The organism is Variovorax sp. V15 (assembly GCF_041154425.1).
GTDB classification, from domain to species: domain Bacteria; phylum Pseudomonadota; class Gammaproteobacteria; order Burkholderiales; family Burkholderiaceae_C; genus Variovorax; species Variovorax guangxiensis.
This window is the reverse complement of the sequence record NZ_AP028659.1, coordinates 2580785-2636427: the sequence shown is the minus strand read 5'-3', so window position 1 is coordinate 2636427 and position 55643 is coordinate 2580785. Positions and strand designations below refer to the sequence as shown.

Annotated in this window: 53 protein-coding genes (2 of these 53 running past the window's edge); 32 read left to right on the top strand and 21 right to left on the bottom strand. The window is 69.2% G+C overall.

The features are described from left to right. The 3 genes in view from ACAM57_RS12410 to ACAM57_RS12400 are tightly spaced (each overlapping or abutting the next) and all read left to right on the top strand, a layout consistent with a single transcriptional unit that may run on beyond the window. On the top strand, nt 1-621 hold the 3' portion of the coding sequence (locus ACAM57_RS12410) for an AMP-binding protein (protein WP_369661854.1). It extends 2430 nt beyond the left edge of the window; the window shows 621 of its 3051 coding nt (coding positions 2431-3051); its start codon lies beyond the left edge, outside the window; the stop codon is at nt 619-621. Further along, entirely contained in the window at nt 614-1543 is a 930-nt protein-coding gene (locus tag ACAM57_RS12405; protein WP_369661853.1) for a DMT family transporter, read from the top strand. The genes ACAM57_RS12410 and ACAM57_RS12405 overlap by 8 nt, the downstream gene beginning before the upstream one ends. Further along, nucleotides 1533-3383, top strand: a complete 1851-nt coding sequence (locus ACAM57_RS12400) for an FAD/NAD(P)-binding protein (RefSeq protein ID WP_369661852.1) — start codon at nt 1533-1535, stop codon at nt 3381-3383. Before ACAM57_RS12405 ends, ACAM57_RS12400 begins: the two co-directional genes overlap by 11 nt. A gap of 20 nt (nt 3384-3403) precedes the next feature. Here ACAM57_RS12400 and ACAM57_RS12395 read toward each other — a convergent pair whose 3' ends face one another. After that, nucleotides 3404-4813 carry a PLP-dependent aminotransferase family protein gene (locus ACAM57_RS12395; RefSeq protein WP_126022041.1) on the bottom strand — a complete coding sequence of 470 codons (1410 nt, stop codon included), beginning with the start codon at nt 4811-4813 and terminating at the stop codon, nt 3404-3406. A 355-nt stretch (nt 4814-5168) separates the two neighbouring features. Here ACAM57_RS12395 and ACAM57_RS12390 point away from each other — a divergent pair, with 355 nt between their 5' ends. The 8 genes from ACAM57_RS12390 (at nt 5169) to ACAM57_RS12355 (ending at nt 11784) form a co-directional block, all read left to right on the top strand. After that, on the top strand, nt 5169-5651 hold the full coding sequence (locus tag ACAM57_RS12390; protein WP_126022040.1) for an MSMEG_0572/Sll0783 family nitrogen starvation response protein: 483 nt from the start codon (nt 5169-5171) through the stop codon (nt 5649-5651). Between the two features lie 143 nt (nt 5652-5794). Continuing rightward, nucleotides 5795-6847: a Nit6803 family nitrilase gene (locus ACAM57_RS12385; RefSeq protein WP_369661851.1), complete on the top strand. Its 1053-nt coding sequence runs from the start codon at nt 5795-5797 to the stop codon at nt 6845-6847. Continuing rightward, nucleotides 6810-7892 (top strand): MSMEG_0568 family radical SAM protein, encoded by a 1083-nt coding sequence (locus tag ACAM57_RS12380; protein ID WP_369662429.1) that lies wholly within the window; start codon nt 6810-6812, stop codon nt 7890-7892. Before ACAM57_RS12385 ends, ACAM57_RS12380 begins: the two co-directional genes overlap by 38 nt. Before the next feature lie 2 nt (nt 7893-7894). Then, nucleotides 7895-8455: an MSMEG_0567/Sll0786 family nitrogen starvation N-acetyltransferase gene (locus ACAM57_RS12375; RefSeq protein ID WP_369661850.1), complete on the top strand. Its 561-nt coding sequence runs from the start codon at nt 7895-7897 to the stop codon at nt 8453-8455. Further along, a complete protein-coding gene (locus ACAM57_RS12370) occupies nt 8452-9465 on the top strand; it encodes a sll0787 family AIR synthase-like protein (protein ID WP_369661849.1) in 1014 nt (337 codons plus the stop codon). Before ACAM57_RS12375 ends, ACAM57_RS12370 begins: the two co-directional genes overlap by 4 nt. Then, nucleotides 9456-9743: an MSMEG_0570 family nitrogen starvation response protein gene (locus ACAM57_RS12365; protein WP_369661848.1), complete on the top strand. Its 288-nt coding sequence runs from the start codon at nt 9456-9458 to the stop codon at nt 9741-9743. Before ACAM57_RS12370 ends, ACAM57_RS12365 begins: the two co-directional genes overlap by 10 nt. A 41-nt stretch (nt 9744-9784) precedes the next feature. Continuing rightward, on the top strand, nt 9785-11104 hold the full coding sequence (locus ACAM57_RS12360) for an MSMEG_0569 family flavin-dependent oxidoreductase (RefSeq protein ID WP_369661847.1): 1320 nt from the start codon (nt 9785-9787) through the stop codon (nt 11102-11104). Nucleotides 11105-11178: 74 nt separating this feature from the next. After that, nucleotides 11179-11784, top strand: a complete 606-nt coding sequence (locus ACAM57_RS12355) for a hypothetical protein (RefSeq protein ID WP_369661846.1) — start codon at nt 11179-11181, stop codon at nt 11782-11784. Here ACAM57_RS12355 and ACAM57_RS12350 read toward each other — a convergent pair. After that, nucleotides 11770-12480 carry a Crp/Fnr family transcriptional regulator gene (locus ACAM57_RS12350; protein WP_260319294.1) on the bottom strand — a complete coding sequence of 237 codons (711 nt, stop codon included), beginning with the start codon at nt 12478-12480 and terminating at the stop codon, nt 11770-11772. The genes ACAM57_RS12355 and ACAM57_RS12350 overlap by 15 nt on opposite strands. 154 nt (nt 12481-12634) lie before the next feature. Between ACAM57_RS12350 and ACAM57_RS12345 the strand changes: the two genes are divergently transcribed. After that, nucleotides 12635-14884 (top strand): DUF6351 family protein, encoded by a 2250-nt coding sequence (locus tag ACAM57_RS12345; RefSeq protein WP_369661845.1) that lies wholly within the window; start codon nt 12635-12637, stop codon nt 14882-14884. A 7-nt stretch (nt 14885-14891) separates the two neighbouring features. Here the strand turns inward: ACAM57_RS12345 and ACAM57_RS12340 are convergent, their stop codons facing one another. After that, nucleotides 14892-15788: a LysR substrate-binding domain-containing protein gene (locus ACAM57_RS12340; protein ID WP_369661844.1), complete on the bottom strand. Its 897-nt coding sequence runs from the start codon at nt 15786-15788 to the stop codon at nt 14892-14894. Between the two features lie 108 nt (nt 15789-15896). On the opposite strand from ACAM57_RS12340, the gene ACAM57_RS12335 reads away from it, so the two are divergent. The 4 genes from ACAM57_RS12335 to ACAM57_RS12320 all read left to right on the top strand — a co-directional run bounded on the left by ACAM57_RS12335 (nt 15897) and on the right by ACAM57_RS12320 (nt 19079). Further along, complete coding sequence (locus ACAM57_RS12335; RefSeq protein WP_369661843.1) at nt 15897-17177, top strand: SGNH/GDSL hydrolase family protein; 1281 nt, start codon at nt 15897-15899, stop codon at nt 17175-17177. A 103-nt stretch (nt 17178-17280) separates the two neighbouring features. Continuing rightward, the gene (locus tag ACAM57_RS12330; protein WP_369661842.1) at nt 17281-17484 is read left to right on the top strand and encodes a hypothetical protein; all 204 of its coding nucleotides are present in this window, start codon (nt 17281-17283) and stop codon (nt 17482-17484) included. Nucleotides 17485-17505: 21 nt separating this feature from the next. Then, complete coding sequence (locus ACAM57_RS12325) at nt 17506-18027, top strand: 2'-5' RNA ligase family protein (RefSeq protein WP_126022025.1); 522 nt, start codon at nt 17506-17508, stop codon at nt 18025-18027. A 32-nt stretch (nt 18028-18059) separates the two neighbouring features. Beyond that, entirely contained in the window at nt 18060-19079 is a 1020-nt protein-coding gene (locus ACAM57_RS12320) for a phosphotransferase enzyme family protein (protein WP_369661841.1), read from the top strand. Between the two features lie 10 nt (nt 19080-19089). Here ACAM57_RS12320 and ACAM57_RS12315 read toward each other — a convergent pair whose 3' ends face one another. From ACAM57_RS12315 to imuA, 4 genes are all read right to left on the bottom strand, one after another. Beyond that, the gene (locus ACAM57_RS12315; protein ID WP_126022023.1) at nt 19090-20016 is read right to left on the bottom strand and encodes a hypothetical protein; all 927 of its coding nucleotides are present in this window, start codon (nt 20014-20016) and stop codon (nt 19090-19092) included. An 89-nt stretch (nt 20017-20105) separates the two neighbouring features. After that, complete coding sequence (locus tag ACAM57_RS12310; protein WP_369661840.1) at nt 20106-23462, bottom strand: error-prone DNA polymerase; 3357 nt, start codon at nt 23460-23462, stop codon at nt 20106-20108. Then, nucleotides 23455-24816: a DNA polymerase Y family protein gene (locus ACAM57_RS12305; RefSeq protein ID WP_369661839.1), complete on the bottom strand. Its 1362-nt coding sequence runs from the start codon at nt 24814-24816 to the stop codon at nt 23455-23457. Before ACAM57_RS12305 ends, ACAM57_RS12310 begins: the two co-directional genes overlap by 8 nt. Next, a complete protein-coding gene (gene imuA, locus ACAM57_RS12300; RefSeq protein WP_369661838.1) occupies nt 24785-25585 on the bottom strand; it encodes a translesion DNA synthesis-associated protein ImuA in 801 nt (266 codons plus the stop codon). The genes ACAM57_RS12305 and imuA overlap by 32 nt, the downstream gene beginning before the upstream one ends. Before the next feature lie 188 nt (nt 25586-25773). Between imuA and ACAM57_RS12295 the strand changes: the two genes are divergently transcribed. Further along, nucleotides 25774-26664, top strand: coding sequence for an aldo/keto reductase (locus ACAM57_RS12295; protein ID WP_369662428.1), 891 nt, complete (start codon nt 25774-25776; stop codon nt 26662-26664). On the opposite strand, the gene ACAM57_RS12290 is transcribed toward ACAM57_RS12295, so the two are convergent. The 9 genes from ACAM57_RS12290 to ACAM57_RS12250 form a co-directional block, all read right to left on the bottom strand. Further along, nucleotides 26651-27616, bottom strand: a complete 966-nt coding sequence (locus ACAM57_RS12290) for a Bug family tripartite tricarboxylate transporter substrate binding protein (protein ID WP_369661837.1) — start codon at nt 27614-27616, stop codon at nt 26651-26653. The two genes, ACAM57_RS12295 and ACAM57_RS12290, sit on opposite strands and share 14 nt — an antisense overlap. Before the next feature lie 17 nt (nt 27617-27633). Next, complete coding sequence (locus tag ACAM57_RS12285) at nt 27634-27795, bottom strand: hypothetical protein (RefSeq protein ID WP_369662427.1); 162 nt, start codon at nt 27793-27795, stop codon at nt 27634-27636. Next, the gene (locus ACAM57_RS12280; protein ID WP_369661836.1) at nt 27735-28289 is read right to left on the bottom strand and encodes a porin; all 555 of its coding nucleotides are present in this window, start codon (nt 28287-28289) and stop codon (nt 27735-27737) included. Before ACAM57_RS12280 ends, ACAM57_RS12285 begins: the two co-directional genes overlap by 61 nt. Next, on the bottom strand, nt 28241-28768 hold the full coding sequence (locus tag ACAM57_RS12275; protein ID WP_369661835.1) for a porin: 528 nt from the start codon (nt 28766-28768) through the stop codon (nt 28241-28243). The genes ACAM57_RS12280 and ACAM57_RS12275 overlap by 49 nt, the downstream gene beginning before the upstream one ends. Before the next feature lie 120 nt (nt 28769-28888). Then, a complete protein-coding gene (locus ACAM57_RS12270) occupies nt 28889-30589 on the bottom strand; it encodes a dihydroxy-acid dehydratase (protein ID WP_369661834.1) in 1701 nt (566 codons plus the stop codon). After that, a complete protein-coding gene (locus ACAM57_RS12265) occupies nt 30586-31044 on the bottom strand; it encodes a DUF126 domain-containing protein (RefSeq protein ID WP_369661833.1) in 459 nt (152 codons plus the stop codon). The genes ACAM57_RS12270 and ACAM57_RS12265 overlap by 4 nt, the downstream gene beginning before the upstream one ends. Then, nucleotides 31041-32336 (bottom strand): aconitase X, encoded by a 1296-nt coding sequence (locus tag ACAM57_RS12260; protein WP_369661832.1) that lies wholly within the window; start codon nt 32334-32336, stop codon nt 31041-31043. The genes ACAM57_RS12265 and ACAM57_RS12260 overlap by 4 nt, the downstream gene beginning before the upstream one ends. A 55-nt stretch (nt 32337-32391) precedes the next feature. Further along, nucleotides 32392-33249 carry an IclR family transcriptional regulator gene (locus ACAM57_RS12255; RefSeq protein ID WP_369661831.1) on the bottom strand — a complete coding sequence of 286 codons (858 nt, stop codon included), beginning with the start codon at nt 33247-33249 and terminating at the stop codon, nt 32392-32394. 105 nt (nt 33250-33354) lie between these two features. Beyond that, the gene (locus ACAM57_RS12250) at nt 33355-34809 is read right to left on the bottom strand and encodes an FAD-dependent oxidoreductase (protein ID WP_369661830.1); all 1455 of its coding nucleotides are present in this window, start codon (nt 34807-34809) and stop codon (nt 33355-33357) included. A gap of 156 nt (nt 34810-34965) precedes the next feature. Between ACAM57_RS12250 and ACAM57_RS12245 the strand changes: the two genes are divergently transcribed. Further along, the gene (locus ACAM57_RS12245; protein ID WP_369661829.1) at nt 34966-35961 is read left to right on the top strand and encodes a Bug family tripartite tricarboxylate transporter substrate binding protein; all 996 of its coding nucleotides are present in this window, start codon (nt 34966-34968) and stop codon (nt 35959-35961) included. Then, nucleotides 35958-36959: a Bug family tripartite tricarboxylate transporter substrate binding protein gene (locus ACAM57_RS12240; RefSeq protein WP_369661828.1), complete on the top strand. Its 1002-nt coding sequence runs from the start codon at nt 35958-35960 to the stop codon at nt 36957-36959. Before ACAM57_RS12245 ends, ACAM57_RS12240 begins: the two co-directional genes overlap by 4 nt. Before the next feature lie 15 nt (nt 36960-36974). On the opposite strand, the gene ACAM57_RS12235 is transcribed toward ACAM57_RS12240, so the two are convergent. After that, nucleotides 36975-37814: an alpha/beta fold hydrolase gene (locus ACAM57_RS12235; RefSeq protein WP_369661827.1), complete on the bottom strand. Its 840-nt coding sequence runs from the start codon at nt 37812-37814 to the stop codon at nt 36975-36977. Next, nucleotides 37811-38371 (bottom strand): cytochrome b, encoded by a 561-nt coding sequence (locus tag ACAM57_RS12230; RefSeq protein WP_369661826.1) that lies wholly within the window; start codon nt 38369-38371, stop codon nt 37811-37813. Before ACAM57_RS12230 ends, ACAM57_RS12235 begins: the two co-directional genes overlap by 4 nt. A gap of 147 nt (nt 38372-38518) precedes the next feature. Here ACAM57_RS12230 and ACAM57_RS12225 point away from each other — a divergent pair, with 147 nt between their 5' ends. Beyond that, the gene (locus tag ACAM57_RS12225; RefSeq protein WP_369661825.1) at nt 38519-39976 is read left to right on the top strand and encodes a glycosyltransferase family 2 protein; all 1458 of its coding nucleotides are present in this window, start codon (nt 38519-38521) and stop codon (nt 39974-39976) included. A 4-nt stretch (nt 39977-39980) separates the two neighbouring features. On the opposite strand, the gene ACAM57_RS12220 is transcribed toward ACAM57_RS12225, so the two are convergent. Continuing rightward, the gene (locus ACAM57_RS12220) at nt 39981-40808 is read right to left on the bottom strand and encodes a class III extradiol ring-cleavage dioxygenase (protein WP_369661824.1); all 828 of its coding nucleotides are present in this window, start codon (nt 40806-40808) and stop codon (nt 39981-39983) included. A 117-nt stretch (nt 40809-40925) separates the two neighbouring features. On the opposite strand from ACAM57_RS12220, the gene ACAM57_RS12215 reads away from it, so the two are divergent. After that, a complete protein-coding gene (locus ACAM57_RS12215) occupies nt 40926-41885 on the top strand; it encodes a LysR substrate-binding domain-containing protein (RefSeq protein WP_369661823.1) in 960 nt (319 codons plus the stop codon). Between the two features lie 21 nt (nt 41886-41906). Continuing rightward, the gene (locus ACAM57_RS12210) at nt 41907-43763 is read left to right on the top strand and encodes an ABC transporter ATP-binding protein (protein WP_369661822.1); all 1857 of its coding nucleotides are present in this window, start codon (nt 41907-41909) and stop codon (nt 43761-43763) included. 6 nt (nt 43764-43769) lie between these two features. Here the strand turns inward: ACAM57_RS12210 and ACAM57_RS12205 are convergent, their stop codons facing one another. Then, a complete protein-coding gene (locus ACAM57_RS12205) occupies nt 43770-44198 on the bottom strand; it encodes a VOC family protein (protein WP_369661821.1) in 429 nt (142 codons plus the stop codon). A gap of 70 nt (nt 44199-44268) precedes the next feature. Between ACAM57_RS12205 and ACAM57_RS12200 the strand changes: the two genes are divergently transcribed. The 3 genes from ACAM57_RS12200 (at nt 44269) to ACAM57_RS12190 (ending at nt 48039) form a co-directional block, all read left to right on the top strand. After that, nucleotides 44269-44874 (top strand): TetR/AcrR family transcriptional regulator, encoded by a 606-nt coding sequence (locus tag ACAM57_RS12200; protein WP_126022003.1) that lies wholly within the window; start codon nt 44269-44271, stop codon nt 44872-44874. Nucleotides 44875-45220: 346 nt separating this feature from the next. Continuing rightward, nucleotides 45221-46624 (top strand): DUF2868 domain-containing protein, encoded by a 1404-nt coding sequence (locus tag ACAM57_RS12195; RefSeq protein WP_369661820.1) that lies wholly within the window; start codon nt 45221-45223, stop codon nt 46622-46624. Continuing rightward, nucleotides 46621-48039, top strand: coding sequence for a GTPase/DUF3482 domain-containing protein (locus ACAM57_RS12190; protein WP_369661819.1), 1419 nt, complete (start codon nt 46621-46623; stop codon nt 48037-48039). The genes ACAM57_RS12195 and ACAM57_RS12190 overlap by 4 nt, the downstream gene beginning before the upstream one ends. A gap of 4 nt (nt 48040-48043) precedes the next feature. Here ACAM57_RS12190 and ACAM57_RS12185 read toward each other — a convergent pair whose 3' ends face one another. Then, nucleotides 48044-49030, bottom strand: a complete 987-nt coding sequence (locus ACAM57_RS12185) for a sialic acid TRAP transporter substrate-binding protein SiaP (protein WP_369661818.1) — start codon at nt 49028-49030, stop codon at nt 48044-48046. Between the two features lie 166 nt (nt 49031-49196). Between ACAM57_RS12185 and ACAM57_RS12180 the strand changes: the two genes are divergently transcribed. From ACAM57_RS12180 to ACAM57_RS12150, 7 genes are all read left to right on the top strand, one after another. Further along, the gene (locus tag ACAM57_RS12180; protein WP_369661817.1) at nt 49197-49712 is read left to right on the top strand and encodes an O-acetyl-ADP-ribose deacetylase; all 516 of its coding nucleotides are present in this window, start codon (nt 49197-49199) and stop codon (nt 49710-49712) included. A gap of 40 nt (nt 49713-49752) precedes the next feature. Then, nucleotides 49753-51507: an IlvD/Edd family dehydratase gene (locus tag ACAM57_RS12175; protein ID WP_369661816.1), complete on the top strand. Its 1755-nt coding sequence runs from the start codon at nt 49753-49755 to the stop codon at nt 51505-51507. 26 nt (nt 51508-51533) lie between these two features. Continuing rightward, nucleotides 51534-52304 (top strand): class I SAM-dependent methyltransferase, encoded by a 771-nt coding sequence (locus ACAM57_RS12170; RefSeq protein WP_369661815.1) that lies wholly within the window; start codon nt 51534-51536, stop codon nt 52302-52304. Between the two features lie 150 nt (nt 52305-52454). Beyond that, nucleotides 52455-53906, top strand: a complete 1452-nt coding sequence (locus tag ACAM57_RS12165) for a glycerophosphodiester phosphodiesterase family protein (RefSeq protein WP_369661814.1) — start codon at nt 52455-52457, stop codon at nt 53904-53906. Nucleotides 53907-53940: 34 nt separating this feature from the next. Continuing rightward, nucleotides 53941-54564, top strand: coding sequence for a hemolysin III family protein (locus ACAM57_RS12160; protein ID WP_369661813.1), 624 nt, complete (start codon nt 53941-53943; stop codon nt 54562-54564). A 35-nt stretch (nt 54565-54599) separates the two neighbouring features. After that, complete coding sequence (locus ACAM57_RS12155; protein WP_369661812.1) at nt 54600-55517, top strand: bestrophin family protein; 918 nt, start codon at nt 54600-54602, stop codon at nt 55515-55517. Nucleotides 55518-55604: 87 nt separating this feature from the next. Continuing rightward, a protein-coding gene (locus tag ACAM57_RS12150) for a hypothetical protein (protein WP_369661811.1) crosses the window boundary here: on the top strand, nt 55605-55643 show its start. 357 nt of this gene lie beyond the right edge of the window; 39 of the gene's 396 nt are visible here — the first part of the coding sequence; it begins with the start codon at nt 55605-55607; its stop codon lies beyond the right edge, outside the window.

Here is a 55643-nt window from a genome sequence, read left to right as displayed (position 1 = left end):
CCGCAACGCTGCCATGCCATCGAGGCCGCCGTGCGCGGCACGCTGCGCGATGCGGTCGTGGCGGCGGCGCGGCGCCTGAAGTGCACGCCCTATGTGCTGTACGTGGGCGCGTATTTCCGCTGGCTCGCGGCGCTGACCGAATGCGACGACCTCGTGGTCGTGACGCCGCTGGCCGGCCGTGCCCACCCGCAGGTCGCGCAGGCCATCGGCGATTTCATCAACCTGGTGCCGCTGCGCGTCACGGGGCTGGGTGCGCTGTCGCCCGGGCAGCTCGTCGAGCGCGTGCGCGACGGCATCGCGCTGGCCGCGCGCCACCAGGACTTCCAGTTCGACCAGGTGCTCGACGAACTCGGCCTGCCGCCCGGCGCGGACCGCAACCCGCTGACCGGCTTCTCGCTCAACTTCATGCCCCAGGCCGATGGCGACGCGCCCGGACTTGCGACGCCGCGGCACGCCGATCGCGGCTACCGGCTGAAGTACGACCTGCTCATGCTGATCCGCGGATGGCACGACGCCACGCACGTCGAGTTCCAGTACCGCGCCGGCCTGCTTTCGCCCTCGGAGATCGAGGAGTGCTTCACCGACTATTGCTCACACCTGGAGGCGCTGAGCCATGCCTGAGAAACAAGGGACAAGGGCCCCGGCGCCGCCGGGCGAATACATGCTGCTGGTGCTGCTCGCGATCCTCTGGGGCGGCTCCTTCACGCTGATCAAGGTGGCGGTGGCCGACTATCCGCCGGCCACGCTGGCTGCGGCGCGCATCCTGCTCGGCGGCGCGCTGTTGACGGCGCTGGCCCTGGCGAAGGGCTTCACGCTCCCGACGCGCCCCGGCCGCTGGGGGGCGCTCTGGGTGCAGGGGCTGCTGCAGGGCGCGCTGCCGTTCACGCTGATCGGCTGGGGCGAGCAGCACATCGCAAGCGGGCTCGCAGGCGTGCTCAACGCCACGGTGCCGCTGTTCGCCTTCATGCTGTCGGTATTCGTCGTCGGCTCGGCGCCTTTCGTGTTCACGAAGTTCGTGGGCGTGCTGCTCGGCCTTGCGGGCGTCGCCGGGATCGCCGGCCTCGGTTCCCACGCTGCGCTGGGCGACAGCGACTTTCTCGCGGTCATGGCGGTCCTGGGGGCGAGCGCGTCGTATGCGTGCGGGGCTGTGTTCGGCCATCGCTTCGGCGACCAGCCCGCCGTGGTCACCGCGGCCGGCTCGCTGCTGTGCGGCGGGCTCACCATGCTGCCTTTCAGCCTGGCCATGGACCGGCCCTGGACGCTCACGCCAAGCCTCGAGGCCACGCTGGCACTGCTGGCCCTCGCGGTGCTGTCGACCGCGCTGGCCAGCGTGATCTTCTTCAGGCTGATTCGCACGCTGGGCCCGGTCACCACCACCAGCAACGCATATCTGCGGGCACTGGTGAGCGTGGCGTTCGGCGTGGTCTTTCTCGCCGAGCCCCTGAGCTGGAGCCTGCTGGCCGCGAGCGCGCTGATCGTCGCCGGGGTGATGCTGGTCACGCTGCCGGGCAGGCCCGACAGGGAGCTGCGCCGTGCGGGTTGAGATCGCGATCGTCGGCGCCGGCCCCTGGGGCCTGGCGGTACTCGACCGGCTGGTCACCGCCGCGCGCCGGCAGCCACGGCTCGCGCTCACCGTGCACGTGATCGACCCCGACGAGCCGGGCCCAGGCCTGCACAAGCCGCAGCAGGAAGACTTCCTGCTGCTCAACACCGTCACCGGCCAGCTCGACAGCTTCAGCGCACGCCATTTCGGCGAAGCGCCGCTCACGGGCGCGATGTCGTTCATCGACTGGCTGCGCGAAGAGCGCGACATCGCAGCGGACCCCAACGGCTTCCTGCCGCGCGCGCTCTTCGGCGCCTACCTGCGGCACGTGTACGCGGTGCTGTGCAACAACGCGCCTTCGCATCTTCGAATCTCGGAGGTGCGCCATCGCGCGCTCGATGTCTCGCTCGTGGCCAACGAGCGGGTGCACGTGCGTCTGGGCGACGGTTCGGCGCTCACCGTGGATCACGTCTTCCTCTGCACCGGCCATGGTCTGGCACGTTCCGGCGGCGAACGGCCGGCATCGCCTGCAAGGCCGATGGCCCCCTACCCGCCGGCACCGCTGCAGGCGCGCATCGAGGCCGGGTCTGCGGTGGGCATCTCGGGCACCGGCCTGGTGGCGGTGGACGTGGTGGCGGCGCTCACCACGGGCCGTGGCGGCCGCTTCGTGCGCGAGGACGACGGCATGCTGCAGTACTTGCCGAGCGGCCGTGAGCCCGTCATGTTCGTGCACTCCCGCAGCGGTATGCCGTTCGCGTGCCGGCCGGCGCAATCGCTCGACCTGTCGGGCAGCTTCGCGCCGATCTTCTGCACCGATGCCTACCTGGCCCTGCGGCGCGCGGCACGCGGGCCCGAAGGCTTGCTGCTCGAGGAAGACCTTTTGACCGTGCTCTCGGCCGAGATGCGCGCGGCCTACCTGATGCGAGCGATGGCGCTGTCGCAAGGCGCGGACGCTGCGGCGGCTTGCCGGCGCGTGCTCGGCCTGCTAGCGCCTGCCGAAGTGAAGGCCTTGTGCGAGAAGACCCTGCCATCGATGGCCGGGTTCTCGCCTGAAACGCTGCTTGCATCGGAATCCGTCCCCAGGCCCGCGCCTTCGCCGCGCAGCGGCGCGGAATTCAGCGCAGCCTTTGCAGCGCGCCTGCGCTTCGACGTGGACGAGGCGCTCAAGGGCGAGGCGCACAGCCCGTACAAGTACGCGGTGGAAATGCTGCGCGTGCTGCGCGGCTTCATCCGCCAGGCGGTGGAGTTCGACACACTCGCGCCGGCGTCTCGCCGCCGTTTCTTCGACGTGGTGGCGCCGCGGATCTCGCAGCTGGTCGTGGGGCCGCCGATCTCGCGCGGGCTCGAATGGCTGGCGCTGATGCGTGCCGGCCTGCTGCGCGTCGACCTCGGCCCGGCCCCCGCGCTCGAGCGCGACGCCGCGCTCGGCGTCTGGCGGGCGCGATCGAGCGCCTTCGAGACGCCCTTCGTCGCTTGCCTCGACCATCTGGTGCACGGACGCGCGGGGTACGGCGCGATCGACACCACGGACGATTCACTGCTCGCCGCGCTGTGCCGCTCGGGCCTGTGCGCCGGCTCGCCGCAGCCGCCTCCGGCGGACGAACGAATGACGGTTCCGCTCATCGACGCCCTCGGGCATCCGGTCGACGCGACAGGCCTGCCGGTGCGCCAGCTCACGCTGCTGGGCGTGCCGACCGAGGGCCGGCGCTACTTCAACCACTACCTGCCTTCGCCCAAGAGCCGGTCGCGGGCCTTCGACAGCATCCAGTCGGCGCTCGACGCGCTGTGGGAGCGGCCAGCACCCCAGATCGTGATGCGACAAGTGATCAATCCCGTGTGAGTTCACCCTTCCGGTGCCGCTCACGCACCGTGATTGCCGTCTCGAAGCGTCGCATGCGGATGCATCGGATGCGCCAGCGTGTCGGCGATCAGCCGCAGCGCCTGGTCGCACTGCTCGCGCGACATCGGCCCGCCCAGGCAGATGCGCACCGCGTCGGGCGGATCGCCGTCGGTGGAGAAGGCCGCGCTCGCCACCACGCCCACGTTCTGCGTGCGCAGGTACGAGGCGAACTCCACCGGACTCCAGCCTGGCGTGAGCGGCAGCCAGGCATGAAAGCCCTCCGGGTGCGCCTGCAGGCCGCTGTCGCCCAGGTAGCGCACCGCAAGCGCCTGCCGCGCCACCGATTCCGCGCGCACGGCCTGCAGCATCTCCTCGGCCGTGCCGTCTTCCACCCACAGCGTGGTCAGCGCATTGGTGATCGGCGAGGCCATCACGGTGGTCGCACGCATCGCGCCCGCCAGCCGCTGCGACTGCACCACCGTCGGCGAACACACGTAGGCGCTGCGCAGCCCCGCGCCGAAGCACTTGGAAAAGCCGCTCACGTAGTACGTGAGCCCCGGCGCCAGCGTGGCGAGCGACGCGGGCGTCTGGCGCGGCAGCATGCCGTAGGCGTCGTCCTCGATGATCGGCACCGCATAGCGCAGCGCCACGTCGGCCAGTGCTTCTCGCCGCGCGCGCGAGACGGTCGCGGCGGTCGGGTTCAGCAACGTGGGGTTGCAGTAGAGCGCCTTGGGCTTGAGCGTCTTGCAGGCGTGCTCGAAGGCGTCGGCGATGGGGCCGTCGTCGTCCATCTGCAGCGCATGCAACTGGACGCCGAGCTGCGCCGCGATGGCCTTCACGCCCGGATAGGTGAGCGACTCCACGCAGACCAGCTCGCCCGGTCGCGCGAGCTGGGAGAACAGCGCGGTCAGCACGCCATGGATGCCGGGACACACCAGGATGCGGTCGATGCCGGCATCGGGCACGAAGCGCCGCAGCCAGTGCATGCCGGCAGCGCGGTCGTGCGCGGTGCCGCCGAAATCCTGGTAGCGCAGCAGGTCGTGGAAGTCGATCTGCGCGAAGGCGCGGCTGGCGCTGTCATGCAGCCGCGCCATCAGGTGCTCGTCGTCGGGCTCGGGCGGCATGTTCATCGTCATCTCGGCGCCGCTGCCGCCGCGCAGCCGCAGGCTGGGGCTGCCCGAGCGGATGAAGGTGCCGGTGCCGGCGCGCGAGTCGATCAGCCCGCGCTTGCGCGCCTCGGCGTAGCCGCGCGCCACGGTCGTGTAGTTCAGCTCGAGCTCGGTGGCCAGGTCGCGCAGCGTGGGCAGGCGGTCGCGCACGCCGAGGCGGCCGGTCTTGATGTCGTCCGCGATCAGGTCGGCCAGCAGCAGGTAGGCCGGACGCGAGGTGTTGCGCAGCTGCTTGCGCCAGTGGGCGGTGATCGTGGTCATGGTGGGCGCTCCGGCGAAGTTGATCGCATTCATTGATTGCATCCGGCCACCGATCAACATGCATGAACCGCGCCCGCTCCTCGGGAGAGAAATGCTTCGATCAGGTGCGATCAACCCCATTGATCGGGTGCATTGATCGCATGGAATGCGCGTCGTCACGGTGCGCGACAGGCCTTCCGGGGCCGCACCGTTCCCGCGTTCGAGGGGGCCTCAAAGATTTTTTCACCCGCGCGGCCCGCGCCGCCGCGTGTTGATCGCGCATTGATCGCACGAGGCCGCCGGAGCGCTGGCACATCGCCTGCGAAGGAGAAGGCACGCAAGACCTGCGTACCCACCACCCAACCCGGAGTACCCCATGCCCAAAGTCACCCGCCCCCGCAACGAAAAAGGCGAGTTCCTCGTCGACTACGAAGAGAAGGTGTTCGAAGACGTCAAGGCAGAGCCCGGCGAGAAGGCACTCGTCACCTTCCACACCGTGGCCTTCGAAGGCTCGATCGGTTTCGTGAACCTGCTGCAGGCCACGCGGCTCAAGCGCAAGGGCTACGACACCTCCGTCCTGCTCTACGGCCCCGGCGTGACGCTGGGCGTGCAGCGCGGCTTTCCCACGCTGGGCGACGAGGCCTTTCCGGGTCACCAGAACTTCAACAAGCAGATCGCGAAGTTCATCGAGGAAGGCGGCAAGGTGTATGCCTGCCGCTTCGCGCTGCAGGCGCTGTACGGCCACGGGGAAGGCGCGCTGATCGAGGGCATCACGCCGATCAACCCGCTGGACGTGCTCGACCTCGTGCTGCTGCACAAGAAGGCCGGCGCGGTCGTCATCGACACCTGGACGCTGTAAATGCTCACCCCCAGTCTTCGCGCACTTCGTGTCGCTTCGCCAACCCCCTCGCCGGGGGCAACACCTGCAGGCCGGCAAAGCCGGTTCTGCGGTGTTCCCCGAATTGGCTTCGCTGCGCTCGCCGTCGTGGACAGGGGATGACCATGACCTCTTCTCACCGCATCGTGCGTGCCGCGGCGATCCAGATCGCGCCCGACTTCGAGCGGCCCGAAGGCACGCTCGAGCGGGTGTGCGGCGCCATCGACGAGGCCGCTGCCAAGGGCGCGCAGCTCGCGGTCTTTCCCGAGACCTTCGTGCCCTACTACCCCTACTTCAGCTTCGTGCTGCCGCCGGTGCTGCAGGGCGCGCCGCACCTGCGGCTGGCGGAGCGCGCGGTGGTCGTGCCCGGCCCCGTCACGCAGGCGGTGGCCGAACGGGCCCGCGCCCGGAGCATGGTCGTCGTGCTCGGCGTGAACGAGCGCGACCACGGCAGCCTCTACAACACGCAGCTGGTGTTCGACGCCGACGGGACGCTGGCACTGAAGCGCCGCAAGATCACGCCCACGTACCACGAGCGCATGGTCTGGGGCATGGGCGACGGCGCCGGCCTCAAGGTGGTCGACACGGCCGTCGGCCGCGTGGGCGCGCTGGCCTGCTGGGAGCACTACAACCCGCTCGCGCGCTACAGCCTGATGGCGCAGCACGAAGAGATCCATTGCGCGCAGTTTCCCGGCTCGCTCGTCGGGCCGGTCTTCGCGCAGCAGATGGAAGTGACCATCCGCCACCACGCGCTCGAATCGGGCTGCTTCGTGGTCAACGCCACCGGCTGGCTCACCGACGAGCAGGTCCGCTCGGTCACGCCCGACGCCGACCTGCAGAAGGCGCTGCGCGGCGGCTGCCACACGGCCATCGTCTCGCCCGAGGGCAAGCATCTCGCGCCGCCACTCACCGAAGGCGAAGGCATGGTGGTGGCCGACCTCGACATGGCACTGATCGCCAAGCGCAAGCGAATGATGGATTCGGTCGGCCACTACGCGCGGCCGGAGCTGCTGTCGCTCGCCATCAACGACCGGCCGGCGCAGACCACCGTGCCCATGCACCCCACGCAACCCCTCGTTCACCGGAGCCCCGACCATGACCACACCCTCGACGACGCAGCAGCCCGACAGCCGGCAGCTGATGACCGAACTCCAGTCCTTCGGGTTGCGGCTGGTTGACCCTTCGGCCGGTGTCGCGAGCCGGCGCGGCGGCGCAGGCCCCTCGGACCATAAGGCCGTGACGGTGGACGGCCACACGATCATGGTGCCGGTCCACACCTCCACCGCCTGGCACTCGCCATTCACGGCAGAGGCGCCCGACGCCACCGGCGTGAGCCGCGTGATGCGCGGCAGCATCCCCATCGCGAGCATCAGCTTTCCGAAGCAGCCGCGCTTCTATGCGATGCAGACTTTCGACGGCGTGCCCTATTCGCACATCGCCACGCTGCATGGCAGCGACGTACTGGCCACCACCGTGCTGCAGACCTGCATCCGCTACGAGAGCCGCAGGAAGAGCTGCAAGTTCTGCGCGATCGGCCAGTCGCTGGCGGCCGGCCGCACCGTGGCGCGCAAGACGCCCGAGCAGCTCGCGGAGGTGGCGCGCGCCGCCGTGCTGCTCGACGGAGTGAAGCACATGGTGATGACCACCGGCACGCCCAACGCCACCGACCGCGGCGCGGCCGTGCTGTGCGAGAGCGCGTTCGCCATCAAGGCGGCGGTCGACATTCCCATCCAGGGCCAGTGCGAGCCGCCGGACGACGACCAGTGGTTCCACCGCATGAAGGCCGCGGGCATCGACACGCTCGGCATGCACCTGGAAGTGGTCACGCCCGAGGTGCGCGAACGCATCATGCCGGGCAAGGCCAGCGTGCCGGTGTCGCGCTACATGAGCGCCTTCGAGGCGGCCGTGGGCGTGTTCGGCCGGGGGCAGGTCAGCACCTACATCCTGGCCGGGCTGGGCGACACGCGCGAAGCCATCCTCGACACCTGCGACCAGCTGCTGGCGCGCGGCGTGTACCCCTTCGTCGTGCCCTTCGTGCCCATCAGCGGCACGCCGCTGGAAGACCACCCGGCGCCCACGCCGGAATTCATGAAGTCGCTGCTCGCGCCGCTGGGCGAGCGCGTGGTGGCGGCGGGCCTGCGCTCGGCCGACATCAAGGCCGGCTGCGGCAAGTGCGGCGCCTGTTCGTCGTTGTCGATCTACGAAAAAGAAAGCGAAATCTGACCATGCTGTGCATCGACGACCTCTGCGAGATGGCGGACCACTACGCACCCGTCGAGTACCTGGTGCGCGAGGCTGCCCAGCAATGGGAGCGCGACGAAGCGATGGCGCTGCGCCGCGCGGTGTTCTGCATCGAGCAGGGCATTTTTGCGCGCGACGACCGCGATGCCGTCGACGAGCACGCGCGGCTGCTGGTGGCGATGTCGTGCAACGGCGGCATGCCCGACCAGGTGGTGGGCACGGTGCGCATCCATCGCGGCGAAGCGGCCGGCGAATGGTGGGGCTCGCGCCTTGCAGTGCACCCCGCCTTCCGCAGCCAGGGGCACCTGGGCGCGACGCTGATCCGGCTTGCGGTGTCGCGCGCCCATGCGCTGGGCTGCAGGATCTTTCTCGCGCAGGTGCAGATGCAGAACGTGCCGCTGTTCGAGAAGCTGGGCTGGACCGCGCTCGAGGAAACCACGGTGCACGGCCGCCCGCACGCACGCATGCGGGCCGACCTCGGCTGGTATCCGCCCTGCCACGATCCGCTGAGCGGCTTCGTCACGCGCGCGAAGGTGCTGGCATGACGCAGCAGAACGTCCACGACATCGCCGACGCTCTTCGCGCCACACGCGGCTTCGCCCACAAGCGCGACATCAGCGACGTGGTGTCGGCGCTGGGCCGATCGCTGCCCGGCGGCCACGGCGCGCTGGCGCAGGCGGTGCCGATCGGCGACGACTGCGCCGCCATCCCCGACGGCCATGGCGGCTACCTGCTGTTCGCCATCGAGGGGCTGGTGGAAGGCTTCATCGTGCGCATGCCGTGGTTCGCCGGCTACTGCGGCGTGATGGTCAACGTGAGCGACATCTACGCCATGGGCGGACGCCCGACGGCCGTGGTCGACGCGCTGTGGAGCACCGGCATGAATCCGGCCGACGACGTGCTGCGCGGGCTCGCCGAAGCGGCCGTGCGCTACGGCGTGCCCATCGTGGGTGGCCACAGCAACAACCGCAGCGAGAAGCCGCAGCTGGCGGTCGCGATCCTCGGGCATGCGCGCCGGCTGCTGACCAGCTTCGACGCGAAGCCGGGCGACCTGCTCGTGATGGCGACCGACCTGCGCGGCGCCTACGAAGAGCCGTTTCCGTACTGGAACGCCTCGACGCGCGCGCCCGCCGCGCGGCTGCGCGCCGACCTGGAGCTGCTGCCAGCCATCGCCGAGGACGGGCTTTGCTGCGCCGCCAAGGACATCAGCATGGCCGGCGCGGTGGGCACGGCCATGATGCTGCTGGAATGCTCGGGCGTCGGCGCGCGCATCGACCTCGACGCGCTGCCGCGGCCCGACGGCGTGCCGCTGCTGCGGTGGCTGTCTTCGTTTCCGAGCTATGGCTTCGTGCTCAGCGTGGCACCCGCGCAGGTCGCGGCGGTGATGGCACGCTTCTCGGCCCGCGACATCGCCTGCGGCGTGATCGGCGAGGTCGACGCCACACGGCAGGTGCGTCTGCGCGCGGGAGGTGAAGAAGCGCTGCTGTGGGACTTCGGCAGCGATGCTTTCATCCAGCCGTCCACCACGCTGCAGGAGCCCGCCGCATGCCAGTGACGCACTTCCGCGTGCGCTGGCCCGACGCCAGCGAAACCCGCTGCTACTCGCCTTCCAGCGTGGTGCGGGAACACCTCGCGCCCGGCCAGCGCTACGCCCTCGACGACTTTCTGCAACGCGCACGCGAAGCGCTGGGCATTGCCTCGGAGCGGGTGCGCGCGAAGTACGGCTTCGCCTGTTCGCAGGCGATGGACCAGTTGGCCGAGGTCGAAGGCATCGCCGCGCGCTTTTCGGCGACAGCCGATGCGCAAGTCACCGTCGTCGCCTTCGACGATTGACCCGCCCCACATCCAGAGACAGAGATAAGGAAAGAGCACCCATGTCACACCCTTACGGCGGACGCAGCCACTACAGCGTCGTCATCGTCGGCGGCGGCCAGGCCGGCCTGTCGCTGAGCCATTGCCTGCAGCAGCGCGGCATCGACCATCTGGTGATCGAGAAGCGCAGCCTGGTCCACACCTGGCGCACGCAGCGCTGGGACTCGTTCTGCCTCGTCACGCCCAACTGGCAGTGCCAGCTGCCGGGCTGGGGCTACATCGGCGGCGATCCGCACGGCTTCATGGTCAAGGACCAGATCAATGAGTGGCTCGCGGGCTTCGTCGAGCATGTGAAGGCGCCGGCCATCGAGGGCGTGACCGTGGAGCGCGTGTTCCGCGTGCCGGGCGCCGGGGGACGGGAACACGAGCGCTTCACCGTGCAGACCGACGCGGGCCTCTACACCGCCGACCAGGTGGTGGTGGCCTCGGGCGGCTATCACAAGCCGATCGTGCCGCGCCTGGCGGAAAAGCTGCCGACGGACGTCGCGCAGTTCCACTCGGCGCAGTATCGCAACCCCGCGCAGCTGCCGGAAGGCGCGGTGCTGGTGGTGGGCTGCGGTCAGTCGGGCGCGCAGATCGCGGAAGACCTGCACCTGGCCGGGCGAAAGGTTCACCTGGCAACGGGCAACGCGCCGCGCTGCGCGCGCTTCTACCGGGGCCGCGAGGTGGTCGACTGGCTCGCCGACATGAAGTACTACGACATGCCCGTCACAGAGCATCCGCTGCGCGAAGGCGTGCGCGACAACACCAACCATTACGTGACCGGCCGCGACGGCGGCCGCGACATCGACCTGCGCCGCTTCGCGCTCGAAGGCATGGAGCTGTACGGGCTGCTGGAAGGCTTCGATGGCGGCCGCTTCGAGTTCCAGCCCAACCTGCGGGACAACCTCGACCAGGCAGACGACACCTACAACCGCATCAACGCGTCGATCGACAGGCACATCGCCGCGCAGGGCATCGATGCGCCGCCGCCTTCGGTGTACACGCCGGTGTGGGAGCCGCCGGAAGAGCGCACGCGGCTCGACCTCGCGGCGGCGGGCATCACCAGCGTGGTCTGGTGCATCGGCTTCTCACCCGATTTCGCGTGGGTCGATGCGCCCGTGTTCAACGGGCGCGGCGCGCCCGTGCACCTGCGCGGCGTGACGAACGAGCCGGGACTCTATTTCCTCGGCCTGCCGTGGCTGCACACCTGGGGATCGGGGCGCTTCTCGGGCGTGGCGCGCGATGCGGAGTTCCTCGCGGAGGCGATCGAGCGGCGGAAGACGGAACGCCGCGATGCGCGCACGGAAGAGATGCCGCTGCGAGGACTTCATGCCGCCTAGCGAGTCGCGAAGACGCCTTCACCCTGCGTCCCCGATCACGTAGCATCCGGCTTCCCCACTCCCGGAGCCAGTTCATGAGACTGCTGATCGCCGCGTTTCTCTCCGTGCTTCTGTGCGCATGCGCCAGCGCTCCGGGCATGGCGCCGTCGGCCACGGAGCCGGCGACCGAATCCGCGCCAGCCCAGCCCACGGGTGTGCAGTGGCGCTACATCAATTCCAAGTCGTACGAAGCGGCGAACGCCGGCCTGGGCAACAGCCATCGCTTCGAGAGCAGCGTCGGCTGGATCGACGTCTACGTCTACGACATGAAGCGCAGTTGGCAGCCGGGCGTCGGCGATCCGCAGTTCGACGATCACTTCCGAAGCACCATCGCCGAGGTGCAGCGCGCCGCCGCGCAGGGCGTGTATGCCAGCGCGAAGATCGGCCCGACGAAGGACGTGCGCATCGAAGGGCTGACCTTCCGCACCGTCTCTTTCCGCCTCGTGCATTCGCGCGACGGCAAGGCCTATGACTCGTTCACCTATCTCGCGGTGCGCAACGGCAAGCTGCTGAAGTACCGCATGTCCTTCAACACGCCAGCGCCGGCGAACGTGGATGCGATCTCGCGCGAGTTCATCGAGCGCAACGTGCGCACCGGCCCCGACACGCCTGTCGGCACGCGACAGCTACGCAGCACCTGAGCCGGGGCGCCCGCCCTCCGCGGCCAGCGCGCAGCCGCACGACGCCCTGTAGCCGCGCAGGCCGGCAAGATCGAGCACCGTCAGCCCGCGCTTCTCGAGGCGGATGAGCCCTAGCGCCTGGAAGCGCTGCAGCGCGACATTCACGCGCTGCCTCGACACGTTGGCAAGCAAGCCGATCTCTGTCTGCCCCACTTCCAGGGAGCGCGGGGCTTCCGGGTACAGCTCCGGGTTGTAGAGGCTCGCCAGGCAGTTCGCGACACGCGCGTCGGTATCGAGCAGGCGCTCGTGCTCCAGCGCGCCGATGAAGAGGCTGAGCCGTGCGTTGAGCAGGTCCTGCAGGTAGTGGTTGAAGGGCACGCTGGTGCCGCGCAGCCATTCGAAGGTGCGGCGCGGCATCAGCGCCACGCGCGTGGGGCGCAGCGCGAACACGTCGTAGCGGCGCGCCTCGTGCTTGAAGAGCGAGCCCTCGCCGAACCACACGCCGGCCGACACGCCTGTGAGCGTCGACACGCGCCCGTCCTCCGACGCCACCGACATCTTGGCGAAGCCGTCGATCAGCGCCATCCAGTGCTCGACCAGTTGCCCCGCACGCGCGATGCAGCTGCCGCGCGCGAACTGCCGCTCCTGCATGCTGCCGAGCACATGCTCCAGGTCGGCGGGCGAAAGCGCCGACGCCCACTTGGAGCGCCGCACCATCTCCTCCATCGCCTGCGGGGCGGCAGGCCGGCCGGCCGGATCCTGGGGATCAGGGATTACCTGTAGCAATTCGCGCGTCATCTGTCGTCGCAACGACCGCGGCCCGGAACGTCCATTCGTATTCTTTCAAGGACATACAACACAGGAGACACCCATGTTCGCTACACCCCGCCACCCGCGCAAGCGGGTTTTTCCGTGGCCTCGCCCGTCCCGCGCCGTTGCCGCCGGGCTCGTCGCGATGGCCGGCGCCCTGCTGGTCGCCGCATGCGGGGGAGGATCCGACAGTGGCCCCGGGTTCTCGTTCATTCCCGGCGCCAGTCCGCCGCCGTCCACGCCGACGCCGGCCGCCTTCCAGGTGAAGACGCTCTCGTCGTCGCCCGACATGATCAGCGGCGCAGACACGCTGCTCGAGATCACCGCGCCCGTGGGCGTTGCGCTCGACAAGGTGCGCGTGAGCCTCAATGGCAAGGACGTGAGCTCGCAGGTGCCGGTGGCCGACAGCACGGCCCGCGTGCTGCGCGGGCTCGTCACCGGGCTCACGACCGATGCCTCCAGCACCACGGGCAGCAGCAACTCGCTGGTCGTGAGCAACGCCGACAACTCGGCGCAGCGCACCGAAGTGAAGCTGGTCAACTACCCGATCACCGGCCCGATCCTCTCGGGCCCGCACATCTCGCCCTACGAATGCCGCACGGTGCAGAACGGCCTGGGCTCGCCCCTCGATGCCGACTGCTCGGCCGCGACGCAGGTGGTCTGGTACTACCGCAGCACCTCCAATACTTTCAAACCGCTTTCGGACCCCACGGGCACGCGGCCGGCCGACCTCGCGACCACGACCACCAACGACGGCAACACCGTGCCCTACATCGTGCGCGTGGAGTCCGGCACCATCAACCGCGGCGTATACCGGCTCGCGGTGCTAGACAACCCGGCCAAGGACGCGCCCGCCACCTGGAAGCCCGGCCCGGGCTGGAACAGGAAGCTGGTCGTGTACTTCGACTGCTGCGGCTCCGCCCAGTACAACCAGGGCGTGCATCCCATCGAGTCGATCCTCGGCGACGCGGGCCACATCCAGCTCTCGCGCGGCTTCGCCTTCATGAACTCGACCGAGCTTTGGAACAACCAGCACGCCAACCCGCACCTGCAGGGCGAAACGCTGATGATGCTGAAGGAGCACGTCATCGAGGAGTTCGGCACCGTGCCGAAGTGGACCGTCGGCTTCGGCGGCTCGGGCGGCGCCATCCAGCAGTACCTGATCGCGCAGCTCTACCCGGGCCTGCTCGACGGCATCCAGCCCATCGTGTCCTTCCCCGAGACGCTGATGCCCGAGGTGATGGAGTGCCGGCTGCTCAACAACGTCTACAAGCTCGACACCGCCACCTGGACCACGGCCAAGCAGAACGCGGTGAACGGCTTCAACACCAACACCTGCACGAGCTGGGACCTGTCCTTCGCGAGCATCATCAAGTCCGACAACGCGGCGGGCTGCGGCTTCCTGGAGCCGGCCAACGCGTCGAACGTGTTCAACCGCGCGACCAATCCGAACGGCATCCGCTGCGATCTGTTCCAGACCAACGTGAACCTGCTGGGCAAACGCGCCGGAACGCAGGAGGCGCGCCGCCCCATCGACAACATCGGCGTGCAGTACGGCCTGGCCGCGCTGAACAGCGGCGCAATCTCGGTGAAGGAGTTCCTCGACCTCAACGAGAAGGTCGGCGGCTACGACGGCGACGGCAACACGCAGGCCGCGCGCTCCGAGGCCGACCCCGACGCGCTGAAGGCCACCTACTCGGGCGGCTTCAAGAACAGCTTCAGGGGTCCGGGCCTGACGAACATACCGATCGTCACGCAGCGCGGCAACGCCGACCTGGTGGGCGACATCCACGACACGATGCAGGACCTGATCATCCGCGCCCGCCTGCAGCGCGCCAACGGCCGCAGCGACAACCAGATCATCTGGACGCTGGGCTCGAAGACGCCGGTGGACTACATGTCGGCCTCGCTCGATCTCATCAACAAGTGGCTGGACAATATGGCCGCCGACACGTCGGCGCCATCCATCGACAAGGTGGTGCGCAACAAGCCCGCGGGCGCCAACGATGCCTGCTGGGACGCCACCGGCAAGCGCATCGACGAGGCCGCGTCGACCGACCCGGCCGCCGCCTGCAACGCGGTCTACCCACGCTTCAGCACGCCGCGCATCGTGGCCGGCTCGCCGCTGGTGAACGACGTGCTCAAGTGCCAGCTGAAGCCGGTCAACGCGGCCGACTACTCGGTGACCATCGCCGGCGCCGACCTGGCGCGGCTGCAGACCATCTTCCCCGCAGGCGTGTGCGACTGGAGCAAGCCGAGCGTGGGCCAGGATGCGCTGCGCGGCACCTATCTGCGCCTGCCGCTGAACTGACGGGAGTTCAGGCTGCCGAACCCGGCAGCTTCGCCACGCGCTGCGCCAGAAAGTCCACCAGCACGCGCACCCGTTGCGGCTGGTGGCGACGCGGCGCATAGAGCAGGTGCATCTCCTGCGCGGGACCAGTGTGGCGGCCGAGCACGCGCACCAGCCGGCCCTGCGCGAGCAGCTCCGCCACCATCCAGGTCGGCTGCAGCGAGATGCCTGCGCCGCCCAGCACGGCATCGAGCATGGCCACCGCGTTGTTCACGCGGTAGCGGCTGCGCACCGGCACCGGGACGGGGCCTTCGGGGCCATCGAGCAGCACGCCGTCGTCGCCGGCCGCGTAGCGCAGGTAGTCGTGCGACAGCAGGTCCTGCGGCTTGCGCGGATTGCCGCGTGACGCGATGTAGTCCGGTGAAGCGACCAGCACGCGCGGCCACGAACCGAGCCGGCGCGCGACCAGGTCGGGCGGCAAGGTGCCGCCGACACGCAGCGAGACGTCGATGCGGCCCTCCAGCGGATCGACGAAGCGGTCGTCGAGCACCAGCTCCAGTTCGATATCGGGGTACAGGCCCAGGAACTCCAGCGCCATCGCGTTGAGATGCCGCTGCCCCAGCGTCACCGGCGCGCTCACGCGCAACAGGCCGCGCGGCTGCCGGATGCCTTCGCGCGCGTCGGCCACCGCATCGCCGTAGTCCTCCAGCACGCGCCGGGAGCGCTCGTGGAAGCGCTGGCCCTCCTCGGTCAGGCTGAGGCCTGCGGCGGTGCGGCGCAGCAGGCGCACGCCCAGCGAGCGCTCCAGCCCCGCGACCAGCTTGCTGACCGTCGGCTGCGTGGTGCCGAGCGCCCGGGCCGCGCCCGAGAGGCTGCCCAGTTCGACGCTGTGCACGAAGGCTTCGAGGGCGCGCAGGGTGTCCATGGTGTATTCGAGTATGGAATGGTCTGGATGCCATTCTGCCTTCTACCCATCCAGACGAGCATGAATGAAAGTGAAGGCCTCGCTTCAACTTTCATCAGGAAGAACTCCATGACCACATCCGCTCTTGCCTCGGCCCTGCACCACGGCGCTCTCGCGCTCGCCCTTGTCGGCTCGGCCGCGACTTCTGCCGCCGAACCCTCCCCGGCCAGCTACTGGAGCCCCAGCTGGATGGCCAGCACGCAGCCCGTCTGGAACGGCGACTTCGTGCTGCCTTCGGGCCTGCCCTTCCAGTTCAACCGCCAGACCGTGCGGCAGGTCGCGCGCCTGAGCATCGGCGGATCGCGCCTGCGCGTGGTGATCAGCAACGAAGGCGGCACGACGCCGCTGTACATAGGCGCCGCGCGCGTGGCCCGCCATGGCGAGGGTTCGGCCATCGTCGAGGGCACGGACCGGCCGCTGCGCTTCGGCGGGCAGGCCGACGTGACCGTGCCGCCCGGCGCGCGCCTCGTCAGCGACCCGGTGGACATCGCCCTGCCCGCGCTCGCCGAGCTTGCCGTGTCGCTCTACCTGCCGCGGCCCAGTCAGCCGGCTGGCTTCCACTTCGACGCGCGACAGACCGCCTACGTCGCCGACGGCGACCTGAGCGGCGCGGCCCGCCTGCCCTCGGCGGCCACGCAATGGAGCACCCGCGTCTACTTCAGCGGCCTGATCGTCGAGACACCCCGGCCGCCGGCCACCGTCGTCGCGCTCGGCGACTCGATCACCGATGGCAACGGCTCCACGCCCGGCGCCAACACCCGCTGGCCCGACGCGCTGGCCGAGCGGCTGGCGGGGCGCAATGTCGCGGTGCTGAATGCCGGCATCTCCGGCGGCCGCCTGCTGAAGGACGGCATGGGCCGAGCCGGCCTGGAGCGTGCGGGCCGCGACGTGTTCGCCCAGCCGGGCGTGCGCGCCATGATCGTGCTGCTGGGCACCAACGACATCGGCTGGCCCGGCGGCCCCTTCGCGCCCGACGAGCCGGCCATGCGCGCCGAAGCCGTCGTCCAGGGCCTGCGGCAGCTCGCCGAGATGGCCCGCGCCCACAACGTGCGCATCATGGCCGGCACCATCCCGCCGAACGAGCGGGCGCTGCAGGGCACGCCGCTCGAAGGCCACCATTCGCCGGCCAAGGACAAGGTGCGCCAGGCCGTGAACCGCTGGATCCGCGAAGGCGGCGCCTTCGACGCCGTGGTCGACTTCGACGCCCTGCTGCGCGACCCGGCGAACCCCTCCCGGCTCAAGGCCTCGATGGACTCCGGCGACCACCTGCATCCGGGCGATGCCGGTTACAGGGCGATGGCTGCGGCTGTCGATCTGGAGGCCCTTCTGGGCACATCCGCGCAGCCCTGAGGAACCTTTTTCTCAAGGGTTTGCGGACCCTCCGGACACTGTACATACATACAGTATTTCTCTAGAATTCGTCGTCTCCAAGAACAACATCGAGGCGACGCCCATGACCACCGCCAGTCCACCTGCGCCCACGGCGCAGGTTCTTTTCTTCTCCAGGCTGCAACGCTTGCAGCCATCCCGCACCCGCACAGGCCGCATCTCGACCTGGCCCTTCAAGGTGGGCCACAACAGCACGAACGACATCCGCGCCCAGGCGGCGCGCGTCATCCGCACGACGGCCGAAAGCTGGTGGCCGCCGGAATCCTGAAACCAGCTGAAGGAGCACGCCGTGACCGAGCCGAATCAACTTCTCGTCGGACTCTTCCCCACCATTCAGGTGCAGGCCGAAATCGAAGCGCATCGCAAGGACTGGTGGTGGCCCAAGGACTGCTCCTTTCCACCTGAAGAGCGCCTGCACCTCACGCTTCAGTATCTCGACGATCAGCAAGGCGATGCCGAACGCCGGCTGCGCGCTGCGCTCGCCGCAGTGTGCGCGCGGCGACTGCAACTGACGCTCGACAGTTCCTGCACGTGGAACAACGACGTCTCGGTGGTTCAGCCCTCGGAGCACGAAGGCCTGCGCCGTCTTCAGCGCGATATCAGCTGCGTGCTGCTGCAAGCGGGCTTTTCCCTCCAGGTCCGTGGGCGCGGATGGAATCCACACGTCACCATCGCGCGAGACTCCGAGCGAGCCGCAAGGCCCATTTCGCTGAAGCCCATTCGCTGGACCGCAACGGAATTCCGCCTGGTCCGCTCCCACTTCACACACCCGTTCCGCCACGAAGCGCTCGCCTCCTACCCGCTGCACTGAGGCTGCCTTTCGTCCGGCGCTAAAGTCCCCGGATGCTCACGCCTCCCGACCTGCCGCACGAAGCCATCGCGCAATGCCTTGCCGGTGCCTACAAACTGCACGACATCCGCGCCGAGTTCCTGCCGCTGGGCGCCGATGTGGACTCCGCCGTCTTTCGCATCGACGCGAGTGACGGCGCCACGTACTTCCTCAAGCTGCGCCGCAATGGCTTTGACCGGAGCGTGGTCGCCGTGCCGGCTTTCCTGCACCACGACAAAGGCATCGAAGCGGTGATGGCGCCCCTGCCGACAACCGGCGGCCAGCTGAGCGTGCAAGGTCACGGCTTCGACTGGGCGCTCTATCCCTTCTTTGAAGGCAGAAACGGCTTCGAACGCGCGTTGACGAGCCGGCAGTGGGTTGCGCTCGGCGCTGCGCTGGGCGCCATCCATCGCACCGAACTACCCGAAGCACTGTCGGCCGCCCTTCCCCGAGAACGCTACGACCATCACTGGCGCGAAGGCGTGCGCCGCTACCAGCGCCGCTTCATCAACGACGTGAAAGGCGACGACATCGCCATGCGTTTCCTCGCCTTCTGGGAAGAGCACGCGGAAGAAATCGACAACATCGTCTACCGCAGCGAGCAGCTCGCATCCATCCTGCTCGAACGCCCGCCGCAGTTGGTGCCGTGCCACTCCGACCTGCACGCGGGCAACGTGCTCGTCGGCGACGACGACCGCCTGGCCATCGTCGACTGGGACACGCTCATCCTCGCGCCGAAGGAGCGCGACCTGATGTTCATCGGCGGCGGCGTCGGGCACGCATGGAACCAGCCGCACGAAGAAGCGCTGTTCCACGAAGGCTATGGCGCAAAGAAGGAAGACATCGACGCCGTGGCCCTCGCCTACTACCGCCACGAACGCATCATGAAGGACCTGCTCGAGTTCTGCGACCAGATGTTCGACGGCACCGCCAGCACGCAAGACCGCGAAGAGGGCCTGCGCCAGATGCAGAACCAGTTCCTGCCCGACGACGTGGTCGCCATCGCGCACCGGAGCTACGACGCCATCACCTGAGCTGGTTTCTTCAGGCCAGCATGTCCTGCGCGTCGTCCTCGAAGCCCGGAATCGGCTGGGCCTTGGCCAGCGCCAGCCATACCGCGAACGGAATGCGCTCGAAGGCGCGATGCACCGCCGCGCGCGCCACCACCAGGCGATCGCCCTCCAGCACCATCACGCCGCATTCGGCAGGTATCTCATCCGGCTTGGCGATGCAGCGGCCCTTCGCATCGTTGCCCAGCACGTACCAGCATTCGCCGCCCAGGTCGAGGTAGGCCGCGCGCTTGTCGGGCTTGCGCAGGTCGCCCAGCAGGTCGGCGCGGCTCACCTTCACCTCGTGAACGATGGGGTGCGCATAGGCCTCCACGCTGGTATTGCGGATCGAGAACACGTCGGGCCGCGCCATGCACCAGCGCGGCTTGCCGCCCTCTTCCAGCGGCGGCAGGCGCGCCCGCAGGCCCAGGCCGCGCCAGGCGATACGGCCGCCGCGCGTCATCTCTCGCGCCACGCGTTCCACCAGCGCCTCGTGCGGCGACAGCGCAGCGCGGTTGATGGTGAGCGTGGCGGCGATGCGCGCGATGCCGGCATCGGTCACGCGCAGCGTCTCGTGGCCATGCGCCGTGCGCACGCGCTCCAGGTAGCCGCCCGCGAGCAGTTCGACCTCGATGGTGTCGCAGCACGGCCAGCCGGCCGAGCGGTAGATCTCGCGCAGGCGCCGCGCATGCAGCTTTCCGAAGGGCACTGCCGCCTCGGCACGCTGCATCGGCGGCGGCTCCGTCACCGGAGGCGGAAAGCCGGGGTCGGTCACCGGCGGCTCGGCCGGAGGCGGATCGCCCTCCGGCGGCGGAAAAGGCGGCTGGTGCGGCGGCGGCACGGGAATGGGCACGTCGGGCGCGGGAGGCGGCGGCCCGATGGGGCCGGCGGCGGGGGGTGCGAGAACGGCGGATTCGGACATGGCGGAAACAGGTTAGCGAAAAGAGCCGCAAGGCGCGAGGCGCAAAACGATCGGTTGCATTCGACTCCTCTGCCGGATCTTTAGCCGCGTCAATGGAAATCCCGGCTCGTGTTGCTCTGCGCGAGCCGCCCCATGAGCGGCGTCAGGTCCTTGAAGCCGGTGGCGATCAGGTGCTGCACCTTGCCGCCGCTGTCGTCGTCGCGCTGCCAGGTGCCCTGCACCGCGAGCAGGTGCGACTTGAGCAGCGGCTCGCGCCAGGCCTCGATGACATGGCTCCAGACGATCACGTTGACGTTGCCGGTCTCGTCCTCCAGCGTGACGAAGATGGTGCCGTTGGCGGTCTGCGGGCGCTGCCGCCCCTTGACGATGCCGCAGGCGCGCGCGGTCTGCCCGCTGGAGAGCGAACGCAGCTCGGCCGCGCTCATCAGCTTCATGCGCGCCAGGCGCGGGCGCAGCAGCGCGAGCGGATGGCGGCGCAGCGTGAGCCGCAGCGCCGCGTAGTCGCCCACGATCTCCTCGCCCTCCGACGCGGCTGGCAGCAGCAGCGCCTGCTCGTTGATCGGCACACCTCGCAGCAGGGCCGGCGCGCGCCGCTGCGCGGTGGCGTCCCACACCTGCTGGCGCCGATGGCCCGAGAGCGAGATCAGCGCATCGGCCGCGGCCAGCGCGGCCATGTCCTTGCCGTCGAGTTCGGCACGCAGGGCGAGATCCTCGGTGCTCGTGAACTGCGCCTGCGCGCGTGCCTCCAGCAGGCGCTTGGCCCCGCCATCGCTGAGGCTCGCGATGCGGTTCAGGCCCAGCCGCACCGCGGGCTGGTTCTCTCTGCCGAGACGGTCGGCATAGCGCTCGTCGGTGCCGGGCGGCATGCGCGGCGCGCCGGGATCGCGGGCTTCGAGCGTGGTGTCGATCCCGCTGCGCGTGACGTCGACCGGGCGCACCTCCACGCCATGGCGGCGCGCGTCCTGCACCAGCTGCGAGGGGCTGTAGAAGCCCATCGGCTGCGAATCGAGCAGTGCGGCGAGAAAACAGGCCGGCTCGTAGTTCTTGAGCCAGCTGCTCACCGTCACCAGCAGCGCGAAGCTGGCGGCGTGGCTCTCGGGGAAGCCGTAGTCGCCGAAACCCATGACCTGCTTGAAGATGGCTTCGGCGAAGCTGGCCTTGTAGCCGTTGAGAACCATGCCGTCCACCAGCTTGTCGTGGAACTTGCCGAGGCCACCCTTGCGCTTCCATGCGGCCATGGCACGGCGAAGCTGGTCGGCCTCGTCGGCGGTGAATTTGGCCGCGATCATCGCGATCTGCATCACCTGCTCCTGGAAGATCGGTATGCCCAGCGTGCGCTCCAGCGCTGGGCGCAGCTCGTCCTTCTCGTAGCGGATGGGCAATTTCTTGGCGACCCGCTCCCGCTGCTTGAGATACGGATGCACCATCCCGCCCTGTAGGGGCCCCGGCCGCACGATGGCGACCTCGATCACCAGGTCTTCGTAGGTGCGCGGCTTCAGGCGCGGCAGCATCGACATCTGAGCGCGGCTCTCGATCTGGAACACGCCGATGGTGTCGGCGTCGCAGATCATGTCGAACACCTTCTGGTCGTCGGCCGGTATCTGATGCATCTCGATGGCCGAGTTGCGCCAGCTGTTCATGTGCGCGAGCCCCCGGCGGATCGCGCTGAGCATACCGAGCGCCAGCACGTCGACCTTGAGCATGCCCATCGCCTCGAGGTCGTCCTTCTCCCACTGGATGACGGAGCGCTTCTCCATCGACGCCTTCTCCACCGGCACCAGCCGCGTGAGCTTGGTGTGCGTGAGCACGAAACCGCCCACGTGCTGGCTCAGGTGGCGCGGAAAGCCCTTGAGCCGCCGCGTCATCTCGATCCAGTGCACCAGCTTGAGCTCGTCTTCCTGCACGCCTGCGCGCGCCGACGCCCGCTGCAGCTGCTCGCCGAGCACAGCTTCGTCGAACCAGTAGTGGTCCTTCGCGAACTCGTCGATCAGCCGCTCGTCGATGCCGATGGCCTTGCCCACGTCGCGCAGTGCGCTGCGGGAGCGGTAGCAGATGACGACGGCAGCGATGGCTGCGCGCTCGCGGCCGTATTTTTCGTAGATGTACTGGATGACCTCTTCGCGCCGCTGGTGCTCGAAGTCGACGTCGATATCGGGCGGCTCGCGGCGCTCGCGGCTCAGAAAGCGTTCGAACAGCAGCGTGGCCTTGTCTGGATTGATGGCGGTGATGCCGAGGCAAAAACAGACCGCCGAGTTGGCTGACGAGCCGCGCCCCTGGCAAAGAATGTCCTTCGAGCGGGCGAAGCGCACGATGTCTTCCACCGTGAGGAAGAACATCTCGTATTCGAGCTCGACGATGATGTCGAGCTCTTTCTGCACCTGTGCCTGTACCTTCTCGGGAATGCCGCCTGGATAGCGATTCCGCGCACCTTCCCACGTCTTGCGCACCAGCGTCTGCGCCGGCGTCTCATCGTTACCCAGGTTTTCCAGCGGGTACTTGTAGTTCTCCCGGATCACCTTCGGATCGAACCTGCACCGCTCCATCACCACCAGCGTGTTCTCCAGCATCTGCGGCAGATAAATCTCCGCAAGCCGCACGCGCTGTCGCAGATGCCGCTCGGCATTCGACTGCAGCGCGAAGCCGCACTCGGCCACCGTCTTGCCTTCGCGAACGGCCGTCAGTATGTCGTGCAGCGGCTTGCATGAACGCGCATGCATGTGCACGTCGCCGGCAGCCACGAGCGGTACGCCCGCGTCCTCGCCTGCCTGCATCAGCGTGACGAGCCAGAGGTCGTCGTCGAGTTCATTGAACAGTTCAACCGCCAGCCAGAGGTTCCCGCCGTACAGCGCCTTGGCGGCCAGAAGGTCTTCGTGCAGCGTGGCCGTATCCATCGCGCCGCCGGGGTTGCGATTCGGTACGAAGAGAACCTGGCAATGCTGCAGCGAAGCCACGTCGCTCTCATCCCAGCTCACGCGGTACTCGCCCTTGGGCAGCTCGGTGTTGCGCGCGGCGGTGATGAATTCGCAGAGGTTGCCCCAGCCCTCGGTGTCGTTCGCTATCACAACGAGCCTGAAGCGCTCGAACCGGAACTCGCTGCCGAACAGCAGGCGGAAGCTTGGGTTGCGCGGGATCTTCGGCTCGTTGGGGTGCTCGCGCTCGTATTCGCAAAGCTTGTTCTCCATGTCGCGCAGGCACACGTGCGCCCGCACGATGCCGGCCACCGAGCACTCGTCGGTGATGGCCAGCGCCTTGTAGCCGAGCTGGTAGGCCCGGTCCACGATGTCCTCGGGCGTCGAGGCGCCGCGCTGGAAGCTGAAGTTGGTCAGGCAGTGCAGCTCTGCATAGTCGGGCAGCCTGGACTCAGGTGCCTTGCGCAGCGGCACCGGCAGCGCATGCACCTTGGCGGGCTGCCGCCTGCTTTCCTGCTTGCCGCTGAGCTCAGGCATAGAAGCCCTGCAGGTACCAGCGGACCTCGCCGGAAGAAAAGCGCGCGGCGGGCCGCTCGCGGAAGATCCACACCAGCCCGGCCTCGGGGCTTTCCGCGACGTAGTAGTCGCGCATCGCGGGCTGGCCGCCCTCTTCCTTGTCGCCCCACCAGCCGGTCTCGACGCGCTGCGGGCCGATCAGCCGGCTCAGCGGGCCGCGGTAGCACGGGCGCTCGCCATCCATTTCGAGCAGCAGCGGTTCGGGCAGCAGCCACGGCGGGTAGACGGCGTCGGGCTGCGAAGCCACTGCGGCAGCCTGCTTCCGGCTCCTGTCGTCGGCCGCTTTCTCTTTCCCCTTTTCCTTCTGCAATGCAGGTCGCCACGCCTGCTTGCGCTCGGGCCGGTGGTCGGCCTGCGCAGCCGGCACCACCACCTGCTGCGGACCGAGCCGCACGCTGAGCCGCTCGACCATCTCGTGCAGCCTGTCGCCCTTGCGGTTGTCCTCCGGCAGGAAGCTGGTGCTGGCGCCGGCCCAAGGATCGGTCTCGAGGGTGCGCAGCCTGATCCAGCTCGCGGGCGCGGCCAGCGTGGCGAGGGCCAGCTTTTCGGACAGCAGCCGGCGCAGGTGCGCCATGTCCTGCGTGGGCTCGGCCGTGCGCACGGTGAGCTGCTCGTGCGGCGGCAGGTTCACGCCGTTGAGGCGCCGCAGGTCGAGCGTCCATTGCAGTTCCATCGCACGCACACCGCGCTGGCGGGCGCGCAGCCAGAACTGCAGCGAGGTCAGCAGCCGGTTGGCCGACCACATGAGCTCGGGCGCGGTCTCGGCCAGCGCGGGCAGCTCCAGCTTCTGCTCGAACACGTCGGGCAGCGTGAGCCAGCAATGGCTTTCGGGGCGCAGGCCCCAGGCGATGTCGAGCGCCTCGCGCAGCCCGGCGCCGAAGCGCCGCGTGAGTCCGCCGCGCGGCAGCGCCGCCACCTCGCCCCAGGTGCGGCAGCCCAGGCGCGCGAGCAGGTCGAGGTGCTCGCGCGCGGCGCTCAGCGTGTCGAGCGGAAGGCCGGCAGGCACGTCCTTCGGGCGCTTCTCCTCGCGCGCGAACAGGCGCAGCCGCGCCAATGCGATCAGGCTGGTGGCGCCCTGCGTGCCCAGCATGCGCGCGTCGGGCACGGGGTTGTCGGCCACCAGCAGGCGCATCAGCTGCATGCGCCCGCCCCAGAGGCGTTCGCAGGCGGAGACTTCGAGCATCAGGGCTTCGTCGAGCCAGGCGACGTGGGGCGTGTACTTCAGGGCCCACCAGCCCAGGGCTTCGAGCGTGGGAAGCGTCGAGGCGTCGGACGCGTCGGCTTCAGGCAACCACCGCAAGGCGATCCAGTGCATCCGGGCCTCCTTTCCATGCGTCGATGCGCACCACCGTGGCCGACGCCGCACCGGCCGGCACCGTGCCCTGCTGCTGCAGGCGCAGCTTGCGCCGCAGCCGGGCGGCGGCAAGCAGTGCCGCCATGCGCTCGTTGCGCGCCGGCAGCATCACCGGTGCGGCCAGCGGCGGGCCGCGTCGCTTGAGGATGTTCAGTTCGATCTGCGAGACATCGGCCTGGCTGCGGTCGGCCCTGATGCGCAGCCGCGCAGGCGATGCCGACAGCGCCACCGACTCGGGCCGGCACACGAAGAGCAGCACCTCGTGCTGTGCGGCCGCCAGCTGCAGCCGCCGCAGTTCGCCCACCCGCGCCTGAGGCAGCCAGGCCACGACGGCGGACACGTCGGCGCAGCGCAGCGCCTGCTCGCAGGCCCACAGCCGCGCGGCCGGGGCCTCGCTGCGCACCCACATCAGCGCCTCCACCGGCAGCCCCTGCGCCGCGAGGGAGGCGCCGCAGGGCTCGTAGGGCGCGCCGATCAGCACCACCGGCCCGCCCCGCGCGGCCACCGCCTGCGCCAGCGCGGGCAGCAGCAGCCGCCAGACATGGGCTTCGGGCGCAGGCAGCAGCAGTTCCGTCATCGCGCCGACCGGCCAGCCGCCGCCCGGCAGTTCCGCGTCGAGCGCGGCATGGCCGGTGGCGATGACCTGCGCGTCGGCAAGGCCGAGTTCGTCGGCATGCCAGACGCCACGGCCCGCGGCAGCGGAGAAGGAATCGAGGAAAGGGAGGCCCATGGCGATGACTGTTAACTGTATTTTCATACAGTATTTCATGAGCCACAACCCGAAGCCCGGAAAAGCCGTTTCTTCTTCACAGAGCGTTTCACATTGCGGCGAGCTGCGCCTTTCCCATCGTCGGATACTGGCCACGGATGCAGCCCCCGACGATTCCTTTCCACCTCACCCGCGCCGAACTGCTGCGCATGGGCGCCGCGCTGTGCGCCGGCGCCGCGCTCCCCGCCTTCGCCCAACCCCAGTCCAAGCCAGCCATGAACACCCGCCCCATCCCCTCCACCCGCGAGGCGCTGCCCGTGATCGGCTGCGGCACCTGGATCGGCTTCGACCAGCGCCCCGGCACCGAGGAATACGCGCGCCTGCCCGGCGTGCTCGACGCGCTGTTCGCGGCCGGCGGCACGGTGATCGACAGCTCGCCCATGTACGGCCGCTCCGAGGAAACCACCGGCGAGCTGCTGGCAGCATCGAAGCAGCAGGTCAGGCCCTTCCTCGCCACCAAGGTGTGGACCTCGGGCCGCGAAGCCGGCATCGCGCAGATGGAGCAGTCCTTCGCGCGGCTGCGCACGCAGCACATGGACCTGATGCAGGTGCACAACCTCGTCGACTGGCGCACGCATCTCGCCACGCTGCGCGGCTGGAAGGAAAAGGGCCGCGTGCGCTACATCGGCGTCACGCACTACACGGCCTCGGCCTACGGCGAGGTCGAGGCGGTGCTGAAGGCCGAGAAGCTCGACTTCCTGCAGATCAACTACTCGCTCGACGCGCGCGAGGCCGAGCAGCGCCTGCTGCCGCTGGCCGCCGAGCGCGGCGTGGCGGTGATCGTCAACATGCCCTTCGGCGGCGGCGGCGGGCTGCTGCGCCGGCTGCGCGACAAGCCGCTGCCGCCCTGGGCCGCCGAGATCGGCTGCAACAGCTGGGCGCAGGTGCTGCTGAAGTTCGTGCTGAGCCACCCGGCCGTGACCTGCGCCATACCGGGCACCAGCCGCCGCGAGCACATGGCCGACAACGCGGCGGCCGGCGCGGGCAGCTTTCCCGACGCGGCCTTCTGGCGCCGCGAGGCCGCTGCTATTCGAACTTGACGTTGTGCTCGCGCACGGTGGCGCCGAAGGCGTCGTACTGCGTGCGGAAGAACTCGGTGAACTTCGCGGGGCTCATGCCATAGCCCTCGAAGCCCTGCTGCACCAGCTGCGCGTGCACCTCGGGGCGCTTCAGCGTGTTCTGCAGTTCCTGCGAGAGCCTGTCGGTGATCGCCTGCGGCAGCCCCGGCGGCCCGAAGAAGCCGGCCCACGGCGTGATGGTGAGCTTGCCCAGCCCCAGCTCGCCGCCCGTGGGCACGTCGGGCAACAGGGCGCTGCGCTGCGGCAGCAGCGTCACCAGCGCGCGGATGCGCCCTTCCTTCACGAAGCCCGGCGCCAGCGTGCCGGTGGTGAACATCATCTGGATCTGCCCGCCCAGCAGGTCGGTCATGGCCTGCATGTCGCCCTTGTAGCGCGCGTTGACCACCTTGCGGTCGCCCAGCAGCTGCAGCATCGCGAGCTCCGAGGCGCTGTTGCTCGATGCCGAATTGAGCGCGCCGGGCTTCGACGCCACCAGCGCGAGCAACTCGTTCACGCTCTTCACCGGCAGGCTCGCAGGCACCACCAGGAACATCGAGAACTGCCCGGCCGAGCTGATCGGCGTGAAGGCCTTGAAGGGGTCGTAGGGCGGCGTCGGCCGCAGCGTGGGCGCGGCCACCATCGCGGTGTTGGTGCCCATCAGCAGCGTGTAGCCGTCGGGCCTGGCCGACGAGATGGCCTGCGCGGCCAGCACGCCGTCGGCGCCGGGGCGGTTCTCCACGATCACCTGCTGGCCGAGCTGCTTGGACAGGCCCTCCGCGATGATGCGCGTGAGCACGTCGGCGCCGCCGCCGGCCGCGAAGCCCACGATCAGCTTCAGCGGCTTGTTGGGGAATGTGTCGGCGCTCCATGCCGCCGTGCCGGGCAATGCCGTGGCGGCGGCAAGGGCCGCCAGGGCGAGTGTTCTGCGTCGCATGATGACGGCCCTCCGGTTCAGAAGAGATGGCGCACGCCGAATTCCCAGCCGGTCGAGCGATGCCCGGCCGCCGGCGCCACGCCGCCGCTGACCACGTAGCGCGCCTGCCCGCTGTTCATCAGCCGTGCGTAGGTGCCGTAGAGCGCGGTGCGCTTGGAGAGGTTGTGGACGTAGCCGATGCCGAACTGCCGCGCGTCGTCGCGGTGCGCGGCATGCCGTTGGCGTTGCGCAGGCTCTCGTCGCTGCGGTCGTCGAGGTAGGCGTAGCTGATGCGGATGCGCCCGACTTCGAAAGCCGGGATGTGCGCGCCGATCTCGGCCGTGTTCTTGCGCACCGTGCCGGCCGCCAGCTTCACCGTCACCTTGTTGTAGAGCGCGAAGAACTTGGCGAAGCCCGCGTCCCACGAGCCGCCGATGTTGGCGTGCGTGTAGTTGCCGACGGTGGCGGTGGCATTGAATTTCGAGCGCGTGACGGCCGCCGCCACGTCGAAGGCGCCCGATGCGAAGCCGAAGCGCGCGCCCGCGAAGTTGCCGTCGTGGCGGTTCGCCAGGGTCGAGTCGTTCTCGCCGGTGCCCACCATCGCCATGCCGTAGAAGCCGCCGAGGTTGGGCGGCAGCCAGTAGCTCACCGTGTTGCTGCCGGTGATGGTGGTGGGCAGCGGCCCGGTGCCCACGGCCGCGAAGGTGAGGTTGCCCGCGCGCGCGCCACGCCGTTGGCGTTGAACGGGTCGAAGTAAATGCTGTTGTAGTGCATGGGAATGAAGTCGTGGCCCAGCCGCAGCTCGCCCAGCTTGTCCGACGACAGGCTCACGAAGGACATGCGGTCGAAGGTGATCGGGCCCGCCGTGCCCGCGCCGCTTGCCTGGTTGTTGGAATTGCTCGGGCGGCCGGTGCCGGTGTCGGGGTTCAGGCTGCCTTCGAGCCAGAAACCCGCGCGCAGGCCGCCGCCCAGGTCCTCGGTGCCGCGAAAGCCCAGCCGGCTGGTGGAAAGCCCGCCGTTGGACAGCGCCTTCACCGAGCCGCCGCCCGGACCCGCCCCGCTGGTGTACTGGATGCCGAGGTCCATCACGCCGAACACGGTCACGCTGGATTGCGCCTGTGCGACGCCGCTGCTGGCGAGCCCCAGCGCTGACCACATCAAGATTCTCTTCATGGTTTCTTGTCTCCTGCTTCTTCTCTTGGTTGAAAAACTCGGAACGACCGCGCAGGGCTGCGCCACCGGATGCGGACGGGGGGTCCGCGCCGGTTGGCAAAAGCCGTGATCGGAAGAGGTCTAGCCCGGGGGCGCGGTGCGCTCGACGCGCACGAGGACGGCGCCCTTCGAAAGCGGCCCCACGTTGCGCCGGTACTGCTGCAGCCAGCCGGTGTCGTGCACCGGCGGCGGCGCCTGCCAGTCGTCGCGGCGCGCCTGCAGTTCGGCGTCTGTCAGGTCGATGTCGAGGCGGCGCGCGTCGAGATCGATGGTGATGGTGTCGCCGTCGCGCACCAGCCCGAGCGGGCCGCCCAGCGCGGCCTCGGGCGACACCTCGGCCACCACCAGCCCCTTGCAGACCAGGCCCGAGAGATGCCCGTCGGTCAGCAGCGCCACCTGGTCGCCCAGCCCCGCGCCGTCGACGGCGAAGACCACGCGCGACGCCCCGCCGCCCATGGCCGGGCCGCCGCAGGCACCAGCGCCGCGCATCACGACGACCTGGCCGGGCACGATCTCGCCCTTCTTCAGCGCGGCGATGGCGGCGTCCGAAGTCCAGAAGCACACGGCCGGGCCGGTGAAGCGCCGCACCTTGCGCTCGGCGATGCCGGTCTTGATGAGGCCCGACTCGGGCGCGAGGTTGCCGCGCAGCAGCACGATGGCCGGCAGCGGCGCCACCGGGCGGCCAATGGGGCGGATCACTTCGGCGTTCGCCACCTCGGCATCACGCAGGTTGTCGGCGACCGTACCGCCGGTGACGGTGCGCACGCCGGTGTCGAGCAGCGGCTCGAGCTGCTTCATCAGCGCGCGGCAGCCGCCGGCCGCTTCGAAGGCTTCGATGGAGTCGTTGCCGATGGGCCGCACGCCGGCCAGCACCGGCGTCTCGGGGCCGAGGCGCTCGAACATGCCGTACACGTCGACACCGGTCTCGCCCTCGGTCGCCACCGCCTGCAGGTGCTTGGCGGTGTTGAGCGAGCCGCCGATGGACAGCACCGCGCGCACCGCGTTGGCGAAGGCGCCGGGCGTGAGGATGTCGCGGGGCTTCAGGTCGTCCCACACCATCTGCACGATGCGCGTGCCGGCCGCGCGCACGTCGGCCATCATCTTCGGGCTCAGCGCCGCCACCGGCGCGCTGCCCGGCAGCGCCATGCCGAGCGCCTCGCAGACGATGTGCATCGAGTTCGCCGTGCCCAGGCCCGAGCACACGCCGGGGCCGCGAATGGCCTCGCGGCTCATGCCCACGAGTTCTTCCACCGGCAGGTTGCCGGTGACGGCGTGCATCGCGCCGATGAACACCTCCTCGATGTCCATGTGGTGGCCCTTGTACTCGCCGCTGGGCTGGTAGCCGCAGGGCACGAGCAGCGTCGGGATGTTCAGCCGCGCGGCCGCCATGAGCTGGCCCGGAACCGTCTTGTCGCACGAGGTAAGGCAGACCATGCCGTCGAGTTGCGCGCCTTCGACGGCCACCTCGATGTCGTTGGTGACGAGGTCACGCGCCGCCAGCATGTAGGCGCCGCGCGCGCCGGCGCCGGTGATGAAGTCGCTGGGCGCGGCCGTGCGGATCTCGAAGGGCACGCCGCCCGCCGCGCGGATGGCCTCCTTGATCTCCGCCGCCACGCGGTCGAGGTGGCTGAAGCAGGCGGCCAGCTCGGAGGAGCTGTTGACGATCGCGATCTTGGGCTTCTCGCAGTCCTCCTCCGGAATGCCGAGCGCGCGCCAGTGCGCGTTGCGCACCGACCAGAGGTAGGAGCCGCGCGGGAAGTTGCTGCGCAGGGGGCGGGTCATGGCTGGGCTCCCTTGTTGTTCTTCTTGGTGATCTCGACCACGCCACGGTCGGCGTCCACGCGCACCCAGTCGCCGGTCTCTATGCATTCGAGCGGGTCGCGCTCGAAGTCGGTCATCGAAGGCGCGTGCGTGACCACCGCGCCCAGCGCCATCTTGGTCGTCATCTCGTTGAACAGGAAAGCGGCCGGCGCCGATTTCATGAGCCGCGTCATGTGGAACATGGCCGACCAGCCCGAGGAGCCCTTGGCGCCCGGAAACACCAGCACCTTGCCCGCGAAGCTCTGGCCGCGCAGTTCGTGCCGCGTCTCGACGACGGTGCCGGTGCGCGGGTCGATGCCGCCCCAGCCCGAGATGCGGTCGCGCGTGACCAGCGCTTCGCCTTCGGCCACGCCGCCCACCACCTTGCGGCCGCGGATGACGATGGTCCGTTGTTCGGTAATGACTTCGGCGCTCATGCGTAGCCTCCGTTCCAGCGGCCGGTGCAGGCTGCATCGATGCATTCAGCCGTGCTGCCGAACCAGGCCTGCACGCCGAGGATGGCGGGCAGGTAGTGGGCCTGCTTGGCGGAATCGAGCGCGACAGTCTTCGTGCCCTTGGGCACGGCGCGGCTCATGGCGGAGCAGCTGTCGCCCATGATGATGCCGCCCGCGGCCTCGATGATCTTCGTGTAGCCGTTGCGGTCGGCCAGCGCCTTGATGGCGCGCGGCGTGAAGATCCACAGCTCGCAGTCGGGGTGCACCTTGCGCCCTTCGATGAGCTGCGCGGCCTCCCAGATCTGCTCGATGGTGTAGTGCGGGCAGCCCAGCATCACGTACTGCACCTCGGCGTCCTTCGCCGTGATGTTGATCTTCTCGTAGGTGGCGCGGCGCTCGGCCTCGCCGTAGCGCAGCACCTGCACCGGGGCGCGCCCGCCCAGTGCCTGTTCGAGCGTGAGCGCCTCGGGCGTGACGCCGGCGATGTGATACATCTCCACGCCGCCCGAAGACGACGCCGCCGCGCCGAAGTGCTTGAGCCTCGGCAGGTTCGGCACCCGCGAGATGCCGCGCCGGCTGTGCACCACCGGCACGCGCTCCTGCACGTGCTCTCCGATGTAGTAGCCCAGCAGGCCCCAGTCCTGCACCGACTCGACATCGATGTCGAGCTCGACCACGTGCGTGGCGTGGCGGTTCTGGTCGAGGTGGTAGCCCCAGTAGGGAATGCGGCCGGTGAGCATGGCCGCGCCAGTGCTCTCGCGGCCTTCGGTGTTGGTGCGCGCGCCCAGCACCGAATTGCAGTACACGACCGCCGACGACTCCATCCATGCGCAGTGCTCGCCGCGCGTCGGGATGTTGCCGACCTGGTAGGGCGTGCAGGTGTTCATGATCTGCGCGCCGAGTCCGGCGGCGTGGCGCTCGCTCTTCTCGTAGAAGCGCACGATCTCCTCGCTCACGCCCATGCGCTCGGGCTGGCCGGGGTCGAAGCCCAGTTGGAGGTGGCTGGTGAAGACCTTGAACTTCGGGATCTCGACGGTCTCCTGGCTGTCGAGGCTGAATTCGGAGAACACCGCGTCCATGCCGCCGCCCTTGGCGAGCGCGAAGTCGCGCTGGAAGGGCGTGGTCGAGGTGATGGTGGCGCAGACGTTGCGCGTCTCGACCAGTCGCTCGGCGCCCAATGCTTCGCCGTAGCGCACCAGCAGGTCCATCGCCTTCTGCACCGCCGGGCCGTCGCGCCCGTCGTACATGGCCTTTTCTTCATCGCTCAGGTGCATGACCTGTGTCTCCGTTCTTTCTTGTGTCGTGGGGATCGGGCCCCGGCCGGGCCTGCTAGCCCGGCGAGGGTGTGGGTGTGGGCGTCGGCACGTGGCCGCCGATGTCTCGCGCGATGCTCAGCGCGATGTCGTGCAGGCGCGGCGCGAGTTCGTTGCGCAGGCGCTCCTCGGTGAAGACGAAGGCGGCGCCGCCGCCGTTGAGCGCCATCACCTCGCCGTCGGGCCCGATGAGCGGCACCGACACCGAGTTGATCTCGCGGTGGAACTCGCCCAGCGAGAGGCAGTAGCCCAGCCGCTTCGATTCGCCGATGGCGCGGTTCATGCCGGGCGCGATGCTGTCCCACTCGGGGCCGCGCAGCAGGCGCATCGAATCGACGAGCTGGTTGCGCTGCGCCTCCGGCAGCGCCGAGAGGTACGCGCGGCCGAGCGCCGAGTTGGCCAGCGGCGCGCGCGAGCCGACGTCCAGCCGCGCAGAAAGCATCGACGAGCGCGGGCGGCAGGCTTCGATCAGCACCATCTCCATGCCGTCGCGCACAGCCAGGTAGACGGAGGCGCCGACTTCTTCAGCCATCGCCTGCATGCTGGGTCGCGCGGCGGCGCGCACGTCGAGGCTGCCGAGGAACACGCGCGACAGCGACACCACGCCCGGCCCGAGCATGAAGCGGTCGGCCGCCTGCGCCGGCTTGAGCATGCCCAGCGAGAGCAGCGTGGCGACCAGCCGGTTGACGGTGGCGCGCGGAATGCCGGTCATGCGCGCCAGGTCGGCATGGCCGAGCACCGGACGGTCTTCGCTGAAGCAGCGCAGCACGGAGATGCCGCGCTCCAGCGCGCTCACGGTGTCGGAGCGCTCGCCGCGCGCGTCGGCCTGCTGTTCGGCCTGGGGGAAAGAGGTGTCGTTCTTTTCGGTGGACATGGAGGAACCCTTCGCAAGACTCTCAGGATCGGGACTCCCGAATGTAGAGGCTCGCGGACGGAGGGTTGCCGGGTTCATGGCCGCGCGAGTTCCAGTGCAGGCCCATCAGGCGCCGGCCTCGGCCGTGGCCAGCGGAGCGCTGTCGCCCTGCCCGGCACCGGCGCGCAGGTACACGCCCTGCTCCAGCAGCGCGGACTGCAACGCGCCCACGTCGACGAAGCGCGGCGCGATGTCGCCGCGCGAGGCCAGCGCGGCAGCCACGCCTGCCGCTTGGCCGGTGATCCAGCACTGCGGGATCTCGCGCATGAAGCCGTGCGAGTTGCGGTCGCAGGAGATGTGGCGACCGCAGGCCAGCAGGCCGTCGAGCTGCCTGGGCACCAGCGCGCCGTAGGGGATGGAGATGTTCGGGAACTTGGGCGAGACTGCGGGCGACACGCCGATCTCGTCGGCCAGCGGCACGCCGTCGGGCCACTGGCTGCGCAGCACCGAGCCCACGCCGACGAGGCGCCGCGCGTGGCGCACGCCGATCTGCGGCGCGCTCAGCATCAGGTAGGCGTTCTCGAAGCCCGGCGCATGGGCGCGGAAGTAGTCCAGGTGCGCGGCCATGGCGCGGTGCGAGCGCACCTCCACGGCGGTGAGGTCATCCACGTCGAGCGCCGAGTAGCCCGACTGTCGCGGCCCCATGAAGAGCGCCACGTCATTGCGCCACGAGACGAAGGGCCGCTCGAACAGGCCGCACTGTTCGCGCCCGCCGGCCATGAAGGCGGTGAAGGCCTCGGGCTGGCCGGCCTTGAACTCGATCCAGCGGTTCATGTCCACGCCGCCGAAGAGCCAGGAGGTGTTCATGCAGTGATGCACGTCGGCCTCCTCGATGTCGTTCACGTACTCCGCGCCGGCGCGGGCGAACAGGTCGCCGTCGCCGGTGGCGTCTACCACCACGTCGGCCATGATGGCCATGCGGCCTTCCTTGCTCTCGAACACCACGCCCTTGACCGCGCCATCCTGCACGATGGGAATGGCGGCCCACGAGTGATAGATGAGCTTGACCTTGCGCTCCAGCACGATCTCCTGCGAGAGCAGCTTGAGCCGCTCGGGGTCGATGGTGGGCGACCAGGTGACGACGCCGTGGTAGGCGGCGGTGCGCTGCGACCAGTGGGCGGCCTTGGCCGCGTCCTGCGAGCCCCAGTCCTCGCGCGCCGGGCCGGCGATGGCCTCGGCCGGCAGGCGGTCGAACAGCTCCTCGGCGAAGCCGCGGATGACCAGCTTGCCTTCCCAGTCGGTCATGCGGTCGATCCAGATGACGAGCCCGCCGGTTGAAAGACCACCCAGGTGGTTGTAGCGCTCGAGCAGCGCCACGTCGGCGCCCGCGCGGGCCGCGGCGGCGGCGGCCGCGGTGCCCGAGGGGCCGCCGCCCACCACCAGCACGCCGCAGCGGTGATAGACCGGGATGCTCTTGCCGGGCTCGGCCCAGCTGCCGTGGTCAGGCCGCTTGACGCGGCTGTCGCGGTCGAAGATGTCGGAGGTCAGGATGCGCTCGTCGGTACGGACGACAGTTTTCATGAATGCGTTCTCGGCTTGGCTTGTTTCGTCGTATTTTGATTTCACTTTCCATTTTTTGAAAGTTGAAAGTCCAATATTCGGGGGTATTCCCTAGTAAATATGGATTTTTATGGATTTCAAGATCAATATCTAAGAAGCATTCCAACGGAGACATCGATGAAGAAACCTCACGGCACCCGCCGTGCCTTCGGCTCGGCCATCGGCGCCGCAGTCCTTCTGGGCCTCGCGCCCCTGGCCATGGCGCAGGACTTCCCGGCGCGCGGCAAGCCCATCCGCATCGTCGTGGGCTTCACGCCCGGCGGCGGCACCGACGCGCAGGCGCGCATCGTTGCGCAGAAGCTCGGCGAGGTTCTGAACACCAGCGTGATCGTCGACAACAAGCCCGGCGCCAGCACCATGCTGGCGGCCAACGAGGTGTCGCGCGCCCAGCCCGACGGCTACACGCTGCTGTACGCGCCCTCGTCCACCATGGCGCAGAACCCGCACACCTTCGCGCAGGTGCCCTACGACCCGTTCAAGGACTTCACCGCCATCTCGATGGGCGGGCGCGGGCCGCTGGTGCTCTCGCTGAGCACCAGCGTGCCGGTGAACAACGTGAAGGAGCTGGTGGCCTACGTGAAGGCACACCCGGGCAAGGTGAGCTATGCCTCCTTCGGCGCGGGAACCTCTTCGCACATCTACGGCGAGGCCTTCGTGAAGAAGACCGGCATCGACGCGGTGCACATTCCGTACAAGGGCGGCTCCGACGCGGCGAAGGACCTGATTGGCGGGCGCGTGCAATACATGTTCGACTCGGCCTCCTCGGCCATCATCACGGCCTCCAGCGGCAAGGTGAAGGTCCTCGCGGTGGCCTCCAATGCGCGCATCGCGGCGCTGCCCGACGTGCTCACGTTCGCCGAGCAGGGCTATGCCGGGCTCGACCTGCCAAGCTGGCTGGGCTTCTACGGCCCGGCGCGCATGCCGGCGCCGGTGGTGGAAAAGCTCAACGCGGCGCTCGCCAAGGTGCTGGCGATGCCGCAGGTGCAGGAGTTCTATCGCAGCGGCGGTTACGAGGCGGGAGCGACCACGCCGGAGGAGTTCGCCAGCATCACGCGCTCCACCTACGACAGCTGGGGCGCGATGGTGCAGCAGGTGGGGCTGGTCAAGCAATGAACGACAAGCCCCTTTCGCGCCGCCGGATTGCCGCGTGCCTCGCGCTCGGTGCCGCCATGCCTGCGCTGCTTGCGCATGCCGCCGCGCCCTTTCCGGACAAGGGCCGCACCATCCGCATCGTGCTGGGCCTGGCGGCCGGCGGCGCCTCGGACGCGCAGGCGCGCTTCGTCGCCAACAAGCTCGGCGAGGTGCTGCAGACGCCGGTGATCGTGGAGAACCGGCCGGGCGCGAGCTTCATCCTCGCGACCGAGGAGGTGATCCGCGCCGCGCCCGACGGCTACACATTCATGTACGCGCCCTCCTCCGTGATGGCGCAGAACCCGCAGACGCTGGCGCAGGTGCGCTACGACCCCTTCAAGGACCTCACGCCGATCTCGCTCGGCGCGCGCGGCCCGCTGGTGCTGACCGTGCATGCGAGCGTGCCGGCGCGCACGGTGCAGGAGCTGGTGGCGTACATCAAGGCCAACCCGGGGAAGATGAGCTACGCCTCCTTCGGCACCGGCACCTCCTCGCACATCTACGGCGAGGCCTTCGCGCGGCAGGCGGGGCTGGACGTGGTGCATGTGCCGTACAAGGGCGGCGCCGACGCGGCCAAGGACTTTCTCGCGGGCCGTGTGCAGTACTACTTCGACGCGGCGCCCAACGCCATCCAGAACACGGCCACCGGCAAGGTGCGCATGCTGGCTGTGGCCGCACCGAAGCGCAGCCCGATGCTGCCCGACGTGCCCACCATGGGCGAACAGGGCGTGAGCGGCGTCGACATGCCGAGCTGGCTGGGCTTCTACGGCCCGGCGCGCATGCCGGCACCGGTGGTCGAAAAGCTCAATGCCGCGCTGGCCCAGGTGCTGGCGATGCCCGTCACGCGCGACTTCTTCCGCCAGGGCGCGTACGAGGCCGAGTCGTCGAGCCCGAAGCAGCTGGCCGACCTGACACGCTCGACCTACGACCAGTGGGGCGACATCATCCGCAAGCTGGGGCTGGTGAAGCAGCAGCAATAACAGCTGCAGCGAGGCTCAGCGGAAGAACTCCACGAGCCGCGCGTTGACCTCGTCGGCGCGCTCGTACTGCGCCCAATGGCCGGCGCCGTCGATCACCACGCCCTCGCGCGCCGGCCCTTCGGCCGCCAGTTGAGCCACCAGCGGGCGCGGATCGGCCGTCACGTCGAACTCGCCCCACAGCAGCAGCGTCGGGACGCCCATCGTGGCCAGCGCCTGCTGCAGCCCGCCCGACTGCGACACCTCCTTGCTGCGAAAGCGCGTGCCGTGGCAGGAGACATCGTGGATGGCGAACGCCAGCTCGTCGATGGCGGCGGCGTCGTGCAGCATCAGCGCCGCCAGGTTGTGCAGCAGCGCGGCGCGCTCGGCTTCGCGGTCGGGGGCGGCGCGCCAGTTGATCATCTGCGCCGTCATGCGCCGCAGCGTGCCGTGGCCGCCGCTGCCGATCAGCGCGAGGCGGCGGACCGCACCGCGACCGGCGCCGAAGCGCGCGGCCGTCAGCCCGCCGAAGGAGAAGCCGCCGAGGTCGATGGTGGTGCCCGCGCCGATGAGCTGGTCGAGCGTGCCGCCGAGCGCGGCGAGCAGCGGCTGCAGCGGGTCTTCGCCGGGTGCCACGCGCGGCGGTGCGTCGGATTCGTTGAAGCCCGGCATGTCGGGCAGCCACAGCGTGCGGCCTGCCGAGAGCGCTTCTGCATTGAGCAGCCAGTGCATCCAGCTGCCGTGGCCGCCGTGCAGCAGCACCAGCGGTGGCCGGCTGGCGTCCGTGCCGAAGCGGCGCCAGCGCACGCGCACGCCCTCGTGCACCGCGTCGTGATGGGTCGAGAGCGCGTCGATGCGCGCGATGAGGTCGGCGTTCATGGCCACATCCTCTGCAGTTCACGTTCGCCGTCGAGGAACTGGTGCTTCAGCGCGGCCAGCACATGCAGCCCGACGAGCACATAAAGCACGTAGCCGGCCCATTCGTGGACACCGCCCAGCACGGTGTGCCAGGTCTCCTTCACCGTCGGCTCGATGGCCATGATCCAGCCGATGCGCGGCCATTCGAAGAGGCCGAAGAGCTGCATCGGGTGCGTGGCGGCGTCCTTCCAGGCCGAGTCGTGCATCCAGCCCGACAGCGGCAGCAGGATCATCAGCACGTACAGCGCGCCGTGCGCCAGGTGGGCGGCGAAGCGCTCGAAGGCGCCGTAGGAGCCCGGCATGGCCGGCGGCTTGTGCGTGGCGCGCCAGAGGATGCGCATGATGACCAGGCCCAACACCGTGATGCCGATGGACTTGTGGGTGTCGACGGCCGGGCGCACCCACTCGTCGGGATAGCGGTCGACCAGCAGGATCAGCGCGATGTTGACGATCATGAGCACCGCGATCAGCCAGTGCAGCGCGATCGCGGTTCGGGTGTAGCGGGTTTGTGCGAGCATGCGGGGAATTTTCGGGCGGGGGCCGACTCAGTCGGGAGCGCGTGCGATTGTCCGGGCATTCCCCGGGCTTTTCGAAACCGCAGGCCGAGTATTTGCGTATCACGAACCTCCGACCGACCGATCGACAGCCGCCCGGGCCCACTTCCCTTGAACGATCCACTACAAAGCGCCTTCCTGGCCGCGTCGCCGCGCCTGTCTCCCCCCGCCACGCCGCTGCGCAGCTGGCTCATCCACGGGAGCGTGCTCGTGCTGTGGGCGCTGCTTTTCGCCATGGCGTTCAAGGCGGTCGATGTCGGGGCGTGGTCGGTGGGCGTGGCCTACGTGCTCTACGACACGGTGCTGCTGCTGTTCGTCGCGTGGATGACGCTGCCGATCCTACGGCCCCGGCCGGCGCCTTCGCCCGCTGCGGCCGCCCGGCGCAACACCCTGGGCGTGATCGTCGCCTCGCACAACGAGGCCGCCGTGCTGCCGGTGACGCTGGCCGCCCTGCTCGCCCAGACCGACCTGCCCGAGCGCATCGTGATCGCCGACGACGGCTCGAGCGACGGCACGGCCGAGTTGCTCACCACGCGCTACGGGCTCGTCGCTCCCGAGCTCGGCGAGCTGAGCGCGCCCAGTACGCTGCATCCGTCGCTGCGCTGGCTGCGGCTGCCGCACGGCGGCAAGGCGGTGGCGCTGAACGCGGGCATCCTGCGCATCGACACCGACATCGTGCTCACGGTCGACGGCGACACCCTGCTCGACAGCCGCGCCATCGGTGCGGTGCGCCGGGCCTTCTCCGAAGAGCCGGAACTCGTGGCCGCCACCGGCGTCATCACGCCCGTGTGCAGCCGCACGCTGGCCGGCCGCTGCTTCCAGTGGTTCCAGACCTACGAGTACATCCGCAACTTCCTCTCGCGCTATGCATGGATGCGCGTCAACGGCCTGCTGCTGATCTCGGGCGCCTTCGCGGGCTTTCGCACCGAGGCGGTGCGCGCGGTCGGCGGCTTCGACACCGACTGCCTGGTCGAGGACTACGAACTCATCCACCGCCTGCACCACCACGCCCAGGCCCACGGCCTGCCGTGGACGGTGCGCGTGCTGGGCGACGCGCAGGCGCACACCGACGCGCCGAGCAGCACCGGCGCCTTCCTGCGCCAGCGCCGCCGCTGGTTCGGCGGCTTCCTGCAGACGCAGTTCTGGTACCGCGCGATGGTCGGCGACCGGCGCTACGGCTGGCTCGGCGTCGCGATGCTGCCGGTGAAGGCCGTCGACACGCTGCAGCCGCTCTATGGCCTGGCCGCCTTCGGGCTGCTGCTGGTGTACCTGGCGCGCGGCAACCTCGGCGTGCTGGCGCCGGTGGCCGGCGTGATCGGCGCGAAGATCGTGCTCGACCTCGTCTTCCACCTGTGGTCGGTGCACCTGTACCGGCGCTGGGTCGGCAACGGCAGCGAAGCCAACTTCGTGCAGGCCTTCGCAGCCGCGCTGGTCGAGCCCTTCACCTTCCAGATCCTGCGGCACACGGGTGCGGCATGGGGCTGGTGGATGTTCCTGACGGGGCGCGGCACCTGGGGCCGGCAGACGCGGGTAGGGCTGGTCGATGCCGATGGCGTTCGGCGCGGCTGAAGCTTCAGCCGCCGAACCGGAAGCTCGACACCACCAGCCCGCCCATGAACGCGTCCTCGTGATACACGCGTTCGCCGGCTTCGCCTTCTGCCGCGCCAACGGCCACCATCAGCGGAATCAGATGCTCCTCGCGCGGATGCGCCATGCGCGCCGCCGGGGCTGAATCCCACTGCAGCAGTTGCGCGCTGCGCTCGCCGGCCGTGCTCTTCACGACGGCAGCGTCGAGCCAGTCATCGAAAGCCTTCGACACACCGTGCGCCTGCGGACCGAAGTTGCGCAGGTTGTGGTAGCTCAGCCCGCTGCCGACGATCAGCACGTTCTCGTCGCGCAGCGGTGCGATAGCGCGGCCCAGCGCGAGGTGCTCGGCGGGGTCGAGCCCTCGGCGCAGCGACAGCTGCACCACCGGCACGTCGGCCTTGGGGTAGATGGCGGCCATTGGCGAGAACATGCCGTGGTCGTAGCCGCGCTGCGGGTCGATCTGCACCGGCAGGCCGGCGGCGGCGATGAGCGACTGCACGCGCTGCGCCAGCTCGGGCGAGCCGGGCGAGTCGTAGTGCACCTCGTAGGTATGCGGGGGAAAGCCGCCGTAGTCGTAGATCATCGGCGGCTTGGCGCTGCCCTGCACCGTGAAGGCGGGCGCCTCCCAGTGGGCCGACACCATCAGGATGGCGGCGGGGGTGCGGCCGATCTGGCGGGGCATGTCGGCCAGCGAGGCCTCGAGCCGGTCGTAGGTCGAGCCCATCTCCTTCTTCATCCAGGGCCAGGGGCCGCCGCCGTGCGAGATGAAATACGTGGGCAGTCGGGGCGAAGCGGAAGTGTTGTCGTGGGTCAAGTCGATGCTCCTCGATGAAAGCGTTGGATCGACTGTAGACATTTCCTTGGAGGAAATCGACAGGCTACGATGCATCGGATCAGTTCCTGCCAGGAAATCTTCGACAAGGATGCGCACATGGATCGGATGACCAGCCTGCGGGTGTTCCGCGAAGTCGTGGAAGCGGGCAGCTTCGTGGCGGCGGCCGGGCGGCTGGGCATGTCTGCGCCGATGGCGAGCAAGCACGTGGCGCAGCTGGAGAAGTCGCTGGGCGCACGGCTGCTGCACCGCTCCAGCCGGCACCTGAGCCTGACCGAGGCCGGCACCGCCTGGTACGAGCAGAGCCGCCGCGCGCTCGATCTGCTCGACGAGGCCGAGGCCGCCATCGGCCAGACCAGCGACACGCCGCGCGGCCAGCTCAAGGTGAGCGCGCCCGTGTGGTGCGCCACGCCGCGCTTCGCCCGGGTGCTGGCCGACTACCGCGAGAAGTACCCGGAAGTGCTGGTCGACATGCACCTGGAGAACCGCAAGGTCGACCTCGCGGCCGACGGCTACGACCTCGCGCTGCGCGCCACGCAGGAGCCCTCGCCCGCGCTGATCGCCCGGCCGCTGTGCCGGGTGCCCTTCTTCCTCGCCGGCACGCCCGCCTACCTGGAGCGCATGGGCGGCGTGCCCGCCGTGCCGGCCGACCTCGCGAAGCTGGGCGCCATCGTGCCGAGCTACGTGAACCTGGATAACCTCGCGCTCAAGGGCCCGGGCGGGCGGATGTTTCCGCTGCGTCTGGTGCCGGCCATGCGCTCGGACGACACCACGCTCACACTGCATGCTGTGCGCGCGGACATGGGCATTGCCTACATGCCCACCTGGCTGATCGACGACGACATCGCGCAGGGCCGGCTGCTGCGGCTGCTGCCGGACTTCGACGCCGAGCCGGTGACGCTCTTCGCGGTGTACACGAGCCGGCAGTACATGGCGCCCAAGCTGCGCACCTTCATCGACTTCCTCAGCGAAAGGCTGGGCGACATGGAGCCCGCTGAACGCTTCCTGAAGAACGCACCTTTTCGGGGCAAGGTCATGCATGCGCGGCTAAAGTCCTGAGCTCTCCGGGAGACCTCGCTCTTGTTCCGCTTCTTCGAAAAACTCCTCCACCCCTACCCTGCCGCCGAGCCTCCGATGCCGCCGCAGGGCTTCTTCGCCTTTCTCTGGGCCTGCACGCACGGCGTGCGCGGCAAGATCGCGGTGATGGCGGTGCTCACCGCCGCCATGTCGATCTTCGAGGCAGCGCTGTTCGCGATCCTCGGGCGCATCGTCGACTGGCTCGCGGGCCAGGAACCCTCGCGCCTGTGGCAGGACCGAGGCGGCACGCTCATGTGGCTGGCGGCCTTCCTCGTCATCAGCATCGTGGTGGTGGCGCTGCAGACCATCGTGAAGCACCAGACGCTCGCGGTGAACCTGCCGATGCGCCTGCGCTGGAACTTCCACCGGCTGATGCTGGGCCAGAGCATGGCCTTCTACCAGGACGAGTTCGCCGGCCGCATCACGGCCAAGGTGATGCAGACCGCGCTGGCGGTGCGCGATACGGTGTTCGTGCTGGCCGACGTGCTGGTGGCCATGGGCGTGTACGTGGCCACCATGATCATTCTTGTGGGCGTGCTCGACGCACAGCTGGTCTGGCCCTTCCTGATCTGGCTGGCGCTTTACATCGGCTCGCTGGTGTACTTCGTGCCGCGCCTGGGCAAGGTCGGCAAGGAGCAGGCCGACGCCCGCGCGCTGATGACCGGCCGCGTGACCGACGCCTACACCAACATCGCGACCGTCAAGCTGTTCTCGCACACGCAGCGCGAGGCCGGCTTCGCGCGCGACGCGATGCGCGAGTTCATGAAGACGGGCTACGGCCAGATGCGCCTGGTGAGCGCCTTCGAGATCGTCAACCACACGCTGAGCATGGGCCTCACGGCCGGCATGGCGGGCGTGGCACTGTGGCTGTGGTCGCACGGCGCGGTCGGCATCGGCGCCGTGGCGGCGGCCACCGCGATGGCGCTGCGGCTGCAGGGCATGTCGCACTGGATCATGTGGGAGATGACCAGCCTGTTCGAGAACATCGGCACGGTGCAGGACGGCATGAAGACGCTGTCGCGCCCGCGCACCGTGCTCGACGCGGCCGATGCCCGGGCGCTCGAAGTGCCGCGCGGCGAAGTGCGCTTCGAGCATGCGAGCTTCCGCTACGGCGACGCGGGCCGCCGCGTGATCGACGACCTCACGCTGACCGTGAAGCCCGGCGAGAAAATCGGCCTCGTCGGCCGCTCGGGCGCGGGCAAGTCGACGCTGGTGAACCTGCTGCTGCGCTTCCACGACCTGGAAAGCGGCCGCATCCTCATCGACGGACAGGACATCGCGCATGTCACTCAGGACTCGCTGCGCGGTCATATCGGCATGGTGACGCAGGACACCTCGCTGATGCACCGCTCGGTCGCCGACAACGTCGCCTACGGCCGGCCCGACGCGACGAAGGAGCAGATCGAGGCGGCAGCCAAACGCGCCGAGGCGCACGACTTCATCCAGACGCTGGGCGACGCGACCGGGCGGCGCGGCTACGAGGCGCACGTGGGCGAGCGCGGCGTGAAGCTCTCGGGCGGCCAGCGCCAGCGCGTGGCCATCGCGCGCGTGATGCTGAAGGACGCGCCGATCCTGCTGCTCGACGAAGCCACCAGCGCGCTCGACTCCGAGGTGGAGGCCGCCATCCAGCAGAGCCTCTACACGCTGATGGAAGGCAAGACCGTGATCGCCATCGCCCACCGGCTCTCGACCATCGCCGCGATGGACCGGCTCATCGTGCTCGACGAAGGCCGCGTGGTGGAAGAAGGCGACCACCGCACGCTGATGGCCCAGGGCGGGCTGTACGCGCGGCTGTGGGCGCACCAGAGCGGCGGCTTCCTGGGCGACAGCCTGGAAGAGGACGAGGCGCTGCGCGCCTGAGCGGCATCAGGTCGGTAGTGCGCCGGCCTCGTACTGTGCGACGAACTCCCCGCTCGGCGGGATCGGCTTGATGATGTCGATCAGCACCCCGTTCGGGTCGCGCGTGATGAAGTGGCGCTGGCCGAAGGCCTCGTCGCGCAACGGCAGCAGGATCGGCAGGCCGGCGGCCTTCAGCCGGTCGTGCACCGCATCGGGATCGTCCACCTCGAAGTTCAGCAGCGTGCCGCCTGCCACGTGACCGCGCGCCGCGGCCGGGACGGTCTCGTGCCGGCCGTCGAGCACGGCCAGGTTCACCGAGGGCTCGTCAGCCAGCTGCAGGTGCACGTACCAGTCGCTCGTGAAGAGCGGCGTGAAGCCGAAGTGCGTCTTGTAGAAGTCCGCCGTTCCGGCGACATCGTTGGTCATGAGAACGGGGTAGTAGCTCGTCACTTTCACGGTGGGTCCTTTCATTTAACATACAGGCTGCATGTAAATTGAATATAACTTACAGACAGACTGCATGTAAATGAGCAAGACCACATCGGCGACGGTCATAACCAACCGCGAGCGCACCGAAACGACCCGCCTCGCGCTGCTGGACGCGGCGCGCGCCCTCTTCGTCGGCAAGGGCTACGGCGACACCTCCACGCCCGAGATCGCGGTGGCCGCGGGCATCACGCGCGGCGCGCTGTACCACCATTTCGCCGACAAGCGCGACCTGTTCCGCCAGGTGCTGCAGCGCGAAAGCCAGGCCGTCGCGGCCGACATCGAGGCCGCCGCGCCCGAGCAGCTCTCGCCGCGCGAGGCGCTGCTGGAAGGCAGCAAGGCCTACCTGAACGCGATGACGGCGCCGGGCCGCACGCGGCTGCTGCTGATCGACGGGCCCGCCGTGCTCGGCATGGAAGAAATCATGGCGCTGGACGACACCACCTCGGCCGCTTCGCTGCGCGAGGGCCTCGTGCGTGCCGGCGTGGGCAAGGACGAGGTTTCGCTGGACGCCCTCACCCCGCTGCTCTCGGCCGCCTTCGACCGCGCCGCGCTGGCCATCGACGCGGGCGCCGATGTGGAAGAGACCCGCACGGCGATGCTGTGGCTGCTGGAGCGCGCGCTGGGCCCCGCTCGTAAACGCTGACAGCCCCCTCCGGCCCGGCGCTTCACACCCGCCTACAGCACGCGCCGCCCCCTGCCGACAGTCGGGCCGCGATGCCCGCGCGATGCTGGATTCATCTTCAACACAGAGGAGTCCTCGCGTGAATTCCATCATCTACATCGTCGGTCTGGTCGTGGTGGTCGTTGCCGTGCTTTCGTTCTTCGGCCTTCGCTGATCCCACCCACCGCTCATCCCGTGAAACGGGGCCGCTCGCGGCCCCGTTCTTCGTCGTGGCCGGCCGAAAGCGCCGGGCATAATTTGCGCGGGCTCGCCCTGCGCCGGGCCTCGATGACTGATACAGATACAGACTGGCTGCGAAGGGACCCTGTTGACCAACACCGCGCTGCGCGAACCCGCCTTTACGGACGCGGTGATCACCGAGGCGATCCGATGGACCGAGCAGAACGGTCCGCTCGACGACGCACAGGCCCTGCGCACCGCGGCCTCCCGCGCAGCGGATTCCCACCGCCAGGTCACCGAGCGCGCGCTGCTGCTCGGCGAGCGCATCGGCCTGCAGCCTGAACTCGCGCGTGCCCGGCAATGGGCGCCCTGGGTGCTGCTCGGGCTCGCGGCGCTCATCGTCGTGGCCGGCCTTGGGCTCGCGGGCAACGTGGTCGGCGGCGGGGAGCGCCACATCAACGTGATCGTCGCGCTCGCGAGCCTGCTGGGGCTGCATGCGCTGACCCTGCTGCTGTGGCTCGTCGGGCTGTGGCTGCCGATCGGCTCCTTCAACGCCGCCTCGCTGGGCTGGATCTGGCTGTCGCTCACTGCGCGCGTGGCCGGCGGCAAGCGCGGGCAAGCGCCGGTGCTGGTGCGCGCGGCCACGGGGCTGCTGTCTCGCGCGAAGCTTCTACCTTGGGCCTTCGGGCTCGTGAGCCACGGCATCTGGTCGCTGTCGTTCGCGGTCGTGCTGGCCGCGATGCTGTTCGCGCTCGCGTTTCGCAGCTACACGCTGAGCTGGGAAACGACGATCCTCGAGCCGGAATTTTTCGTGCGTGCCGTGCAGGCACTGGGGTGGCTGCCGGCGAAGCTGGGCTTTCCGGTGCCCGATGCCGCCACGGTGATGGCCGCCCCTGGTGCCGCTAGCGCCGGCGGGCAACGCACCTGGGCGCTGTGGCTCACCGGCTGCATCGCGGTCTACGGACTGCTGCCGCGCATCGCGCTGGTGCTGCTGAGCGCAGGCGTCCTGCGCAGCTGCCGCAAGGCGCTGCAGCCCGACTGGCACGAACCCTACTACCGCAAGCTGCTGGCCCGCTTCGCCGCGATGGCGCCTGCCGCCATCGTCGATGCCGACCCGGGCCGCCTGCGCGGCGCCACGCCTTCGAGCCTGCCTGCATCGGAACTGCAAGACGCCATCTTCGTGCTCGGCTTCGAGCTGCCTCCCGACATGCCCTGGCCACCGGCCACGCTGCCCGCGGCCATTGCAGCGCAGTCTCAGCGCATCGACGGCAGCGCCGCCGCACGCCGCGCCCTGCTCGACCAGTTGGCCCGGGTCCATCCACGCACGATGCTGATGGTCTGCCACGCCGCCTCCAGCCCCGACCGCGGCACCGAGCGCTTCCTGCGCGAGGTGCTGGCGCATTGCGGCGAATGCCGCCTGTGGCTGGCCGACTCGCCCGGTGCCAACGCCACGCAGCGCTGGCTCGACTGGCTGCGCGACACCGGCCTGGAACGCGTCGCCGCCAGCGAACGCCTCGAAGCCGCCCTGCCCGAAAGCGCCATCGCCCCATGACGCAGCAAGCCATCCGCATCGCTGTGGTCGGCCACACCAACGCCGGCAAGACCTCGTTGCTGCGCACGCTCACGCGGCGCGTCGATTTCGGCGAGGTGTCGCAACGCCCCGGCACCACGCGCCATGTCGAATCGGTAGATCTCGAGGTGAACGGCGAGGCCGCCGTGCGCTTCTTCGACACGCCGGGGCTGGAAGACGCCGTTGCGCTGCGTGAACACCTTGCCGCCGGCTTCGACGCGCAGGCGACGCCACCGGAGCGCATCCGCCAGTTCCTGCGCGGGCCCGAGGCGCACGGCGTGTTCGAGCAGGAGGCAAAGGTTCTGCGCACCATGCTCGACATCGACGCCGCCTTCCTGGTCATCGACGTGCGCGAGCCGGTGTTGCCCAAGTTCCGCGACGAGATCGAACTGCTCAACTCCTGCGCGCGCCCGGTGCTGCCGGTGCTCAACTTCGTGCGCGACGCAGCCAGCCGCGAGCCGGCGTGGAAGGAGCTGCTCTCGGCCTATGGCCTGCACGTGCAGGTGCGCTTCGATGCGGCGGCCCCCTTCGTCGGCGCCGAGCAGGACCTGTACGGCGACCTCGCCACGCTGCTGCGCGATCGGCGCGAGCTGCTGCGCGGCGTGGTCGATTCGCTGGCCGCCGAGGCCGCGCGCCGGCGCGGATCGGCGTGCTCGCGCATCGCAAGCCTGCTGGTCGATGCCGCGGCGGTGCGCCGCACGGTGTCGTCCACCGAGTTCGCCGACGATGCGCGCCGCAAGGCCCTGGTCGCCGCGCTGCAGAAGGACGTGTTCGACAAGGCCCAGCACTGCACCGACGACCTGCTCGCGCTCTACGGTTTTCGCCAGGGCGATGCCGACGAGGCGCCGCTGCCGATCATCGAAGGCCGCTGGACGCTCGACTTCTTCAGCCCCGAGGCCATGAAAGACGCCGGCCTGCGCCTTGGCAAGGGCGCCGTCATCGGCGCGGCGGTGGGCGTTGTGGTCGACCTGGCCGTGGCCGGCATCTCGCTGGGCGCGGGCGCGGCACTCGGCGGCGCCATCGGCGGCGCTGTGTCGCAGGGCCTGGGGCCGCTCGGGCGCAAGCTGGCCAACAAGCTGCGCGACGTGCACGAGCTCACCGTGGAAGACGGCGTGCTGTTCACGCTGGCCGCGTGGCAGCTGAAGCTCACGCAGGCGCTGGAACTGCGCGGCCATGCGGCCACGCAGCGCATCGCCACCGAATCGCCAGAGGACGGCGATGCGCCCACGCGCGCCGCGGCGGCCGCGGTGCGTGGCGCGCAGCCGGCGCGCAACCATCCCGAATGGGAATCCGGTGGCATCGCGTCCCGCAGCTTCTGGCGCCCGTCACCCCAGCGCGAGGCCTTGGTGGCGGAGCTGTCGATTGCGCTGCAACGCGCCTTCGTCGAAACGCCCTAGCGCCCTAGTTCACCAGCGCCTGCAGCCGCGCATAGTCGCCCGGCCGCGCGCCCAGCTGCTCTGGCGTCGAGCGCCTGACGACCCGCTCCTGGAACAGCTGCCGGTTGGCCGGCGACACGGTCATGCCCTTGTCGCGCAGGAACTTCTCGTCTTCCAGCTCCCCGGCGATCACGCCGACGTTGGTCCACTTGGCTGTTTCCACCAGCACCTTCTCGACCATCGCCTGCTGCTGCGGAGCCAGCTTGCCCCACGCGGCCTTGCCGATGACGATGCCCAGCGTGTCGTAGACATGCGCGGTCAGCAGCACGTACTTCTGCACTTCGTAGAGCTTCTTCGACTTGACGATGTCCAGCGGGTTTTCCTGCGCCTCCACCTCGCTCTTCTTGAGCGAGCCGTACAGGCTCATGAAGGGCAGCGTCACGGGCTTGGCGTCGACCGCGGTGGCGAAGAGCTGGTAGGCCGCGGCGGCGGGCACGTACAGGCGCAGGTCGCGGAAGTCCTCCGGCCTGGCCAGCGGCTTCGCCGATGTGACCTGGCGCGCGCCGTAGTAGACGGACGCGACCATGCGGTTGCCGCTCTTCTCGTTGTAGCCCTTCATCAGCTCGGCCAGCAGCGGGCTCGCCAGGTACTTGCGCATGTGGTCGAGGTCCTTGAAGGCGAAGGGGTAGCTCCCCAGGCTCAGCGGCGGATAGCCCTCGGCCAGCGTGGCCTGCCCGACGTAGGCGATCTGCATCGAGTCGTTGGCCAGCATCAGCGGATAGTCGCCCTCCTGTCCCAATTTGGAAGAAGGCACCACCTCGATCCTGATCTTGCCTTCGGACTGCTCGGCGATCTTGCGCGCCGCCAGCTCGGCCTGCTGGTGGAAGATGCTCGTGGGCTCGTAGACGTGGCCCCACTTGAACTGCAGCCCCTGCGCATGGGCAGCCACCGCGCCCGCGAACGCCAGGCAGAGAAAAACACCGGCGCGGCGCCACGGCAACAAGCTTTTCATCGACTCTCCCTCGGGTTGAGAACAGCCCGTACCCCATGCAAGATCGAAGCCACGCGGCGACGGGTGCCGGGCGAATGCGTCCGGCGCTGGAATCGTAAGTATTTGAAACCTTCTTCGTAATCGGGTTTGCCCGACTCCGGCCAGCGCGCCTACGATGCCTTTGCACATGACAGATACGACCAGCCTGCGCGCCATCCGCGCCGACATCACGACCCTGCGGGTGGACGCCATCGTCAACGCCGCCAACTCCTCGCTGCTGGGCGGCGGCGGCGTGGATGGAGCGATCCACCGCGCGGCCGGGCCCGAGCTGGTGCACGAATGCCGGCTGCTGGGCGGCTGCAAGACGGGCGATGCAAAGCTCACCAAGGGCTACCGGCTGCATGCGCGCTTCATCATCCATACGGTCGGTCCGGTGTGGCGCGGCGGCGACTCGGGCGAGCCGGAGCTGCTGGCCTCGTGCTACCGGCGTTCGATGGCGCTCGCGGCGGCGCACGGCGTTCGCAGCATCGCCTTTCCCGGCATCAGCACCGGCATCTACGGCTACCCCGTGGAGCCGGCGGCAAGGCTGGCGGTGAGCACGGTGCGGGAGGCCTTGGCGGATGCCGCATCGCCGGTGGAAGAAGTGGTCTTCTGCTGCTTCTCCGCCGGAGACCTTGCCATCTATGAAGCCGTGCTGGACTGATGCCGCATAGGCCCCTGAAGAAAAACCACCCCCCACACCCATGACCGAATCCAAGTTCGAGCCCGACGACAACGACGGCAACGCCAACGCCGGCATGCGCAAGGGCCTCACCAGCTACGGCGACCGCGGCTTCTCGCTCTTCCTGCGCAAGGCCTTCATCAAGGGCGCGGGCTATACCGATGCCGCGCTCGACCGTCCGGTCATCGGCATCGCCAGCACCGGCAGCGCCTACAACCCCTGCCACGGCAACGCGCCTCAGCTCATCGAGGCGGTGAAGCGCGGCGTGATGCTCGCGGGCGGGCTGCCGATGGAGTTCCCGACCATCTCGGTGCACGAGAGCTTCGCCGCGCCGACCAGCATGTACCTGCGCAACCTGATGGCCATGGACACCGAGGAGATGGTGCGCGCGCAGCCCATGGACGCTGTGGTGCTCATCGGCGGCTGCGACAAGACCGTGCCGGCGCAGCTCATGGGCGCGGCGTCGGCCGGGCTGCCGGCCATCCAGCTCATCACCGGCTCGATGCTCACCGGCAGCCATCGCGGCGAGCGCGTGGGCGCCTGCACCGACTGCCGCCGCTACTGGGCCCGCTACCGCGCGGGCGAGATCGACGCGGAGGAAACGGCCGACGTCAACAACCAGCTGGTGGCGAGCGTGGGCACCTGCTCGGTCATGGGCACGGCCAGCACCATGGCCTGCATCGCCGAGGCGCTGGGCATGACAGTGCCGGGCGGGGCCTCGCCGCCGGCCGTGACGGCCGACCGCATCCGCATCGCCGAGCAGACCGGCGCGCAGGCGGTGCGGATCGCCCGCGAGCGCCTCACCATCGACAAGGTGCTGACGCCGGCCGCCTTCGAGAACGCGATGCGCGTGCTGCTGGCCATCGGCGGCTCGACCAACGGCATCGTGCACCTCGCGGCCATCGCCGGGCGCATGGGCCTGGAGATCGACCTGCACGCGCTCGACCGCATGGGCCGCGAGACGCCGGTGCTGCTCGACCTGAAGCCCTCGGGCCAGCACTACATGGAAGACTTCCACGCCGCGGGCGGCATGGCCACGCTGCTGCGCGAGCTCAGACCGCTGCTGCACCTCGATGCGCTCACGGTCACGGGCCGCACGCTGGGCGAGGAGATCGAGGCCGCCGGCCCCGGCTTCGCGCAGGACGTGGTTCGCCCGGTGGCGCAGCCGATCTACCCGCAGGGCGGCATCGCCGTGCTGTGGGGCAACCTGGCGCCGGGCGGCGCGATCATCAAGCAGTCGGCCGCCGACCCGGTGCTGATGGAGCACGAAGGCCGCGCCGTGGTCTTCGAGAACGCCGAGGACCTGGCGCGCCGCATCGACAGCAACGAACTCGACGTGACGCCTCACGACGTGCTGGTGCTCAAGAACATCGGCCCCAAGGGCGCCCCGGGCATGCCGGAGGCGGGCTACCTGCCGATTCCGCGCAAGCTCGCACGCGCCGGCGTGAAGGACATGGTGCGCATCTCCGACGGCCGCATGAGCGGCACCGCCTTCGGCACCATCGTGCTGCATGTGACACCCGAGTCGGCCATCGGCGGGCCGCTGGCCTACGTGCGCAGCGGCGACCGCATCCGCCTCAGCGTGGCGAATCGGGAGATCTCGCTGCTGGTGACCGACGAAGAGCTGGCAAGGCGCGCAAAGGAATCGCCGGTGGTGGAGCCCACCGCCGGGCGCGGCTACAGAAAGCTCTTCCTGCAGACCGTGACGCAGGCCGACAAGGGCGTGGACTTCGACTTCCTGCGCGCGCCGGACACCACCGGCAAGGTGCCGCGCTAGCCGGCGCGCGCCCGCACAATGGGCGCATGACCGACCGCTTCTACGACGAACTCGCCCCGCTCTATCACCTGATCTATCCGGACTGGAACGACAGCATCCGCTTGCAGGGCGAAAAGCTCTCGCAGCTCTTCGAGGCCGAATGGCCGTGCGGCGAGGCAAGCCGCAAGGTGCTCGACGTGTCTTGCGGCATCGGCACGCAGGCGCTCGGCCTCGCGGCGCTCGGCCATGCGGTGACGGCTTCGGACCTGTCGGCCAACGAGGTCGAACGCGCGCGGAACGAGGCCCGTCAGCGCGGCATAGACATCGACGTCTCGGTGTGCGACATGCGCGAGGCGCACACGCATCACGGCGGCGGCTTCGACATCGTGATCTCCTGCGACAACTCGATGCCGCACCTGCAGACCGACGCCGACCTGCTGACCGCCCTGCGCCAGATGACGGCCTGCCTGCGCCCCGGCGGCGGCTGCGTGGTCAGCGTGCGCGACTACGCGAAGGAAGAGCGCGGCAGCAACCTCGTTAAGCACTACGGCGCGCGAGTGGACAGCGGCAAGCGGCACGTGCTGTTCCAGGTCTGGGACTTCGATGACGGCGGCAAGGGCGAGCGCTACGACCTCGGCTTCTTCTTCGTCACCGAGGACCTCGCCACGCAGGCGGTGAGCACGCGGGTGATGCGCTCGCGCTACTACGCCATTTCGACGACGCGGCTGTGCGAGCTCATGCAGGAGGCAGGGCTGAAGGACGTGCGGCGCGTCGACGGTGCCTTCTTCCAGCCCGTGCTGGTGGGCACGCGGCCCTGATCCGGAGCCGAGCCGGAGCTGATCCGGCGCTGGTTTTCGGGCTGTTTCAGATGGAGTTTCAAGGGCCCCCGCTGGTCACTGTCCCGTCACGGGGCATACCTAGCATCCGGCGGCTTTCGTTTCTTCTTCAACAACACCTGAAAACCACATATGAAAAAGAGCGTTCCCGCGCCTGCGCCCCGTCCCGTTCTCGCAACCATCGCAGCAATCACGGTCGTCGGCGGCAGCCTGCTGATGACCGCATGCGGCGGCGGCAGCGGCGGCGGTATCTCCCTGCCGGTGCTCCCGCCGGCGCCCGCTCCCGCCCCGGCCCCCACGCCGGCTCCGCCCGCCCCCGCGCCGCTGGGCACGCTCGATGGCTCCGTGCCCCTGGTCATCGGCCACCGCGGCCTGCCGGGCCTGTATCCGGAAGAAACGAAGACCGCCTACGAAGCCGCCGCCGACGCCGGCGCCGACTCGCTCGAAACCGACCTGCACCTCACCAAGGACTGCGTACTGGTCGCGCGCCACAACCCCTGGCTGAGCGACAACACCAACATCGCCGAGGTCGCCAAGACCAACGCCACCGTCGCAGGCCGCAAGCGCACCGTGCCCGGCGTACTCGTGGACGTGAAGTACCCGCCCATCGCGGCCAACGGCCCGGCCCAGTACCTGAGCGACCTGACGGACCCCAACGATCCGAAGTCGGTGCTCAAGTCGCTGATCGTCGACGGCGAGGACCACACCAACGACTGGTCCATCACCGACTTCACGATGGACGAGCTGCGCCAGTGGATCCGCGGCACCACCTACGACGCCAGGGACCAGCGCCCCACCGACCTCAACGGCAAGCTGCCGATCATCAGCTTCCAGGAGCTGATCGACATCGCCAAGGCCAAGAGCGCCGCCACCGGGCGCACGCTCACCGTGTACCCGGAAACCAAGAACCCGATCTGGAACAACGCCCAGGCCATCGCCAACGGCTGCGGCCCGGCGGGCAGCCATCCGCTGGAAGACGCGCTCCTGAAGGTCATGAATTTCAACGACCTCAACCGCAAGGACGCGCCGATCTTCGTGCAGAGCTTCGAGCCCGAGAGCCTGAAGTACCTGCGCTCGGCCGGCATGAAGGCCCGCGCTGTGCAGCTGGTGGACGGCAACGACGTCAACTACCAGACCGGCGAGATGATCTACGTCACCAACGACGTCTACACCTTCGTCGACGGCCGCCCCTACAGCTGGACGCTGGCAGGCAACCCGAAGTGGTTCGGCGAAATGCTCACGCCCGCCGGCCTTGCCGAGATCAAGACCTACGCCGACGGCATCGGCCCGTGGAAGCCGCAGGTCATGGCCCACACCATCGTGCCCTTCGTCGCGGGCAAGGGCCTTGCCGACGTGAACACGATCAAGCCCACCAGCCTGATCGCCGACGCGCACAAGGCCGGCCTCTTCGTGCACAGCTACACCTTCCGCAACGAAGCCAAGTACCTGGCCGGCGTCTACAAGGGCGACCCGACGGCCGAGTACCTCGCCTTCTTCCGAGCGGGCATCGACGGCGTGTTCTCGGATTTCGCGAACACCGCGTTCGCCGCGCGCAAGACCTACCTGAAGGAAACGGGCCGCTGAGCGAGGCCGAAAGCGAAAGCAGGCGGCGAACACGATGTACCCCGGAGAGCGCCTCAACGGATACAGCCATCTGTTCGGCCTGCTGCTCGCTCTGCCCGCGATGGCGCTGCTTCTCGTCAAGACAGTGCCCACCGGCGACGCCGCGCGCATCGCCGGCGCGCTGGTGTTCTCCCTCTCGGCGGTGGCGCTGTACGCCGCCTCAACCCTCTTTCACAGCACGCGCGGGCGCCTCAAGCGCATGTGGGAGCGCGCCGACCACTGCGCAATCTTCCTGCTGATCGCCGGCACCTACACGCCCTTCGCGCTGGTCACCATGCAGGGCCCCTGGGGCCTGCTGCTGCTGGCGACGATCTGGGGCGCGGCGATCTCCGGCATCCGGCGCGAGCTGGTTCCGGCGAAGAACGGCGCGCCGAAGAAGCCGTCGCTGCCGATCTACATCGGCCTGGGCTGGCTGGTGGTTCTGGCCGCGGTGCCGCTGGCCGCGCGACTCGATACAGCGGGACTGGCGTGGCTGCTGGTCGGTGGCGCCTTCTATACGACGGGCACCGTGTTCTATCGCAACCGGTCGGGCTTCAAACATGCCCACGGGGCATGGCATCTGTTCGTGCTGGCGGGAACGACGAGCCACTACGTGGCTGTGGGCTGGTTCGTCCTGTAGTCCCCACGGCGGCGTCGCGGAGATAATCCCCGCCGATGATCGTCCGACCCCGCCCCCACTGGCTGCGCATGCTCTTCGTATGGCGCGGCTCGGTCCTGTCGGACATCGCACCCCAGTTGCTGTGGACCACCGCCTTCGCGGTGCTGGTGACGGTGCTGCACGGCAGGCTCTTCCAGTGGAAGGTGCCGCTGAACTTCGTGCCCTTCTCGCTCATCGGCCTGACGCTGGCCATCTTCCTGGGCTTTCGCAACAGCACGAGCTATTCGCGCTACTGGGAGGCTCGCACGCTGTGGGGCACGCTGCTCAACGAAACGCGCACGCTGGTGCGGCAGGCGTTGACGCTGGCGGACGCGCCCTCGGAGGCGACGACACCCGCGATGCGGCTCATCGCCTTCGTCCACGCGCTGCGTCATCAGCTGCGAGGCACCGATCCTTCCGCCGATCTCGCCCGGCTTCTGCCCGGGGAAGACGGCGCGCGCCTGCGTGCCGCGCGCTTCAAGCCCGCCGTGCTGCTGCTGATGGTGGGCGAATGGCTGCGCGACCAGCGCCAGCAAGGCCGGCTGGACCCTACCCTTGCTCAGGCCATGGAGCACCCGCTGGGCCGCCTGACCGAAGCGCTGGGCGGCTGCGAGCGCATCGCGAGCACGCCCATACCGTTCACCTACTCCGTCATCATCCACCGCACCATCTACCTGTACTGCGTGCTGCTGCCCTTCGGGCTCGTGGACGCGATCGGCCCGATGACGCCGGTGGTGGTCGCCTTCATCGCCTATACCTTCTTCGCGCTGGAGGCGCTGGGCGCGGAGATCGAGGAGCCCTTCGGCACGCAGCCCAACGACCTTGCGCTGGATGCGATGTCGCACACCATCGAGTCGACCGTGCGCGAGATGCTGGGGGAGCCGCAGGCTGTGCCGTCTCCGATGGCCGGGCGCGCGGGATACATACAGACCTGAGGAGCGAGCGACCGGGCGCTGGCGGTCTGCGATTCCTCGAACACGCAATTTCCCATGCTGACAAGGCCCAGGCAACCACTGCCCACCATGCTCGCGATCGTGGCGGGCGCCGTGGTCACGCTCCTC

What these genes read in the sequence shown, in the direction of transcription:
- imuA (WP_369661838.1), bottom strand. Translation starts at nt 25,585, where the DNA reads ATGGGCCTCCCTTTCCTCGATTCCTTCTCCGCTGCCGCGGGCCGTGGC.
- ACAM57_RS12360 (WP_369661847.1), top strand. Translation starts at nt 9,785, where the DNA reads ATGTCACACCCTTACGGCGGACGCAGCCACTACAGCGTCGTCATCGTC.
- ACAM57_RS12320 (WP_369661841.1), top strand. Translation starts at nt 18,060, where the DNA reads ATGCTCACGCCTCCCGACCTGCCGCACGAAGCCATCGCGCAATGCCTT.
- ACAM57_RS12295 (WP_369662428.1), top strand. Translation starts at nt 25,774, where the DNA reads ATGGGCGCCGCGCTGTGCGCCGGCGCCGCGCTCCCCGCCTTCGCCCAA.
- ACAM57_RS12390 (WP_126022040.1), top strand. Translation starts at nt 5,169, where the DNA reads ATGCCCAAAGTCACCCGCCCCCGCAACGAAAAAGGCGAGTTCCTCGTC.
- ACAM57_RS12330 (WP_369661842.1), top strand. Translation starts at nt 17,281, where the DNA reads ATGACCACCGCCAGTCCACCTGCGCCCACGGCGCAGGTTCTTTTCTTC.
- ACAM57_RS12375 (WP_369661850.1), top strand. Translation starts at nt 7,895, where the DNA reads ATGCTGTGCATCGACGACCTCTGCGAGATGGCGGACCACTACGCACCC.
- ACAM57_RS12305 (WP_369661839.1), bottom strand. Translation starts at nt 24,816, where the DNA reads ATGCACTGGATCGCCTTGCGGTGGTTGCCTGAAGCCGACGCGTCCGAC.
- ACAM57_RS12270 (WP_369661834.1), bottom strand. Translation starts at nt 30,589, where the DNA reads ATGACCCGCCCCCTGCGCAGCAACTTCCCGCGCGGCTCCTACCTCTGG.
- ACAM57_RS12265 (WP_369661833.1), bottom strand. Translation starts at nt 31,044, where the DNA reads ATGAGCGCCGAAGTCATTACCGAACAACGGACCATCGTCATCCGCGGC.
- ACAM57_RS12240 (WP_369661828.1), top strand. Translation starts at nt 35,958, where the DNA reads ATGAACGACAAGCCCCTTTCGCGCCGCCGGATTGCCGCGTGCCTCGCG.
- ACAM57_RS12235 (WP_369661827.1), bottom strand. Translation starts at nt 37,814, where the DNA reads ATGAACGCCGACCTCATCGCGCGCATCGACGCGCTCTCGACCCATCAC.
- ACAM57_RS12275 (WP_369661835.1), bottom strand. Translation starts at nt 28,768, where the DNA reads ATGAAGAGAATCTTGATGTGGTCAGCGCTGGGGCTCGCCAGCAGCGGC.
- ACAM57_RS12245 (WP_369661829.1), top strand. Translation starts at nt 34,966, where the DNA reads ATGAAGAAACCTCACGGCACCCGCCGTGCCTTCGGCTCGGCCATCGGC.
- ACAM57_RS12165 (WP_369661814.1), top strand. Translation starts at nt 52,455, where the DNA reads ATGAAAAAGAGCGTTCCCGCGCCTGCGCCCCGTCCCGTTCTCGCAACC.
- ACAM57_RS12345 (WP_369661845.1), top strand. Translation starts at nt 12,635, where the DNA reads ATGTTCGCTACACCCCGCCACCCGCGCAAGCGGGTTTTTCCGTGGCCT.
- ACAM57_RS12365 (WP_369661848.1), top strand. Translation starts at nt 9,456, where the DNA reads ATGCCAGTGACGCACTTCCGCGTGCGCTGGCCCGACGCCAGCGAAACC.
- ACAM57_RS12315 (WP_126022023.1), bottom strand. Translation starts at nt 20,016, where the DNA reads ATGTCCGAATCCGCCGTTCTCGCACCCCCCGCCGCCGGCCCCATCGGG.
- ACAM57_RS12340 (WP_369661844.1), bottom strand. Translation starts at nt 15,788, where the DNA reads ATGGACACCCTGCGCGCCCTCGAAGCCTTCGTGCACAGCGTCGAACTG.
- ACAM57_RS12350 (WP_260319294.1), bottom strand. Translation starts at nt 12,480, where the DNA reads ATGGTGCGGCGCTCCAAGTGGGCGTCGGCGCTTTCGCCCGCCGACCTG.
- ACAM57_RS12180 (WP_369661817.1), top strand. Translation starts at nt 49,197, where the DNA reads ATGACAGATACGACCAGCCTGCGCGCCATCCGCGCCGACATCACGACC.
- ACAM57_RS12170 (WP_369661815.1), top strand. Translation starts at nt 51,534, where the DNA reads ATGACCGACCGCTTCTACGACGAACTCGCCCCGCTCTATCACCTGATC.
- ACAM57_RS12155 (WP_369661812.1), top strand. Translation starts at nt 54,600, where the DNA reads ATGATCGTCCGACCCCGCCCCCACTGGCTGCGCATGCTCTTCGTATGG.
- ACAM57_RS12215 (WP_369661823.1), top strand. Translation starts at nt 40,926, where the DNA reads ATGGATCGGATGACCAGCCTGCGGGTGTTCCGCGAAGTCGTGGAAGCG.
- ACAM57_RS12250 (WP_369661830.1), bottom strand. Translation starts at nt 34,809, where the DNA reads ATGAAAACTGTCGTCCGTACCGACGAGCGCATCCTGACCTCCGACATC.
- ACAM57_RS12395 (WP_126022041.1), bottom strand. Translation starts at nt 4,813, where the DNA reads ATGACCACGATCACCGCCCACTGGCGCAAGCAGCTGCGCAACACCTCG.
- ACAM57_RS12290 (WP_369661837.1), bottom strand. Translation starts at nt 27,616, where the DNA reads ATGCGACGCAGAACACTCGCCCTGGCGGCCCTTGCCGCCGCCACGGCA.
- ACAM57_RS12175 (WP_369661816.1), top strand. Translation starts at nt 49,753, where the DNA reads ATGACCGAATCCAAGTTCGAGCCCGACGACAACGACGGCAACGCCAAC.
- ACAM57_RS12160 (WP_369661813.1), top strand. Translation starts at nt 53,941, where the DNA reads ATGTACCCCGGAGAGCGCCTCAACGGATACAGCCATCTGTTCGGCCTG.
- ACAM57_RS12200 (WP_126022003.1), top strand. Translation starts at nt 44,269, where the DNA reads ATGAGCAAGACCACATCGGCGACGGTCATAACCAACCGCGAGCGCACC.
- ACAM57_RS12310 (WP_369661840.1), bottom strand. Translation starts at nt 23,462, where the DNA reads ATGCCTGAGCTCAGCGGCAAGCAGGAAAGCAGGCGGCAGCCCGCCAAG.
- ACAM57_RS12260 (WP_369661832.1), bottom strand. Translation starts at nt 32,336, where the DNA reads ATGCACCTGAGCGATGAAGAAAAGGCCATGTACGACGGGCGCGACGGC.
- ACAM57_RS12370 (WP_369661849.1), top strand. Translation starts at nt 8,452, where the DNA reads ATGACGCAGCAGAACGTCCACGACATCGCCGACGCTCTTCGCGCCACA.
- ACAM57_RS12355 (WP_369661846.1), top strand. Translation starts at nt 11,179, where the DNA reads ATGAGACTGCTGATCGCCGCGTTTCTCTCCGTGCTTCTGTGCGCATGC.
- ACAM57_RS12335 (WP_369661843.1), top strand. Translation starts at nt 15,897, where the DNA reads ATGACCACATCCGCTCTTGCCTCGGCCCTGCACCACGGCGCTCTCGCG.
- ACAM57_RS12190 (WP_369661819.1), top strand. Translation starts at nt 46,621, where the DNA reads ATGACGCAGCAAGCCATCCGCATCGCTGTGGTCGGCCACACCAACGCC.
- ACAM57_RS12255 (WP_369661831.1), bottom strand. Translation starts at nt 33,249, where the DNA reads ATGTCCACCGAAAAGAACGACACCTCTTTCCCCCAGGCCGAACAGCAG.
- ACAM57_RS12405 (WP_369661853.1), top strand. Translation starts at nt 614, where the DNA reads ATGCCTGAGAAACAAGGGACAAGGGCCCCGGCGCCGCCGGGCGAATAC.
- ACAM57_RS12385 (WP_369661851.1), top strand. Translation starts at nt 5,795, where the DNA reads ATGACCTCTTCTCACCGCATCGTGCGTGCCGCGGCGATCCAGATCGCG.
- ACAM57_RS12230 (WP_369661826.1), bottom strand. Translation starts at nt 38,371, where the DNA reads ATGCTCGCACAAACCCGCTACACCCGAACCGCGATCGCGCTGCACTGG.
- ACAM57_RS12380 (WP_369662429.1), top strand. Translation starts at nt 6,810, where the DNA reads ATGACCGAACTCCAGTCCTTCGGGTTGCGGCTGGTTGACCCTTCGGCC.
- ACAM57_RS12185 (WP_369661818.1), bottom strand. Translation starts at nt 49,030, where the DNA reads ATGAAAAGCTTGTTGCCGTGGCGCCGCGCCGGTGTTTTTCTCTGCCTG.